This is a genomic window from Microbispora sp. CA-135349 (assembly GCF_050947365.1).
Taxonomy (GTDB): Bacteria; Actinomycetota; Actinomycetes; order Streptosporangiales; family Streptosporangiaceae; genus Microbispora.
Genome location: NZ_CP192001.1, coordinates 2,087,823 through 2,144,552, shown reverse-complemented (window position 1 = coordinate 2,144,552; position 56,730 = coordinate 2,087,823). Strand labels below are relative to the sequence as shown.

At 71.0% G+C, this 56,730-nt stretch carries 54 protein-coding genes (2 of these 54 running past the window's edge); 16 read left to right on the top strand and 38 right to left on the bottom strand.

The genetic code is table 11. The features are described from left to right. On the bottom strand, nt 1–226 hold the start of the coding sequence (locus ACQPZZ_RS10260) for a tetratricopeptide repeat protein (RefSeq protein ID WP_363644331.1). It extends 689 nt beyond the left edge of the window; only the first 226 of its 915 coding nucleotides appear in the window; its start codon is at nt 224–226; the stop codon falls past the left edge of the window. A 126-nt stretch (nt 227–352) separates the two neighbouring features. Between ACQPZZ_RS10260 and ACQPZZ_RS10255 the strand changes: the two genes are divergently transcribed. Next, nucleotides 353–859 (top strand): DinB family protein, encoded by a 507-nt coding sequence (locus ACQPZZ_RS10255; protein ID WP_432931070.1) that lies wholly within the window; start codon nt 353–355, stop codon nt 857–859. 184 nt (nt 860–1,043) lie between these two features. Then, entirely contained in the window at nt 1,044–2,510 is a 1,467-nt protein-coding gene (locus ACQPZZ_RS10250) for a pyridoxal phosphate-dependent decarboxylase family protein (protein ID WP_432931068.1), read from the top strand. Nucleotides 2,511–2,679: 169 nt separating this feature from the next. On the opposite strand, the gene ACQPZZ_RS10245 is transcribed toward ACQPZZ_RS10250, so the two are convergent. Further along, on the bottom strand, nt 2,680–4,374 hold the full coding sequence (locus tag ACQPZZ_RS10245; protein WP_432931066.1) for an acyl-CoA mutase large subunit family protein: 1,695 nt from the start codon (nt 4,372–4,374) through the stop codon (nt 2,680–2,682). Nucleotides 4,375–4,582: 208 nt separating this feature from the next. Here ACQPZZ_RS10245 and ACQPZZ_RS10240 point away from each other — a divergent pair, with 208 nt between their 5' ends. Further along, entirely contained in the window at nt 4,583–6,298 is a 1,716-nt protein-coding gene (locus tag ACQPZZ_RS10240; RefSeq protein WP_432931064.1) for a S8 family serine peptidase, read from the top strand. A gap of 73 nt (nt 6,299–6,371) precedes the next feature. On the opposite strand, the gene ACQPZZ_RS10235 is transcribed toward ACQPZZ_RS10240, so the two are convergent. Together ACQPZZ_RS10235 and ACQPZZ_RS10230 are read right to left on the bottom strand one after the other, a co-directional pair. Beyond that, nucleotides 6,372–7,178 carry a response regulator transcription factor gene (locus tag ACQPZZ_RS10235; RefSeq protein ID WP_432931062.1) on the bottom strand — a complete coding sequence of 269 codons (807 nt, stop codon included), beginning with the start codon at nt 7,176–7,178 and terminating at the stop codon, nt 6,372–6,374. Then, the gene (locus ACQPZZ_RS10230; protein ID WP_432931060.1) at nt 7,171–8,940 is read right to left on the bottom strand and encodes a histidine kinase; all 1,770 of its coding nucleotides are present in this window, start codon (nt 8,938–8,940) and stop codon (nt 7,171–7,173) included. The genes ACQPZZ_RS10235 and ACQPZZ_RS10230 overlap by 8 nt, the downstream gene beginning before the upstream one ends. A gap of 257 nt (nt 8,941–9,197) precedes the next feature. Between ACQPZZ_RS10230 and ACQPZZ_RS10225 the strand changes: the two genes are divergently transcribed. Continuing rightward, nucleotides 9,198–10,544 carry a serine hydrolase gene (locus ACQPZZ_RS10225; RefSeq protein WP_432931058.1) on the top strand — a complete coding sequence of 449 codons (1,347 nt, stop codon included), beginning with the start codon at nt 9,198–9,200 and terminating at the stop codon, nt 10,542–10,544. A 15-nt stretch (nt 10,545–10,559) separates the two neighbouring features. Here ACQPZZ_RS10225 and ACQPZZ_RS10220 read toward each other — a convergent pair whose 3' ends face one another. After that, nucleotides 10,560–11,105, bottom strand: a complete 546-nt coding sequence (locus tag ACQPZZ_RS10220; protein ID WP_432931056.1) for a MarR family winged helix-turn-helix transcriptional regulator — start codon at nt 11,103–11,105, stop codon at nt 10,560–10,562. A gap of 378 nt (nt 11,106–11,483) precedes the next feature. Between ACQPZZ_RS10220 and ACQPZZ_RS10215 the strand changes: the two genes are divergently transcribed. Continuing rightward, the gene (locus tag ACQPZZ_RS10215) at nt 11,484–13,691 is read left to right on the top strand and encodes a hypothetical protein (protein WP_432931054.1); all 2,208 of its coding nucleotides are present in this window, start codon (nt 11,484–11,486) and stop codon (nt 13,689–13,691) included. Between the two features lie 268 nt (nt 13,692–13,959). After that, on the top strand, nt 13,960–14,682 hold the full coding sequence (locus ACQPZZ_RS10210) for a DUF4230 domain-containing protein (RefSeq protein ID WP_432931052.1): 723 nt from the start codon (nt 13,960–13,962) through the stop codon (nt 14,680–14,682). Between the two features lie 96 nt (nt 14,683–14,778). Here ACQPZZ_RS10210 and meaB read toward each other — a convergent pair whose 3' ends face one another. Together meaB and ACQPZZ_RS10200 are read right to left on the bottom strand one after the other, a co-directional pair. Next, entirely contained in the window at nt 14,779–15,771 is a 993-nt protein-coding gene (meaB, locus tag ACQPZZ_RS10205; RefSeq protein WP_432931050.1) for a methylmalonyl Co-A mutase-associated GTPase MeaB, read from the bottom strand. 12 nt (nt 15,772–15,783) lie between these two features. Then, nucleotides 15,784–16,977 (bottom strand): acetyl-CoA C-acetyltransferase, encoded by a 1,194-nt coding sequence (locus tag ACQPZZ_RS10200; RefSeq protein ID WP_432931048.1) that lies wholly within the window; start codon nt 16,975–16,977, stop codon nt 15,784–15,786. Between the two features lie 106 nt (nt 16,978–17,083). On the opposite strand from ACQPZZ_RS10200, the gene mce reads away from it, so the two are divergent. Beyond that, nucleotides 17,084–17,506 carry a methylmalonyl-CoA epimerase gene (gene mce / locus ACQPZZ_RS10195; RefSeq protein WP_363644357.1) on the top strand — a complete coding sequence of 141 codons (423 nt, stop codon included), beginning with the start codon at nt 17,084–17,086 and terminating at the stop codon, nt 17,504–17,506. Between the two features lie 180 nt (nt 17,507–17,686). After that, the gene (locus ACQPZZ_RS10190) at nt 17,687–18,988 is read left to right on the top strand and encodes a DivIVA domain-containing protein (protein ID WP_432931046.1); all 1,302 of its coding nucleotides are present in this window, start codon (nt 17,687–17,689) and stop codon (nt 18,986–18,988) included. Between the two features lie 212 nt (nt 18,989–19,200). On the opposite strand, the gene ACQPZZ_RS10185 is transcribed toward ACQPZZ_RS10190, so the two are convergent. Then, complete coding sequence (locus ACQPZZ_RS10185; RefSeq protein WP_432931044.1) at nt 19,201–19,896, bottom strand: SDR family NAD(P)-dependent oxidoreductase; 696 nt, start codon at nt 19,894–19,896, stop codon at nt 19,201–19,203. 138 nt (nt 19,897–20,034) lie between these two features. Between ACQPZZ_RS10185 and ACQPZZ_RS10180 the strand changes: the two genes are divergently transcribed. Beyond that, nucleotides 20,035–20,415 (top strand): winged helix-turn-helix transcriptional regulator, encoded by a 381-nt coding sequence (locus ACQPZZ_RS10180; protein WP_432931042.1) that lies wholly within the window; start codon nt 20,035–20,037, stop codon nt 20,413–20,415. Between the two features lie 21 nt (nt 20,416–20,436). Here the strand turns inward: ACQPZZ_RS10180 and ACQPZZ_RS10175 are convergent, their stop codons facing one another. The 3 genes from ACQPZZ_RS10175 to ACQPZZ_RS10165 all read right to left on the bottom strand — a co-directional run bounded on the left by ACQPZZ_RS10175 (nt 20,437) and on the right by ACQPZZ_RS10165 (nt 22,409). Next, nucleotides 20,437–21,207, bottom strand: coding sequence for an alpha/beta fold hydrolase (locus ACQPZZ_RS10175; protein WP_432931041.1), 771 nt, complete (start codon nt 21,205–21,207; stop codon nt 20,437–20,439). A gap of 123 nt (nt 21,208–21,330) precedes the next feature. Next, nucleotides 21,331–22,062 carry an alpha/beta hydrolase gene (locus tag ACQPZZ_RS10170; protein ID WP_432931039.1) on the bottom strand — a complete coding sequence of 244 codons (732 nt, stop codon included), beginning with the start codon at nt 22,060–22,062 and terminating at the stop codon, nt 21,331–21,333. A 20-nt stretch (nt 22,063–22,082) separates the two neighbouring features. Then, nucleotides 22,083–22,409, bottom strand: coding sequence for an ATP/GTP-binding protein (locus ACQPZZ_RS10165; RefSeq protein WP_432931037.1), 327 nt, complete (start codon nt 22,407–22,409; stop codon nt 22,083–22,085). A gap of 307 nt (nt 22,410–22,716) precedes the next feature. Between ACQPZZ_RS10165 and nucS the strand changes: the two genes are divergently transcribed. From nucS to ACQPZZ_RS10135, 6 genes are all read left to right on the top strand, one after another. After that, nucleotides 22,717–23,391 (top strand): endonuclease NucS, encoded by a 675-nt coding sequence (gene nucS / locus ACQPZZ_RS10160; RefSeq protein WP_363644371.1) that lies wholly within the window; start codon nt 22,717–22,719, stop codon nt 23,389–23,391. 112 nt (nt 23,392–23,503) lie between these two features. Further along, on the top strand, nt 23,504–24,328 hold the full coding sequence (locus tag ACQPZZ_RS10155) for an ABC transporter ATP-binding protein (protein ID WP_363644373.1): 825 nt from the start codon (nt 23,504–23,506) through the stop codon (nt 24,326–24,328). 143 nt (nt 24,329–24,471) lie between these two features. Further along, nucleotides 24,472–25,314, top strand: coding sequence for an ABC transporter permease (locus ACQPZZ_RS10150; protein WP_363644375.1), 843 nt, complete (start codon nt 24,472–24,474; stop codon nt 25,312–25,314). Beyond that, nucleotides 25,311–26,645 carry a sensor histidine kinase gene (locus ACQPZZ_RS10145; RefSeq protein WP_432931034.1) on the top strand — a complete coding sequence of 445 codons (1,335 nt, stop codon included), beginning with the start codon at nt 25,311–25,313 and terminating at the stop codon, nt 26,643–26,645. Before ACQPZZ_RS10150 ends, ACQPZZ_RS10145 begins: the two co-directional genes overlap by 4 nt. A gap of 4 nt (nt 26,646–26,649) precedes the next feature. Next, nucleotides 26,650–27,267, top strand: coding sequence for a response regulator (locus tag ACQPZZ_RS10140; protein ID WP_432931032.1), 618 nt, complete (start codon nt 26,650–26,652; stop codon nt 27,265–27,267). 211 nt (nt 27,268–27,478) lie between these two features. Beyond that, nucleotides 27,479–28,060 (top strand): TetR/AcrR family transcriptional regulator, encoded by a 582-nt coding sequence (locus ACQPZZ_RS10135; RefSeq protein ID WP_363644380.1) that lies wholly within the window; start codon nt 27,479–27,481, stop codon nt 28,058–28,060. A gap of 39 nt (nt 28,061–28,099) precedes the next feature. Here ACQPZZ_RS10135 and ACQPZZ_RS10130 read toward each other — a convergent pair whose 3' ends face one another. From ACQPZZ_RS10130 to ACQPZZ_RS10115, 4 genes are read right to left on the bottom strand one after another with little or no spacing between them, the layout of a single operon-like run. Then, complete coding sequence (locus tag ACQPZZ_RS10130; RefSeq protein ID WP_432931029.1) at nt 28,100–28,693, bottom strand: response regulator transcription factor; 594 nt, start codon at nt 28,691–28,693, stop codon at nt 28,100–28,102. Beyond that, a complete protein-coding gene (locus ACQPZZ_RS10125; RefSeq protein WP_432931027.1) occupies nt 28,690–29,979 on the bottom strand; it encodes a sensor histidine kinase in 1,290 nt (429 codons plus the stop codon). Before ACQPZZ_RS10125 ends, ACQPZZ_RS10130 begins: the two co-directional genes overlap by 4 nt. Before the next feature lie 35 nt (nt 29,980–30,014). After that, on the bottom strand, nt 30,015–31,112 hold the full coding sequence (locus tag ACQPZZ_RS10120; protein WP_432934324.1) for an ABC transporter permease: 1,098 nt from the start codon (nt 31,110–31,112) through the stop codon (nt 30,015–30,017). A 5-nt stretch (nt 31,113–31,117) separates the two neighbouring features. Then, nucleotides 31,118–31,996 (bottom strand): ABC transporter ATP-binding protein, encoded by an 879-nt coding sequence (locus tag ACQPZZ_RS10115; RefSeq protein ID WP_432931025.1) that lies wholly within the window; start codon nt 31,994–31,996, stop codon nt 31,118–31,120. A 108-nt stretch (nt 31,997–32,104) separates the two neighbouring features. Here ACQPZZ_RS10115 and ACQPZZ_RS10110 point away from each other — a divergent pair, with 108 nt between their 5' ends. Then, nucleotides 32,105–32,695 carry a cob(I)yrinic acid a,c-diamide adenosyltransferase gene (locus ACQPZZ_RS10110; protein ID WP_363644388.1) on the top strand — a complete coding sequence of 197 codons (591 nt, stop codon included), beginning with the start codon at nt 32,105–32,107 and terminating at the stop codon, nt 32,693–32,695. 153 nt (nt 32,696–32,848) lie between these two features. On the opposite strand, the gene ACQPZZ_RS10105 is transcribed toward ACQPZZ_RS10110, so the two are convergent. From ACQPZZ_RS10105 to thrC, 23 genes are all read right to left on the bottom strand, one after another. Continuing rightward, nucleotides 32,849–33,247: a DUF2550 domain-containing protein gene (locus ACQPZZ_RS10105; protein ID WP_193206729.1), complete on the bottom strand. Its 399-nt coding sequence runs from the start codon at nt 33,245–33,247 to the stop codon at nt 32,849–32,851. Nucleotides 33,248–33,266: 19 nt separating this feature from the next. After that, nucleotides 33,267–33,668: a F0F1 ATP synthase subunit epsilon gene (locus tag ACQPZZ_RS10100; RefSeq protein ID WP_363644390.1), complete on the bottom strand. Its 402-nt coding sequence runs from the start codon at nt 33,666–33,668 to the stop codon at nt 33,267–33,269. A gap of 70 nt (nt 33,669–33,738) precedes the next feature. Then, a complete protein-coding gene (atpD, locus tag ACQPZZ_RS10095) occupies nt 33,739–35,166 on the bottom strand; it encodes a F0F1 ATP synthase subunit beta (RefSeq protein WP_363644392.1) in 1,428 nt (475 codons plus the stop codon). A 1-nt stretch (nt 35,167) separates the two neighbouring features. Then, nucleotides 35,168–36,067 (bottom strand): F0F1 ATP synthase subunit gamma, encoded by a 900-nt coding sequence (locus ACQPZZ_RS10090; protein WP_432931022.1) that lies wholly within the window; start codon nt 36,065–36,067, stop codon nt 35,168–35,170. Nucleotides 36,068–36,070: 3 nt separating this feature from the next. Beyond that, nucleotides 36,071–37,720: a F0F1 ATP synthase subunit alpha gene (atpA, locus tag ACQPZZ_RS10085; protein ID WP_363644396.1), complete on the bottom strand. Its 1,650-nt coding sequence runs from the start codon at nt 37,718–37,720 to the stop codon at nt 36,071–36,073. Nucleotides 37,721–37,744: 24 nt separating this feature from the next. Beyond that, nucleotides 37,745–38,554 (bottom strand): F0F1 ATP synthase subunit delta, encoded by an 810-nt coding sequence (locus tag ACQPZZ_RS10080; protein ID WP_363644398.1) that lies wholly within the window; start codon nt 38,552–38,554, stop codon nt 37,745–37,747. Then, entirely contained in the window at nt 38,554–39,102 is a 549-nt protein-coding gene (locus ACQPZZ_RS10075) for a F0F1 ATP synthase subunit B (RefSeq protein WP_432931019.1), read from the bottom strand. Before ACQPZZ_RS10075 ends, ACQPZZ_RS10080 begins: the two co-directional genes overlap by 1 nt. 30 nt (nt 39,103–39,132) lie before the next feature. Further along, entirely contained in the window at nt 39,133–39,363 is a 231-nt protein-coding gene (gene atpE / locus ACQPZZ_RS10070) for an ATP synthase F0 subunit C (RefSeq protein ID WP_363644402.1), read from the bottom strand. Between the two features lie 112 nt (nt 39,364–39,475). Further along, nucleotides 39,476–40,264 (bottom strand): F0F1 ATP synthase subunit A, encoded by a 789-nt coding sequence (gene atpB, locus ACQPZZ_RS10065; RefSeq protein ID WP_363644404.1) that lies wholly within the window; start codon nt 40,262–40,264, stop codon nt 39,476–39,478. Between the two features lie 133 nt (nt 40,265–40,397). Next, complete coding sequence (locus ACQPZZ_RS10060) at nt 40,398–40,613, bottom strand: hypothetical protein (RefSeq protein WP_363644406.1); 216 nt, start codon at nt 40,611–40,613, stop codon at nt 40,398–40,400. A gap of 62 nt (nt 40,614–40,675) precedes the next feature. Further along, entirely contained in the window at nt 40,676–41,098 is a 423-nt protein-coding gene (locus ACQPZZ_RS10055; protein WP_432931016.1) for a hypothetical protein, read from the bottom strand. Nucleotides 41,099–41,244: 146 nt separating this feature from the next. After that, complete coding sequence (locus tag ACQPZZ_RS10050) at nt 41,245–42,648, bottom strand: glycosyltransferase family 4 protein (protein ID WP_432931015.1); 1,404 nt, start codon at nt 42,646–42,648, stop codon at nt 41,245–41,247. 635 nt (nt 42,649–43,283) lie between these two features. Further along, nucleotides 43,284–43,673, bottom strand: a complete 390-nt coding sequence (locus tag ACQPZZ_RS10045; protein WP_363644412.1) for a hypothetical protein — start codon at nt 43,671–43,673, stop codon at nt 43,284–43,286. A gap of 193 nt (nt 43,674–43,866) precedes the next feature. Beyond that, a complete protein-coding gene (locus ACQPZZ_RS10040; protein WP_432931013.1) occupies nt 43,867–46,653 on the bottom strand; it encodes a hypothetical protein in 2,787 nt (928 codons plus the stop codon). Nucleotides 46,654–46,797: 144 nt separating this feature from the next. Continuing rightward, nucleotides 46,798–47,406 carry an L-threonylcarbamoyladenylate synthase gene (locus tag ACQPZZ_RS10035; RefSeq protein WP_432931011.1) on the bottom strand — a complete coding sequence of 203 codons (609 nt, stop codon included), beginning with the start codon at nt 47,404–47,406 and terminating at the stop codon, nt 46,798–46,800. A 105-nt stretch (nt 47,407–47,511) separates the two neighbouring features. Then, on the bottom strand, nt 47,512–48,366 hold the full coding sequence (gene prmC, locus ACQPZZ_RS10030) for a peptide chain release factor N(5)-glutamine methyltransferase (RefSeq protein ID WP_432931009.1): 855 nt from the start codon (nt 48,364–48,366) through the stop codon (nt 47,512–47,514). A 210-nt stretch (nt 48,367–48,576) separates the two neighbouring features. Continuing rightward, on the bottom strand, nt 48,577–49,623 hold the full coding sequence (gene prfA / locus ACQPZZ_RS10025) for a peptide chain release factor 1 (RefSeq protein WP_432931007.1): 1,047 nt from the start codon (nt 49,621–49,623) through the stop codon (nt 48,577–48,579). Between the two features lie 107 nt (nt 49,624–49,730). After that, nucleotides 49,731–49,949 carry a 50S ribosomal protein L31 gene (gene rpmE / locus ACQPZZ_RS10020; RefSeq protein ID WP_142560350.1) on the bottom strand — a complete coding sequence of 73 codons (219 nt, stop codon included), beginning with the start codon at nt 49,947–49,949 and terminating at the stop codon, nt 49,731–49,733. A gap of 187 nt (nt 49,950–50,136) precedes the next feature. Continuing rightward, nucleotides 50,137–50,778: a response regulator transcription factor gene (locus ACQPZZ_RS10015; protein ID WP_363644422.1), complete on the bottom strand. Its 642-nt coding sequence runs from the start codon at nt 50,776–50,778 to the stop codon at nt 50,137–50,139. A 22-nt stretch (nt 50,779–50,800) separates the two neighbouring features. Then, the gene (locus tag ACQPZZ_RS10010) at nt 50,801–52,108 is read right to left on the bottom strand and encodes a sensor histidine kinase (protein ID WP_432931003.1); all 1,308 of its coding nucleotides are present in this window, start codon (nt 52,106–52,108) and stop codon (nt 50,801–50,803) included. Nucleotides 52,109–52,433: 325 nt separating this feature from the next. Continuing rightward, nucleotides 52,434–54,425 (bottom strand): transcription termination factor Rho, encoded by a 1,992-nt coding sequence (gene rho, locus ACQPZZ_RS10005; RefSeq protein ID WP_432931001.1) that lies wholly within the window; start codon nt 54,423–54,425, stop codon nt 52,434–52,436. Nucleotides 54,426–54,838: 413 nt separating this feature from the next. Next, a complete protein-coding gene (gene thrB / locus ACQPZZ_RS10000; RefSeq protein ID WP_432930999.1) occupies nt 54,839–55,765 on the bottom strand; it encodes a homoserine kinase in 927 nt (308 codons plus the stop codon). 42 nt (nt 55,766–55,807) lie between these two features. Further along, nucleotides 55,808–56,730: the 3' portion of a threonine synthase gene (gene thrC, locus ACQPZZ_RS09995; RefSeq protein ID WP_363644430.1), read on the bottom strand. 136 nt of this gene lie beyond the right edge of the window; only the last 923 of its 1,059 coding nucleotides appear in the window; its start codon lies off the right edge, out of view; it ends in the stop codon at nt 55,808–55,810.

Here is a 56,730-nt window from a genome sequence, read left to right as displayed (position 1 = left end):
CCTGCTCGGCCCTGGTCACCGTCGCCTCGACGATTACGGGAACGCTCAAAGAGCGCTCCACCACGTCGGCGTTGAAGGTGGCCGAGGTCACCTCGATGACCTCCGCCGAGGCTGCTCCTGACGGTCCGGCGGCCTCACGCCGCGCCTGCGCCTCGAGTGCCTGCTTGCGCGCGCCGAGGTCCACGGCGCCGTAGAGCGATCCAGGTCGAGAGAACTCCGCTGCCATACCCCCAATCCTGCCGTACGCGCCGGCGTGATCCGTGCGATCCCGCCACGTACGTTCGCGATCGGGCCGCCTCGGCGGCTCGCCGTAGGGTGAAACGGCACGATCGCCACATGAAAGAGGCAGGGCATGGCAGTGGAACGCATCGGTCCGCCGAGCATCGCCGGTGAGCGCGAGATGCTGCGCGCGTTTCTCGACTACCACCGGGCGACGCTCGCGCTGAAGTGCGACGGGCTCTCGGACGAGGAGCTGCGCCGCAGGTCGATGCCGCCGTCGACGCTCTCGCTGCTCGGCCTGGTCAGGCACATGGCCGAGGTCGAGCGTGCCTGGTTCCGCCGGGTGATCGGCGAGGAGGACGTGCCGCTGGTCTGGTCGGAGGAGGGCGACTACCAGGTCGCGTACGACGCGACCGGGGCGACCCGCGCGGAGGCGTTCGCGGCCTGGCAGGCGGAGGTCGAGCACTCCCGCCGCATTGAGCGTGCGGCCGAGTCGCTCGACGTCACCGTCTACGCGCCCCGCTGGGGCGAGGAGGTGTCGCTGCGGCTGGTGATGCTCCACATGATCCATGAGTACGCCCGGCACAACGGACACGCCGACTTCCTGCGCGAGGGCGTCGACGGAACCGTGGGCGTGTGAGACCGGCGCCACCGGTTCGCCGGAGCGCGGCTCTTCAGCCGGCCGGGCCCTGCGGTCCTGCGCTCGGCACGGAAAATCGGCTCCGGTCCGGCGCTCACGGGCCTGTGTGCCGTCGGTTGGGCGTGCAGAGCGGGCAATTGGGTGGGCTGAGCGGACAGACGCCCGATACCGGCATCATTCCGGCATGACCTCGAACCACCTGCGGCCCAATCCCACGGGGCCCAATCCCACCGGACCGGATCACATGGCGCCCAATGTCACGGAACCGGATCAAATCTGGGACATCGACGAGTTCGTCCACGCCGCCGAGGTGACCGTGCGCGAGCTCGCCGCGTACGTGCGGGAGAGCCAGGACGGGGCGGCGCCGGTGATCCGCCGCAGGCCTCCCGCGGAGCTGGCCGGACGGCTCGGGCTCGCCCGCTGGATCCGGGAGGGCGGCATGACCCCGGACGCCTACCGGGAGTGGCTCGGCGCCTATCTCGCGGAGGGCACGCGGCTGCACCACCCGGCCTACCTCGCGCATCAGACGGCCGCGCCCGACTTCCCCGCCGCGCTGGCCGACTTCGTCCACGGCGCGATCAACAACCCCATGGCGGTCTACGAGATGGGGGCCGCGGCGGCGACGGTCGAGTTCGAGGTGCTGCGCTGGATGCTCGGCACGGTCGGCTTTCCCGAGGGCGGCGGCGTGCTCACCCACGGCGGGTCGCTGGCCAACCTGACCGCGCTGCTGGCCGCGCGGGCCGCCGCCGCGCCGGACGCGTGGACCGAGGGCGTGCCCGGGGATCTCGCCCTCCTCGCACCGCCGTCGGCGCACTACTCGATCAGCCGGGCGGCGGCGATCCTCGGCCTCGGCGAGCGCGCGGTCGTGCCGCTCGACGTGGACGACCTGGGCAGGATCGACGTGGCCCGGCTGCCCGAGGGGCTCGACCGTGCCCGGCGGGCCGGTCGCCGGCCGATGGCCCTGGTCGCGGCCGCCTGTGCCACCGGCACCGGCCTGTACGACGACCTGCGGCCGATCGGCGAGTTCTGCGCCGAGCACGGGCTGTGGTTCCACGTCGACGGCGCGCACGGAGCGTCGGCGCTGCTCAGTGAGGAGCACCGGCACCTGCTCGACGGCGTCGAACTGGCGGACTCGGTCATCTGGGATGCCCACAAGATGTTGCGCACCTCCGGCCTCGCGGCCGCCGTGCTCGTACGGCGTGAGGGCGACCTGGACGCCGCGTTCCGGCAGCGGGCCAGCTACCTGTTCTACGGCGACCAGGGGTTCGACCTGATCGGCAGGACCGTGGAGTGCAGCAAGGCCGCGCTCGGGCTCAAGATCTTCCTCAACCTGGCCTGGCGGGGCGAGCGGGGGCTCGGCGAGCACGTGGCGCGGCGGTACGCCACCGCGCACCGCTTCTGGGAACTGGCCCGCGAACGGCCCGGCTTCCACTGCCCGTACGAGCCGGAGAGCAACATCGTCTGCTTCCGGTACGGCGACGGCGACCAGGCCGTCATCCGCGAGACCCTGCTGGAGGAGGGCTCCTTCCACCTGACCTCGGCCGAGCTCGGCGGCGTACGCCACCTGCGGGTGACGGTGATGGCCCCGGCCACCGACGACAAGACGCTGGAATCCCTCCTCGACCGCATCGCCGCCCTCGCCTCCGCCTGACGTCTCGCCTCCGCGGCCACCCGCGCGTCAGGCCGGTGGGTCGCCGTCAGACGCCGATGCGTATGTCAGCGGATGACGCCGAGCCGACATGGTGATCCGGGCTCGCGGCTCGGGCCGCACCGCACCCAAGCCGCGCCACCGAGCCGGAGGCGCGGCGGATGGGACGCGGTCAGAAGGCGGCGGGCTCGGCGTAGGTGCCCCACTCCTCGCGCAGCACGTCGCAGATCTCGCCCAGGGTGGCCTCGGCCCTGACGGCCTCCAGCATGGGCGGGATCATGTTGTCGTCGCCCTTGGACGCGGCCCGCAGGGCGGCCAGCGCCGCGTCGACGGCCCCCTGGTCCCGTGCCGCGCGCCGCTCGGCCAGCACCCTGCGCTGCTCGGCCTCGACCTCGTGGCTGATCCGCAGGATCTCCAGCGGCTGCTCCACGGTCCCGGTGTGGCAGTTCACGCCGACGATCCGCTTGTCGCCCTTCTCCAGCTTGCGCTGGTAGTCGAAGGCCGACTCGGCGATCTCCGACATGAACCAGCCGTCCTCGATGCCGCGCAGGATGCCGGCGGTCATCGTGCCGTCGCCGCCCATCTCCCGGATCCTCGCGAAGATCTTCTCCGCCTCGGCCTCCAGGCGGTCGGTCAGCGCCTCGACGTACCAGGAGCCGCCCAGCGGGTCGACGACGTTGACGACCTCCGTCTCCTCCATGATCACCTGCTGGGTGCGCAGGGCGATCTCGGCGGCCTTCTCCGACGGCAGCGCTAGCACCTCGTCCAGCGCGTTGGTGTGCAGCGAGTTGGTGCCGCCGAGCACGGCCGCCAGCGCCTCGATCGCGGTGCGGACGATGTTGTTGTCCGGCTGCTGCGCGGTCAGCGACACCCCCGCCGTCTGGGTGTGGAAGCGCAGCCACTGCGCCTTCTCGGTGCGCGCGCCGTACACGTCGCGCATCCAGCGGGCCCAGATCCGCCGGGCGGCGCGGAACTTCGCGATCTCCTCGAAGAAGTCGATGTGCGCGTCGAAGAAGAACGACAGACCCGGCGCGAACACATCCACGTCGAGGCCGCGCGACAGTCCCAGCTCGACGTAGCCAAAGCCGTCGGCCAGCGTGAAGGCCAGCTCCTGCGCGGCCGTGGCCCCCGCCTCGCGGATGTGGTAGCCCGACACCGACAGCGGCTTGTACGCGGGGATCTCGGCGGCGCAGTACTCCATCAGGTCGCCGATCAGCCGCAGGTGCGGCTCGGGGGCGAACAGCCACTCCTTCTGCGCGATGTACTCCTTGAAGATGTCCGTCTGGAGCGTGCCGTTGAGCTTCCCCACCGGCACGCCCTGCCGCTCGGCCGCGACCACGTACATGCAGAAGATCGGCACGGCGGGCCCGCTGATCGTCATCGACGTGGTCACCTCGTCGAGCGGGATGCCGTCGAACAGCAGGTCCATGTCGAGGGCCGAGTCGATCGCCACGCCGCAGTGGCCCACCTCCCCGAGCGAGCGGGGGTCGTCGGAGTCGCGGCCCATCAGCGTCGGCATGTCGAACGCCACCGACAGGCCGCCGCCCCCGGCGCCGAGGATCATCTTGTAGCGCTCGTTGGTCTGCGTGGCGTTGCCGAACCCGGCGAACTGCCGGATGGTCCAGGGACGGCCGCGGTACCCGGTGGCGTACAGGCCACGGGTGAAGGGGAACTCGCCCGGCCAGCCGATGCGCTCGAAGCCGGGGTCGTTTCCGGGCGGCCCGTAGACGGGGTCAACCTCCAGCCCCGACAGCGTCCGGAACTCGCGGTCCCGCTTGAACGCGGCGTCGTACCGCGCCTGCCAACGGGCCCGCCCCGCCTCGATCGCCGCCGCGCTCACCTCGGCGCTCGTCGCCTCCGGCTCCATGCACCCTCCCCGGATCTCACTCTTCGAGAAAATACTAGGACTTCCTACTAAATTCGGCCACCGCCGTTCTCCGGGACGCTTCAGGACCGACCGGGTCACCTCTCTCGACGTCATGTCACACGTTGGTCGCGATCTGTCACGGACCGTTGACAGGGCGTTGGAATCTTCAAGCATGGTCAGCGCCCCTGAAGTCCACACGGAGGTGGATGTGAAGCGCTTGACAGTAGTCGCCGCGACCGCGGCGACGGTGGCGGCAACGCTTGCCGCACCGGCGCAGGCCGAACCGGCGGCCCAGACCGAATACGTGGTTCTGTACAAGGAAGGCGCGACCGCGGCGGACGCCCGGAAGGCGATCGAAGCGGCGGGCGGCAGCGTGCTCACGGTGAACACCGAGGTCGGGCTGGCCACGGTCGGCACGACCAACGCCGACTTCGTCAACGCCCTCCACAGCGCGGCGGCCGTCGAAGGGGTCGCCCGAAACCAGTCGATCGGCAGCACGCCCGACGCCGCCAAGGCGTCCGCCGCCGCGAAGAAGGCCGTGGCGCGGGCCGCCAAGAACCACGCCGTGGAGAAGGAGGGCCGGGGCGGCGGACCCCTCAGATGGGGACGCAACGTCAAGGACGAGCCGCTGGCCGGCCTGCAGTGGGACATGAAGCAGATCCACGCGGACCAGGCCCACAGGTTCGAGCAGGGGGACAAGGGCGTCCTCGTCGGCATCCTCGACACCGGCGTCGACGGCTCGCACCCCGACATCGCGCCGAACTTCGACCGGAGGCTGAGCCGCAACTTCACCGTCGACCTGCCGGCGGACGCCAACGGCACCGAGATCGACGGCCCCTGTGAGAGCGACCCCGACGGCTCCTGCACCGACCCGAACGACGTGGACGAGAACGGCCACGGCACCCACGTCGCCTCGTCGATCGCCTCGCCCGTCAACAAGCTGGGCGTCTCGGGCGTCGCTCCCAAGGTGACGATCGTCAACCTGCGGGCCGGCCAGGACTCGGGCTACTTCTTCCTCCAGCCCACCGTCGACGCCCTCACCTACGCGGGCGACATCGGCGTCGACGTGGTCAACATGAGCTACTACGTCGACCCGTGGCTGTTCAACTGCGCCGACAACCCGGCCGACAGCCCGGAGGAGCAGGCCCAGCAGCGGCTGTACGTCGCCGCCACCCAGCGCGCGATCGACTACGCGCACGCGCACGGTGTGACGGTCGTCAGCGCGGCCGGCAACGAGGCGATCGACTACACCAAGACGAACGTCGACACCGCCAGCCCCGACTTCGCCGGTGTCCCCGGCCAGGCCGCCAGGTCCCGGACCATCCCCTCGTCCTGCGTCTCGCTGCCGAGTGAGGCCGAGCACGTGATCTCGGTCTCCTCGACCGGCATCAGCAAACGGAAGGCCTACTACTCCAGCTACGGCGACGGCTACGTCGACGTGGCCTCCCCCGGTGGCGACGTCTACGACACCCCCGGCAACACGAGGGACCTCACGAAGGCCACGCTGGCGGCGTACCCCAAGGCGCTCGCCGTCGCCAACGGCGAGATCGACGAGAACGGCGACCCCACCGTCGACTACGTCGTGAAGGACTGCAAGGGCTCCGTCTGCGGCTACTACCAGTACCTGCAGGGCACCTCGATGGCCTCTCCCCGGGCGGCCGGCGTCGCGGCGCTGATCGTCAGCAGGTACGGCAAGCACGACCGTGCCCACGGCGGCCTGACGCTGGACCCCGACAAGGTGGAGGCGATCCTCGAGGGCACGGCCACCGGGGCCGCCTGCCCGAACCCGCCCGCGTTCACCTACACCCGCATCCTGCCGAGCGGCTCCACCGTGACCACCACGCACACCTGTGAGGGCGGCCCGTCCGGCAACGGCTTCTACGGCAGGGGCATCGTCGACGCCCTGCGCGCCGTCGGCCGCTGACGCCCCCGGGCCGGTGCCGCACCCGTGCGGTGTGCGTCACCGGCCCACCCGGGCGGCGCGGACGCGGCGCGGATCACGAACCGCCGAGGTAGGCGAGAACGGCGGCGACCCGGCGGTGGATGTCCGGGCTGGTCTCGAGCCCCAGCTTCAGGAAGATCGAGTTCACGTTCTTCTCCACGGCGGAGATCGACAGCGACAGCGCCCGCGCGATGCCGCCGTTGGACCTGCCGGCCGCCATCTCGCGCAGCACGTCACGTTCCCGAGGCGTGAACGCCTCCCGCTCTCCCCGTACGGCGCGGCGCGCCAGCAGCCCCTCGACGACCTTCGGGTCGATGACCGAGCCGCCCGCGGCGACCGAGCGGATCGCGCCGAGCAGTTCGTCGATGTCGCCCACCCGGTCCTTCAGCAGGTACGCGAGGCCCTCGGTGCCGCCCCTGAACAGCTCGAAGGCGTAGATCGAGTCGGCGAACTGCGACAGCACGACGACGCCGACGCGGGGATCGGCCGCGCGGACGCGGTGGGCGGCGTCGATCCCCTCGAACCCCGGCCGCCATCCCTCGCCCGGCATACGGATGTCGGTGACGATCACGTCGGGTCTGAGCCGCCTGGCCGCGTCGACCAGTTCCGCCGCGCTTCCCATCGCCCCGACGACCGCGACCTCCCCCGAGCTCTCCAGCAGCCGCCGGGTGCCCTCCCGCACGAGGTAATGATCGTCGGCGACCAGGGCGCGCAGCCTGCGCGGTTCCTCTCCCGCGGCGGACTCGAGGGCGGCCCCGGAGACGGGCCCCGCGGTGGACCCGGAGACGGGCCCGAACGCGGACCCTGCGGTGGACCCGGCGGTGGACCCGAACGCGGACCCTGCGGCGGGACGTTCAGGCATTGGCGGTCACCCAGGCGCGCACCCGCGTTCCCTCTCCGGGCCCGGCCGTCGTCTCCAGTCCTCCGCCGAGCGCCGCCATGCGGTCGGCCAGCGTGGCCAGTCCGCGGCGTGGCACGGCCCGGGGGTCGAACCCCGTCCCGTCGTCGGTCACGGACGCCTGGAGCCTGCCGCCGTCGTGCCGGAGCCGCACCTCGATCCGCGACGCCCCCGCGTGCTTGAGCGCGTTGGCGATCGCCTCGCTGACCACGAAATACATCGCTCCCTCGATCTCGTCCGGGAACCTGCGGGTGCGCAAAGCCGGATCCGCCGTCACGGTGGTCGGGACGGGCAGGCCCGAGCACCGCCCCTCGACGGCCTCCACCAAACCGCCCTGGCTCAGCACGGAGGGATGGATGCCGGCCGCGAGGTCCCGCAGGTCCGCCAGCGCCTGGCGGGCCTGTTCCCGCAGCAGGGCCAGGGACTCTGTCCCGCCGCCCGTCGCGCGGGCCAGTTCCAGCCCCGCGATCAGCGCCACCAGCTGCTGCTGCACGCCGTCGTGGATGTTGCGCTCGATCCGCCGCCGCTCGGCCTCCTGAGCGTTCACCAGCCGGGCGGCGAGCGCCGCGCTGCGGATCGCGAGCCCGACCGGCACGGCCAGGGCCGCGAGCAGCCGCCTGTCGTCGCGGGTCAGCCGCCCCGCCGCCTTGGGTCCGCAGCTGATGCGCCCCAGCCCGGCCGGGACCGTGAGCACGGCCTCGCCCCGCTCCTCCCCCGCCACGACGCGGGTGCCGTCCGCGAGCTCGACGGCGGCCCAGCGGGTGTCCAGTCCCGCCCGCACCGCCTGCGCCAGCCTGCCGAGCTGCTCGACCGGCTCGGCCTCCTCCAGATCGGGGCCGAGGCGGGACAGCAGCTCGTCGACCGTCGGGCGGACGTCGAAGACGAGATACAGACGCGAGCCCCTGACGCCGACCCTGATGTCGAGCAGGTCGTGCCGCAGCACGGCGGCGCCGATCGCGGCCGGCAGCGCCCCCACCACGCCCAGCACCCCGACGACGTCGGCGGCGCCGTACGTCTCCGACACGCCCGCAGCCGCGATCACGACGAAGGCGCCGAGGTTGGACAGCAGGCCCGCCACCATCCAGCCGAGCCGGCCCCGCTCGGGCGGGCGGCTGCGCCACAGACGGATGAGAAGGCCGCCCAGCACGACCAGCGCCAGCAGGAAGGCGGCCAGCTGGCCGACCGTCGCCAGCAGCACGGCGACGAAACCGAGCGGCCCCCGCAGCCCGAAAGAGCTGGCGTGTACGACCCCGTCCGGATAACCGCCGGGCATGAACAGCACGCCCAGCCAGTGCGCCGCGATCGCCGCGATCGCCATGACCGCGACGACGCGCCAGCGCCGTGACGGCAGCCTCCCCTCGGGAAACAGGAGCGGCACGAACACCCACGACAGTCCGTAGAAGACCGGGAACGCCGAGCTCAGCACGGCGGCGACGACGACCGGCCAGTACGGATCAGGACCGAGCCGGAGCAGCAGGCCGACACCGAGTCCGCCCAGCCCGAGACAGTCCGCGGCCGCCAGCAGCAGCCAGCCGTAGGCGTTGTCCGGGCGCCGGGCCGCGATCAGCCAGCCGAGAGCGGGCAGGGGCAGGGCGATCGCGATGAACACCCACTGCGACGCGGGGGCCGGCAGCCCCGTCTCGAGCAACGCGCCGGCGACGATCCCGGCGGCGGCGACGGCGGTCATGCCCGCCGCGAGCGGGCGGGCCGCTGCCGTGGACTTCATGGCAGGCATCCTGACGGGCACGCGCGTCCACCGTCTATGAGGTTGTCCTCACATTCGGTGCGGCTCCCCGCAGTCCGCAGGCCGGGGGTTCGCAGGCTGTCGGGACCGCATCGTGATCATTAGCGTGAGATCACGTGGACGCCCACCGCCGCGGCGAATCGCCGACGGTTCTGCACCCGGGCGCCGGATCCCCCTATCGAAGGAGCTTTCTCGTGCCGACCCCGCCGAGATCGATGCGTAGCAGGACGATTCCCCTCATGAGCGCGGCACTCGCGCTCGCCGCTGCGGCCACCGCCGCCCCGGCCGCCGCGGCCGCCGACGCCGTCAGCGCCGGTGTGGCTACCGCCGCGGCGACGCCCATCCCCGCGCCCACACCGGACATTCCGAATTCACCGGCAGGCGAGCAGCTTCGCTGGCTCCTGACGGCGGCCGCCGCCCCGCCGATCCCCGAGGACCAGGTCAAGGCGCACTTCAGCGCCGACTTCCTCTCGCAGGTTCCTCCGGCCCAGCTCAACGAGCTGCTGAAGAGCCTGGGCGGCGTACGGCTCGAGTCGCTGACCGCGGTCACGCCGACCACCCTCTCCGGAGTGGTCATGACCGGCCAGGGACGACTCGAACTCACCGTGTCCGTCGACGGCGACGGGAGGATCAACGGGCTCCTGTTCCGCCCGGAGCAGCGCGAGGCGCCGCGGAGCTGGGCCGAGCTGGACAAGCGCCTGCGTGCGGTCGCGCCCCGGGTGGGGTTCCTGGCGGCCGAGGTCCGCGCCGACGGCACATGCCGTGCCGTGCACGCGGTCGCGCCGGACACCCCCCGTCCGCTCGGTTCCATGTTCAAGCTGTACGTGCTGGGCGCGACGGCCGAGCAGATCAAGAAGGGCCGATTCTCCTGGGACACGCCCCTGACCATCCGGCCCGAGCTGAAGAGCCTGCCGAGCGGCACGCTCCAGGACCGTCCGGACAACAGCACGGTCTCCGTACGTGAGGCGGCCAAGCTGATGATCTCGATCAGCGACAACACGGGCGCCGACCTGCTGCTCGACAAGGCGGGCCGCGCCCGGGTGGAGGCCCAGACGCGCAAGTGGTCCGGTCACGCGGCGCTGAACCGGCCGTTCCTCACGACCAGGGAGCTCTTCCTCCTCAAGGCGGCGGACTACCCCCACCTCGGGAAGAAGTACCTGTCGCTCGACCGCTCCCGGCGGTACCGCTATCTCGCCACCACCGTCGCGCGTACGCCCCTGACCAAGGTGCGGGCGTGGACCACGCCCAGGGACATCGACAGGCTGGAGTGGTTCGGCTCTCCCGGGGACGTCTGCCGCGCCTTCGCCGGCCTGTCCGCGCTGAACACGCCGCCCCTCGGCGAGGCCATGTCCGCCAACGACGCCGGGCTCGGGCTCGACCCGAAGGCATGGCCCACCGTCTGGCACAAGGGCGGCTCCGAGCCCGGCGTGCTCTCCATGGGCTACCTCGCCCGTGACGCCGCGGGCAGGACGTACGTGGTGACCGCGCTAACCGGCAACCCCCGCACCGCACTGGACGAGACCTCGGCCGTGGCCGAACTGCTGGCCCTCGTCCGGGGCTCGTTCGCCATGCTGGCCCGCGCCTGAATCCGCGCGCCGCCGTCAGGAACTGAAGTCGCCCGCCGCGACGCGCAGGGTCCTGAGCAGGGCGAACATCTCGTCCAGCTCGGCATCGTCGTACATGCCCAGGCAGAAACCCGCGTCCATCAGGTCGGCCGTGGCCCGCCGTACGATGTCCCGGCCCGCGTCGGTGATCTCGGCGAGCACGCCGCGGCCGTCGCGCGGGTTGCGCATGCGGCGGACCAGGCCGGCCCGCTCGAGGCGGTCCACGGTGTTGGTCACGCTCGTCGGGTGCACCATCAGCCGCTCGCCGATCTTCGACAGCGGGAGCGACCCGGCCCGGCTGAACGTGAGCAGCACGAGCGCCTCGTATCTGGCGAAGGTCAGGTCGTACGGCTTGAGCAGCGTGTCCAGTTGCGCCAGCAGGATCTGATGGGCTCTCATGATCGAAGTGACGGCGGCCATGGCGGACGACGGCCCGAACGTCGAACGCCAGGTCTCGGCCGCCCGCTCGATCGGGTCGAACGGGAGCTTGAGCGGCCGGGGGCCGCCCGTGGGCGGCGGCTCTGAGCTGGGCGGAACGGACACAGCGATATACGGTAGCGCGACGCCGGCCATGATCGACCGGCGCACCGAGCGTAACCGGATTGATTCCTTGACCCCAGAACTCCCCCCCGTACGGGTCACGCTCCGTTATGGTTGCCACGTCGAAAGGTGAGGCGGCGGCAAACCCGGCGGCACGGGGAACCCCGTCTGCTAGAGGACGTCTCGCGGACGGGGGTCCGCGGGGAACGCGTCTGACAGCGGGCGAGGCGAGGCCGGCCGGTGAACCAGCGCCACGGGGAACGGCGTGGGTTCGCGCACCGCTCACACAGACACGGGGGAGATTCTCAATGGACAGCATCGCTGTCCCGGCGCCGCATGCGCGCCGGACGTCGGCGGCGTGGCCATGGGCCGCGTCCTGCTGTGGGTGAGCATAGGGGCGGTTCACGCGGTGAGCTGAAACACGGCGCGCTGGTCGCGGCGACCGTGCTGCTCGTGCTGGCGCTCGTCGCCGCGTGGAGCGTCCTCATTCCCGGTTTCATGGACTGGGATGACATAGTGGCGGCCGTCATCGGCTCGCTGCGCCTGACAGGGCCGCTCGGAGCCGCGTTCGCGGCCTGGGTCGCGCTGCGCAGGCGTAGCGCCGAGAAGGGCCGCGTCCTTACGCCGTGGCGGGCCGCCAGGGCGCCGCTGTCGATCATCGCGGTCGTCACCGGCTCCTTCGGGGCGACCGTGCTGCTGCTCGGGCTGCGCGCCGCGCTGACCGGGCAGGGCGGGCCGCTGCTGCCCGGCGGTCTCGCGATGTCCGTCGCCGGGCTGGGGCTGTATGTCGTGGTCGGCTGGATCCTCGGCTGGCTCGTGCCGGTCGTCGTCGTCCCGCTGATCGCGGGAGCCGGCACGTACGGGCTGTTCACCTGGGTGGCCACCGGGCCCAACTGGGCCGACCGGCTCGCTCCCGCCACCGGGGAGCCGTACGACCTGCTGTCGGGCGTGAGCGAGAGCGCCTACACGGACCAGACGCTCTGGCTGCTGGGTCTCAGCACCGCGCTGCTCCTCGGGTGGGTGGCCCTGGTGACCCGGCGGACGCTGGCACTGGCCGCCGCGGTGATCGCCGTACTGGCGGCGGGGACCGGTGCGGCCCGGCTCGTGACCGGGCCGCGGACGATGACGGTGAGCGAACGCCTCGTCTGCCAGGAATGGCCGATCAGCGTATGCGTGCATCCGGCGCTTCGCGGGGGGCTGGCCGAGCTCGCCACCGTGTTCACCGCGCTCGCGATGCGCCTGAACGGCACGCCGGCGGCCTTCACGAGGGTCGAGCAACGGGCGTACGGCGAGCAGGACCCGGCGGGGCGGGGAGTGGTCGTCGTCCACCTCGACGACCTCGGGTCCGGGTACGCCCAGCGGGCGGCCACCGAGTTCCTCGACCGTCTGGCCCGTCCCTGCCCGGAAACCGCGGCCGCGGGCTACCGGGCCGTCGTCGTCGCCTGGCTGCGCGGCGTCTCGCCGCCCGGCGGACCGTCGCGCGAGCATCGCGAGGCGTCCGTGTGGTTCTCCGAACTGACCGAGGCCCAGCGGCGCGACTGGCTGCGCATGTTCTACTCCGACTTCGTGTCCTGCCGCCTTCAGGCCAAGCACTTCGGCGGCGGTACCCGGCCGGCTGAGCCCGTCGCGACGGGCTATCCGGTGAACTCCGCTCCCGCGTACGCGCCGCACTATCCGGTCGAACCGACATATCCGGGTACGACCGTCGCGACCGGCATGGCGGCAGGCCCGGACACCGGGGGTGAGCCGGGCATGGACCCGCTCGGCGGCGGAACCGGTCCGGGGTGGACCGGCCCGAGTCCGTCCGTTCCGGTATGGCCGTCTCCTCCCGCCGCGAGCCCCGCAGGCCAGGACCCGACAGGCCGGGGCCCGATGGGCCGGGGGTATCCGGATTCCTGGGGCGCGCCGAGCGGCGAGGGGGTCCGGAGAGGCGGTCCCTGGGGCCCCGGCAGGGGACGGCCACGGCATCCCTGGCGGCCCGGCAGGACCGGCGACACCGCGTTTCCCGGTCGGTCCGGCGGCGAGGGCGCGAGCCCGTCGCCCTTCCCGGACCGGCCCGGCCGGCCGCGGCCCGGCGCTTCGCAATCCGGCCCGATGCAGCCTGGCCGTCTCCAGCCCGGAGGTCTCCCGGCACAGGGCACGACACAGGGCACGACACAGGGCACGGCACAGGGCACGGCACAGGGCACGGGGAACGCGCCGGGACGCGGGCGGCCACCGGGGCAGGGCGGCCCCGCCATACCGGGAGGACCCGGCGGGAACGGCCGACCTGGCGGAAACGACGGTCAGGGCAGGGACGGCGGTCAGGGCGTGCGTCGCGCTCACCCGGAGCGCGTCCCCGGGCCCGGCGCCGCGTCCGGCCGTGTCCCCGGCGGTGGCGGCCCGGCCGGCCGCTCTCCCGGGGTTGGCGGCCCGGCCGGCCGCTCTCCCGGGGGCGGCGGGCGTGACGGGCACGTCGACGGCGCCGGCGGGCGCACCGACCGTGCCCGGCCCGCCACGGGCGACACCACCGGCGCCCGTGAGGCGGATCCCCAGGACGGTCCCGGCGTGGCGGGCGTACCCGGCGCGCTCCTGGCCCCCGCCGCATAGCGCTCGACGGCCGAGTCCCGGGCAAGGACTCCGGCCGTACGTGCCGCGCGTCCGGTCCGCGCACCCGGACGGCAGCGGTACGGCGGCAGGGCAGCGGTACAGCGGGAGTCACATCCGGCCCGCAGACCCGGACAAAAGTGGTACGGCGGAGCGCGAAAGGCGTGCGGGCGGGACGAAAAGACGGGTTTGGGAGGGCCGAAGCACGGCCCGGAGACAGACATGATCTTGCCGGGCGTGAGATCGCGGGAATACCGGGAAGATTCCCCCCGTGGACCGTCAGACCCGTCCCTCGTTCGCGCCGGCCGACACCGGCGCCGCCGCCACCGACGCCACGGCGAGCGCCGGGGCCCCCGCACGCCGCTCCCGGCGTGGCTGGCGGGTGCTCGCCGGCCTGCTGTTCGTGGTCCTGCTGCTCGTGGTCGGCGCCCGGCTGACCTGGTCCTGGCTAAACCCGCTGGGCGAGCAGACCATCGACCGCAGCGGGCCCGCGCTGCTCAGGTCGGTGCAGAACCTCAACCGCTTCGAGGCCGCGACCGGCAACTTCCAGGTCATCGTCGACCTGGAGAAGGACGCGAAGTTCGTGCCCGACGCGATCAAGGGCTCCCGCACGCTCTTCGTGGGAGCCGGGAACGTCGACGCCTATGTGGACTTCTCCGCGCTGCCCAAGGACGCCTTCACGGTCTCCCCCGACCGCACGGCCGTGACGGTGCGGCTGCCGCACGCCGAGCTGGAGAAGCCCAACCTCGACAGCAAGCGGTCGTACGTCTTCGCCCAGGAGCGGGGCATCTTCGACCGGATCTCCGACTTCCTGTCGTCGTCGCCGCAGAACCAGCAGGAGCTCTACGTGCTGGCCGAGCGCAAGATCGCCGACGCGGCCACCGCCAGTGACCTGCGCTCCCGGGCCGACCAGAACGCCAAGGCCATGCTGGAGGGCATGCTGAAGTCCCTCGGCTTCAAGACGATCACGGTCAAGTACGCCGGGGAGCCCTGACCCGTCGGCCGCCCCGACCCGTCGGCCGCCGGATGCGAGAGCCGTACGGGACGGGGCTCGGCCCGGCGGCTCGGTCCGGCGGCTCGGTCCGGCACGTCAGCGCAGCGCGGCGATGAGGTCGTCGGCGGCGGCGTAGGGATCGGTCTCCGCGGCGAGCAGCCGCTCGGCGAGCGTGTCGAGGCGGTCGCCGTGGAGCACGGCGAAGCGCGACCGCAGCTGGGCCAGCGCGACGGCCTCGATCTCGTCGCGGGCCCGGGCCAGCCGCCGCCTGCGGGCCTCGCCGGACTCCTCCAGGTAGGCCTGGTGCTTGTCCAGCGCGGCCAGCAGGTCGTCGGTGCCCTCGCCCTTGGAGGCGACGGTCGTGACGATCGGGGGCCGCCACGGCGTCTCGACGAGGCCCGTCATGTTCCGCAGCTCCCGCACGGTCGCCTGGACGCCGTCGCGGTCGGCCTTGTTCACCACCAGGACGTCGGCGACCTCGAGGATGCCCGCCTTGGCGGCCTGCACGCCGTCGCCCATGCCCGGGGCGAGGATGACGACGGTCGTGTCGGCCAGACGGGCGATGTCCACCTCGGCCTGCCCCACACCGACCGTCTCGACGAGGATCACGTCGCATCCGGCGGCCTCCAGCACGCGCAGCGCCTGCGGCGTGGCCCATGCGAGCCCGCCCAGATGGCCCCGGCTCGACATGCTGCGGATGAAGACCTCGGGGTCGGTCGCGTGGTCCTGCATGCGTACGCGGTCGCCGAGCAGTGCGCCGCCCGTGAACGGGCTGGACGGATCGACCGCCAGCACGCCCACCCTGCTGCCGCGCCTGCGGAACGCCCGGATGAGCATGCCGGTCGAGGTCGACTTGCCGACGCCGGGAGAGCCGGTCAGGCCGATGATCCTTGCGCTGTACGGCCGGGCGGCGCCGGTGGCGAGCTCCGCCATCGCCTCGCGCAGCGCCCGGCTCGTCTGGTTTGCCCCCGCGCGGCCGCCGCGGTCCTCCGCGGCGTGCTCGACAGCGTTCTCGACGAGCGAGATCAGCCGTGCCACGGCGCGCGGCCGTCCCAGCCGCGCCTGGCCGACAAGCTCACGGACGTCCACGTGCTGCTCCGCTCAGGCGCCGGGCGCGGGCACCCGGATGATCAGCGCGTCGCCCTGGCCGCCGCCGCCGCACAGGCCGGCCGCGCCGAGGCCGCCGCCGCGCCTCTTCAGCTCGTGGGCCAGGGTCAGCACGATCCGGGCGCCGGACGCGCCGATCGGATGGCCGAGCGCGATGCCGCCGCCGTTGACGTTGACCTTGTCGAGCGGGACGCCGAGCTCCTTCGCCGACTGCAGCACGACCTGGGCGAACGCCTCGTTGATCTCCAGCAGGTCGAGATCGCCGACGGTCAGCCCCTGCTTGCCCAGCGCCTGCTTGATCGCGTTGGCGGGCTGGGACTGGAGCGAGTTGTCGGGCCCGGCCACATTGCCGTGGGCGCCGATCTCGGCCAGCCATTCGAGGCCCAGCTCCTCGGCTTTGGCGCGCGACATCACAACCACGGCGACGGCGCCGTCGGAGATCTGCGAGGCCGACCCGGCCGTGATGGTGCCGTCCCCGGTGAACGCCGGGCGCAGCTTCGCCAGGGCCTCGACCGTGGTGTCCTTGCGGATGCCCTCGTCGGCGGAGAACAGGACCGGTTCTCCTTTGCGCTGCGGCAGCGGCACCGGGACGATCTCGTCGTCGAACAGGCCCTTCTCCGTCGCCTCGGCGGCGCGCTGGTGCGACCGCGCCGAGAAGTCGTCCTGCTCCTCCCGGGTCAGGCCGAGCCTGGCGTTGTGGCGCTCGGTCGACTCCCCCATCGCGATCTGGTCGAACGCGTCGGTGAGCCCGTCGTGGGCCATCGCGTCCAGGATCCCGGCGCTGCCGTACTTCACTCCCTTGCGCAGGCCGGGCAGCAGGTGCGGCGCGTTGGTCATCGACTCCATGCCACCCGCGACGACGACGTCGAACTCGCCCGCGCGGATGAGTTGGTCGGCCAGCGCGATCGCGTCGAGGCCCGACAGGCAGACCTTGTTGATGGTGAGGGAGGGCACGGTCATGGGGATGCCGGCCTTCACCGCCGCCTGACGCGAGGGAATCTGACCGGCCCCGGCCTGGAGCACCTGCCCCATGATCACGTATTCGACCTGGCCGGGGGACACGCCCGCCCGCTCCAGTGCGGCCTTGATCGCGATACCGCCCAGATCGACGGCGGACAGGTTCGAGAGCGAGCCGAGGAGCCGTCCGATCGGTGTGCGTGCTCCGGCGACGATGACGGAACCAGACATTGAGACCCTCCACTACGAGATCGGGGCGACGGTGTCACCATACCCAGGAGTAGTACGGCCGCCCGGACGCGGGCGGCGACGACGGGAACGGCGAAGGGAACCGGCGATGCTGCTGCGGATCGACCACGTTGGCGTGGCCTGTCACGACCTGGAAGAGAAGATCGAGTTCTACGAGTCCGTCTTCGGGCTGACCGTCGTCAGCCGCGAGGTGAACGAGGAGCAGGGCGTCCGGGAGGCCATGCTGCACGTGGCCGACGGCGACCGGGGCGCGTCGTACGTCCAGCTCCTCGAACCGCTGCACCCCGACACCGCCGTGGGCAGGTTCCTCGCCAAGCGGGGCGAGGGCGTGCATCATATCGGGTACGGCGTGGCGGACGTCACCAAGGCCCTGGAGGAGATCGGGGCGAAGGGCGTGCGCCTGATCGACGAGCGGCCCAGGCACGGGTCGATGGGAGCCTCGATCGCGTTCCTGCATCCCAAGGACGTGGGAGGGGTTCTCACCGAGCTCGTCGAGACGTCCAGGCGCTAGGCAAACGCAAGAAACGTTCATACGTAACAAGTCGCGCAGAAAGTCGGAGGGGGCCTCCAAGGCGGCAGTACCGGAGTACGCTGGCGTACCACCGGACGTGGACGCCACACCGGCTTCCTCGCCTCGGAACGACCCCCCGTCCGGCCCCTGTAGCCGTCTCGACAACCAGGATCGAGCCTCATGCAGTCCGACATCGACGCCCAGCTCAACAACTTCTTCGAGGACGCCCCATCTCGCGAATTCGACGTGGTGCTCCGGGGTTATGACCGGCACCAGGTCCACGACCACCTGAAGACTCTCGACACCGAACTGCGTCAGGCCAAGGAACAGGTCAGCGCCCTCCAGCGGGAGCTGTCCGACTCTCAGCGCCAGCTGCAGGAGCAGGAGCGGCCGACGTATTCAGGTCTCGGCGCCCGCATCGAGCAGTTGCTCAGGCTGGCTGAGGAGCAGGCTACCGAGCTCGTCCAGGCGGCCAGGTCGGAGGCGAACGAGATCCGCGCCGCCGCCAAGGTGGACGCCGCCGACCTGCGGGCGGCCGCGGAGAACGAGGCGGCCGAGAAGCGGGCGCTGGCCGCGCGCGAGGCCGAGGAGATGCGCAGCACCGCCGAGCGCGACGCCGAGGAGATCCGGTCGACGGCGAGGCGCGAGGCCGACGAGCTGACCGCCACCACCGAGCGCGAGGTCGCCAAGATCCGCGCCACCGCCGACCACGAGGTCGCGGAGAAGCGGGCGGACGCCGAGCGCGAGATCGCCAAGCTGCGCACCACGACCGAGCGTGAGGTCGCCCAGCTGCGGGCCTCGACCAAGCGCGAGCGCGACGAGGTGCTCACCACGGCCAAGCGTCAGGCCGACGAGATGCGGGCCCAGGCGCAGCGGATCCTGGAGGAGTCGGAGGCCAAGCGCGCCCAGGACGAGGCGGAGTTCGAGATCCAGCTCGCCGCCCGCCGCGAGGAGGCCGAGCGCCAGGAGGCCGAGCGCCACGCCACCGCCCAGGCCAACACCCAGAAGCTGGTGGCCGAGGCCGAGCAGCGGGCCGCCACCGCCGAGCAGCGGGCCGCCAAGGCCACGCAGCAGGCCGAGCAGACCCGGCGCGAGGCCGACACCCACGCCAAGCAGCTGCTGGCCAACGCCCGCAAGAACGCCGACCAGCTCGTTTCCGACGCCAAGGCCAGCGCCGACACGATCGTGACCGAGGCCAAGAACGAGGCCGAGCGCACCCGTACGGCGATGCAGCGCCAGGTCGACGAGCTCACCCGCCAGCGCGACAGCATCACCAGCCACCTCGCGCAGCTCCGTCAGCTGCTCGGCGGCGCCCCGCTGCCGGGCATGGACGCGGAGCCGGCGCCCGTCACCGCGGCCCCGGCGAAGCCGGCTCTGTCGGCTCCGCCGGTCGTGGAGAAGCCGGCCGTGACCGCCACGCCGGCCGTCGAGCCGATCAGCTCCACCAAGAGCGACGACGACGCGGAGTGGTGGCAGGAGTAGCCACCGGCACATTCGGGGAGTTCGCGACGGCTATGTGAGCGGGGCCCGGCGCTGAGCGCCGGGCCCCGCTTCCGTGTCCGCACGCCCGCGGCTCGGTCGAGCCGTCGACCGTCCTTGCGGCCGGACCGGCGATCGGCCTCCGCCCGTCTTGTGCCGGGCCCGCCGCCTCGCATGGACGTACGCCGCATGTCGTCGCGTGCGCCGGCCGCTCCCTACGTCAGCCGGGCCGCCGTCTGCCGGAACGCCTCCACGTCGCCGACGATCTCCTCGTGGCGGTCACGCGAGTCGTGCAGCCGCACGTAGCGCGCGGCGACCCGGTCCGGATCCCCCTCGCCCTCTCCCGCGACGAGCCGCGTGGCGATGGTGACCGCCGCGACGTGCACCCCGCGCGGGGCGAGCTGTGGCGCCAGCGCGAGCGCCCAGTTGCGCAGCCCGGCCATGGCCAGGCCCACGTCGCCCAGAACGGGCACCGGGACGATCGAGGACACTCCGGTGGTCACCAGGATCGTCCCCTCGCCTCGCTCGGTCATGTCCGGCAGCACCGCCCGCACGGCGGTGATCGCGCCGAGGACGTTCAGCTCGAACTGCGCGCCGGCCGACTCGGCCGTGGTGTCCACGGCCGCAGTGATCGGCGCCCCCTGCGGACCCGGGCCGTATTCGAGCACGTCGATCGGCCCGTACTCCTCCCGCACCCTTCCGAGCGCCGCCACGAGGGCGGCGCGGTCCCTGACGTCGGCGGGAAACCCCGCCGCCGTGATTCCCCGGGCCGCCAGCTCGGCGGCGTGCGACCGCAGCCGGTCGGCGTCTCTGGCCATGAGCGCGGCCCGGAAACCCCGGGCGCCGAACGCCCGGGCGACGGCCAGGCCGAGTCCCGGCCCGGCGCCCACGATCGCGATGGTCTTGCTCACAGCGCGTCCTTTCGCACAGACCATGGCGACCCGGCCGGATGCCGTCGGTTACTTTTCGTACGAGCTCCATGGTCGGCAACGACACCCACCAGGGGCAAGACGGCACATTTCTGTAAGCGGCGCACACGGAGGTAACCATTGACCGCGACCGGCGACGCCGTGACATGCCGGAGCGTGCTCCAGGTCTTCGGCATGATCGGCAACAAGTGGAGCCTGCTGGTCGTCGGCCGGCTCAGGAACCGCAGGCTCCGCTTCGGCGAACTGCAGCGCGAGGTGCCGGGAATCTCCCAGCGCATGCTCACCGTGACCCTGCGGCAGCTGGAACGCGACGGCCTGGTCAGCCGCGCCGTCCACGCGACCGTGCCGCCCAAGGTCGAGTACGAGCTCACCGCGCTCGGTGCGACCATGATCGAGCCCGCCCTGACCCTGGGCTCCTGGGTCATCGAGCACCTGGACGAAATCGGCGAACACCGGCGCCGCTACGATCTGGCCGTCCGCGAGGCCGGTGACACTCCGTGAACGCGGGTGCCTGCCGCCCTCTCAGGCCAGGGACGTGACGAACTTCGCGACGACCCGGTTGAATTCCTCGGGCTGCTCGATGGCGGACAGATGACCCGCCTTCTCGATGACGGCGAGCTGCGCCTCCGGGATGGCCTCCACCATCGCCTGGGCGTCCGGCAGCGGGGACAGCTCGTCCTCGTCGCCCACCACCACCAGCGCGGGCACGGTCAGGGACCGCAATGTGCCGAACGCGTCGGGCCGCCCGGCCATCGCCCGCTGGGCCCACGCGACGGCCGCGGGCGGCGCCGCCTGGACGAGCCCGCGTACGCGCCCGAGCACCATCGCCCTGCGTTCCTTGGTGGTCGCGCCGACCATCGGGGGCAGTGACTCGGTCACCAGGATGCCCGTGCCGCTCTCCAGGACCGCGGCGGCGATCCGCTCCCTGTTCGCCTGGGCCGGCTCGGGGTCGGCCTGGGCCTTGGTGTCGGCGAGGATCAGGCCGCGTACGCGGTCCGGATGGCGGCGGCACAGCGCCATCGCCACGTAGCCGCCCATGGACAGGCCGCCGATCACCGCCCGCTCGACGCCCTCCTGGTCGAGAAGGTGCGCCACGTCGTCGGCCATGAGGTCGATCGAGGGCTCGTCGTCGCCGAGCACCGTGCCGCCGAAGCCGCGCAGATCCGGCGTGATCACCCGGCAGACGGGCGCGAGTCCCTCGCGCTGGGCGAGCCACATCGCGGAGGACAGGGGGAACGCGTGGAGCAGGACGACTGGCAGGCCGCTCCCGGCGGATCGCGAGTAGAGCTGCATCAGGTCACGGTAACGCGCCGCGCCCCCGCCGCCGTCCATCGTCACCGATTCGCGACCCCGCCAAGTTCGTCCGTCACGCCCAGACCGTGCCGACCACGGCTCCGCCGGATCCCTCCGTCACGCTCAGACCGTGGTCGGGAGCGGCGCGGCGGCGGGATTCACGCGCGCGACGATCTCGTTCAGCACGATTCGCACATACGGCTCGCCGACCCACAGGTGCTTGGCCCCCTCCACGCCGACGACCTCCGCCTGCGGCGCCGCCGTGAACCGGCGGGCGGCCTCCTCGGGGCGCAGGTAGTCGTCGTGCTCCGGCACCAGGGCCACCAGAGGGCGGCCGAACTCGCCCCAGGCGACGAGGTCCTTCTCGCTCGCCCTCTTGAGCGGCGGCGACAGCAGGATGGCGCCCCGCACGATCGGGTCGCGGCCCCACTTCAGGGCCAGCTCCGTGCCGAACGACCAGCCGAGCAGCCAGGGGTTCGGCAGGTCGTGGAAGTCGGCGTACTCCAGAGCGGCGGCGACGTCCCACCGCTCCCCCTCGCCGCCGTCGAAGGACCCCTGAGACGTGCCCCGATCGGAGGTCGTGCCCCGGGTGTTGAAACGCAGCACGGCGACGTCGGCGAGCGCGGGCAGCCGGTAGGACGCCTTCCGCAGCACGTGGCTGTCCATCATTCCGCCGTGGGTGGGCAAGGGGTGCAGGCAGACCAGCGTCGCCACCGGCGGCCGGCTCTGCGTCGACGAGCCGCCCTCCGGGCTCACTGGCAACGCCAATTCGCCGACGAGGGTCAGCCCGTCGGCCGTTCGCAGCTCGATGTCCTCGCGCCGGGCAGGCAGCACCGTGGACGCCCTGATGTCCATTCCCACTCCGAAAGCTCGTGTCAGTAACGGCTGCGGCCCGGACCCCGGTTGGCCCGGTTGCGCCAGCACGCGGTGTGCCAGTGCCGCCGCTCGTCCTCTCCCCCGGACCACGCCGGCCAACTCACCACATGCGGAAGCCCGGGCCTGATCTCCTGCTCGCATCCGGGGCAGCGGTACGCCTTGCCCTGGGCGGCGCCGGAGACGTTGCGGACCACCCAGTCGCCGTCGTGCGCGCTCTCCACCCGGTCCACTCCGGCCACGCTGGGACCCACCGGCCGTACGGCACGGCCGTCCGTGCGTTCGAAGGGGCCGCGGCGGCGGGCACGGCGGGGACTCACGGCGGACATCCTTCCGGGGGGTTCATGTCAGGCAGAACGGGAGATGACAGCCCATTCTTCCAGCACCGCTGAGGCGGCGTACGCACGGATGCGTTCGACAGCGGCCACCACGAGCCGGGCGGGCGGCGGGGCGAACGGGGCCTCTCCGGCCCGCCCACCCGCTCACGCGCACGGCCTGGCCGGGAACGACGACCTTCGCATCCACGCGTTCATCGTGCCGGGCCGGGCGACTCCTGCCGGGCCGAACGTCCGCGTCATGCCGGTCAGTGTCCCAGAAGGCCTCCGGACATCCGTATCCCCGGTAGGGTTGGCGCACATGCGGCTGGTCATCGCGCGGTGCAGCGTGGATTACGTGGGTCGGCTCACCGCCCATCTCCCCATGGCCCCCCGGCTCATCCTGATGAAGGCGGACGGCTCGGTCTCCATTCATGCCGACGACCGGGCGTACAAACCTCTGAACTGGATGAACCCGCCCTGCAAGGTCCGTGAGGAGACGATCGACGGCGTGCTCACCTGGTCGGTCGTGCACGGCAAGACCGGCGAGAAGCTCGTGCTGACGATCGAGGAGATCCTGCACGACTCCAGCCACGAGCTGGGGGTCGACCCGGGGCTGCGCAAGGACGGCGTCGAGGCGCACCTGCAGGAACTGCTCGCCGAGCACATCACCACGCTCGGGGACGGCTGGACGCTGGTGCGCAGGGAGTACATGACCGCCATCGGCCCGGTGGACATCCTGTGCCGCGACCACGTCGGCGGCACGGTCGCCGTGGAGATCAAGCGGCGCGGCGACATCGACGGCGTGGAGCAGCTCACCCGCTATCTCGAACTGCTCAACCGTGACCCGCGCCTGGCCCCCGTCAAGGGGATCTTCGCCGCCCAGGAGATCAAGCCGCAGGCGCGCGTGCTCGCCGCCGACCGGGGCATCGAGTGCGTGACGCTCGACTACGACGCCCTGCGCGGCATCGAGCCGGAGAACCCCACGCTGTTCTAGGCCGGGCGTACGGCGCCCGTCCCGTTGTCCTCCGGTTGTCCACCGTTCGGAGGACAACCAAGTCCACCGGCCGTTGGTGCCGCGGGAGCCGTACGGACGCGAATCTTGATCCATGACGACAGCGGTGAAAGTGCGCGGCCTGACCAAGCGCTACGGCGACGTGCAGGCCGTCGGGGGCGTCGACCTCGACATCGACACGGGCGAGGTGTTCGCGATCCTCGGGCCGAACGGAGCCGGGAAGTCCACCACGGTGGAGATTCTGGAGGGCCACCGGCGGCGGGACTCCGGTGAGGTGAGCGTGCTGGGCGTCGACCCGGGCAGGCCGACCCGCGAGTGGCGGTCCCGGCTCGGCGTGGTGCTCCAGACGGCCAACGACGTGGCCGAGGCGACGGTGCGGGAGACGATCCGGCACTTCGCCGGCTACTACCCCAACCCGGCCGACCCCGACGAGGTTATCGAGCGGGTCGGCCTGACCGAGAAGGCCGGCAAGCGGATCCGGCAGCTGTCCGGCGGCCAGCGGCGCCGCGTGGACGTGGCGCTGGGTGTGATCGGCAACCCGGAGCTGCTCTTCCTGGACGAGCCGACCACCGGGTTCGACCCGGAGGCGCGCCGCCAGTTCTGGGGTCTGATCCAGAACCTGGCCCACGCGGGCACCACGATCGTGCTGACCACTCACTATCTGGACGAGGCCGAGGCGCTGGCCAACCGGGTGGCGGTGGTGGCCCGCGGCCGGATCGTCGCCGAGGGCACGCCCGCGACCCTGGGCGGGCGGACCACCGCCAAGGCCACGGTCCGCTGGGCGGGGGGTTCTGTGGAGACCGACACCCCGACCAAGACCGTGCTGGAGCTGAGCCGCCGGTTCGACGGCGAGATCCCCGAACTGGCCGTGACCCGGCCATCCCTGGAAGACATCTACCTCCGCCTGATCGAGGACTGAGCCCTCCCCCGGGCACGACCTCCCGCCCCGACTCCTACCGTCTCCCCGAGGCATGCGTACTTCCGTGTGAAGCGGACCCTTCTTGCCGGCGCGAAGCCCGCACCTGCCGGCTCCACCCCCCTCAGCGAGGACTGCTGACTGCCATGACCGAAATCGCCGCACCGCCGGCCGCGACGGCCGCCCCCGCCGCAATGCCCTCCACCCTCCGCGTGGGGCTGTCCCGAGCGGCCCTGGAGACCAGGATGTTCTTCCGGGAGAAGGACGCGGTCCTGTTCACCTTCTCGTTCCCGATCATCCTGCTGGTGATCTTCGGGTCGATTTTCTCCGACCAGGTGGAGGGAACCGGCCTGAGCGTCTCCCAGCTCTACGTGGCCGGCCTGATCGGCTCGGCCACCATGACGGGTTTCCAGAACCTCGGCATCGGCATCGCGATGGACCGGGAGGACGGGACGCTCAAGCGGCTGGCCGGGACGCCCATGCCGCCCGCGGCGTACTTCATCGGCAAGGCGCTGAACACGCTGTTCGTGTCCTTCCTCCAGGTGGCCATCCTGCTGGCCATCGGGGTGGCGATGTTCGATCTGACGCTGCCCTCCGCCGCGTCGAGCTGGCTGACCTTCGCCTGGGTGTTCGTGCTCGGAGTGCTGGGGTCGTCGCTGCTCGGCGTCGCGGTCAGCAGCCTGCCCCGATCGGGCAAGAGCGCGGCCGCGGTGATCACGATGCCGTTCGTGGTGCTGCAGTTCATCTCGGGGGTGTTCATCCCGCTCAATCAGCTTCCCGACACGCTGGCGCGGATCGCCTCGTTCTTCCCGCTCAAGTGGATGTGCCAGGGTTTCCGATCCGTCTTCCTGGGTGACGCCGGTGCCACACTGGAGCTCGCGAAATCGTACGAACTCGGCCGGGTCGCCCTCGTCCTGGGCGCGTGGCTCATTGGAGGGCTGCTGCTGTGCCTGACGACCTTCCGCTGGAAGGGGCGGCGCGACGGATGAGCGACACGGCGGATTGGCCGCGCGGGTTCGCGCGGCCGATGCGCGTGTTCACCCGGCAGAGCGCGGATCCGGCCGGGCCGCACGTCTGGCACCGGCTGCTCGGCTGGGAGATACTGCTCGCCGCCTCGACCCTGATTCCGGCCGTGTTCATCGCCATGGAGGATCTCCCCACGTGGCAGCGGGTCGTCGCCCCCGCGTCGATGACGGCGATCCCCCTGTTCTACGTGGTGTTCGGCCGGCCCGCGATCAGGAACGGCCACCGGCGCCGGGGCGTCGTCTATCTCGTCCTGCTCATCGCCTTTTTCACCCCGGCGGTGCTCATCGAGCCGTCGGCGTCGGTAGCGCTCTTCGGGCTCTGCGCGCAGTGCTTCATGGTGCTGCGAGCACGCTGGGCGATCGTCGCCCTGATCGTGCTGAATCTGCCTCTGGCCGTGCACTACCTGGCTGAGGGAGACCAGCGGACCTCGTTCAACTTCCTGTCCGTCATCACCCTTGTAATCCTCTTTTCCGCGATTTTCGGTGCCTGGATGGAGCGGATCATGGAGCAGAGCAAGGAACGAGCCGCGCTCATTCAGGAGCTGGAGGCCCAGCGGGCCGAGGTGGCCCGGCTCTCGGCCGAGCATGGTGCCATGGCCGAGCGGGAGCGCCTGGCCGGCGAGATCCACGACACCCTGGCTCAAGGGTTCACCAGCATCATCATGCTGCTCCAGGCGGCAGAGGCGCAGCCGGACCCGTCCCGCCACGTGGCGCTGGCCGTACGGACCGCTCGGGAGAACCTGGCCGAGGCCCGGGCGTTCATCAGCGTGCTCAGCCCCGCCCCTCTCGACGGCCCGAGCCTGGACGAGGCGCTGCACCGGCTGACCGACCGGCTCGGTGAGGAGACCGGGGTCGAGACGCGATTCTCCGTCGCCGGCGAGCCGCGCCCGCTGCCCCGCCCGGTGGAGGTCGTGCTGCTCCGGGCGACGCAGGAGGCCCTGTCCAACGTACGCAGGCACGCGGAGGCGGGCCGGGCGGAGGTCACGGTGGCCTACCGGCCGGAGTCGGTCGCCCTGGAGGTCCGCGACGACGGGCGCGGCTTCGACGCCTCGGCCACCGGCGGGTACGGCCTGCGCGGGATGCGCGGCCGCGTCGAGCAGGCCGGTGGATCCGTGACTGTGACGAGCGCGCCCGGCGCGGGCACCCTCCTGGAGGTCTCCGTGCCCATCGGTGCGGCCGGCGCCGCCGTGCCCGTGGAGCCGGTCGCGGCGGAAACAGCCGCCATGGAAGCAGCCACCCGTACGACCCCTGCCGTGAAGACGGCCGACGCCCGCCCCACCGATTCCGGAGTGTGATCCGATGCTGCGCCTGATGATCGTCGACGACCACCCGGTGGTGCGGGAAGGGCTGCGCGGGATGCTGGAGTCCGACCCGGGGATCACCGTGGTGGGCGAGGCCGCATCGGGCGACGAGGCGGTCGTACGGGCCCGGGATCTCACCCCCGACGTGATCCTGATGGACCTGCGGATGCCGGGCGGCGACGGGGTGAGCGCGACCGCCCGCATCCTGACGGACCGGCCGGAGAGCCGGGTGATCGTGCTGACCACCTACGAGACCGACCAGGACATCGTGCGCGCGGTCGAGGCCGGGGCCGCCGGATACCTGCTGAAGGACACCTCCCGGGCCGACCTGCTGACCGCGATCGCCGCGGCGGCGCGGGGCGAGACGGTGCTGTCGCCGTCTGTGGCGACCCGGCTGGTGACGCGGATGCGGGCACCCGTGGCCGAGTCGCTGTCGCGGCGCGAGACCGAGGTGCTGGCGCTGGTCGCGCGGGGGCTGACCAACGCCGAGATAGGCCGGGAGCTGTTCATCAGCGAGACCACGGTGAAGACGCATCTGCTGCGGGTCTTTTCGAAACTCGGCGTCTCCGACCGCACCGCCGCGGTCACGACCGCGCTTGCCCGAGGCTTGCTGTAATTGCCGATGCAATTGCAGCGAAAGATGTGTGTCCCGTTCGGTAAGACTGCTGACCCCTTGACAGCAATGTCAAGCAAATCGGCATCTTTGGCATAGCCGGGAGGCCCTTATTCATCGACACTTCCACATAAAGGATCTTGCGCTCATAATGTGAGTTCTGGGGGGACCATGACTCGTGAGGTGAAAAGTGGCGGGACGGGACTATCGGGGGATGTCGGCTGCCGAAAGGCTGGCCGACAGAAGAGAACGACTGGTGACGGCGGCTTACACCTTGTTCGCCCAACCCGGCTTCCACGCCACCACCATCGAACGACTGTGCGCGACCGCACGCATCTCCAACCGCGCCTTCTATGAGTGCTTCTCCAGCCGGGAAGACCTGATGCGGGCCGTCTACGAGCGTTGCATCGAGGAAACCCTGACCGCCGTGGCGGAGGCCATCGACAGGGCGGGACCGACGCTCGACGACCGAATCGTGGCCGGCATCGGCGAGTACGTCCGCTTCGTCACGAAGGACGTACGGCGTGCCCGAGTGATGCATCTCGAGGTGCGCCGGGCGGGCAACGTTCTCAGCGGAGCCAGGCAGCAGGCGGTGGCCGGATTCACCAAAATCATCGAAAGTTCGGTGCAGGACGTCTCCCGCCCGCCGTCGATCGACATCCATCTGCTGGCGCTCGGCCTCATCGGGGCGATCACCGAGTTACTCATCGAGTGGGTGCTGGCCGACCCCGCGCCGCCCACCGAACAGCTCATCGAGACGTCGGTGCACATCTTCCGCCGCACCTTCACACCCTGAGGACGCCGGGCACCGACGTCCGGAGAGCGCGCCGGGGCTTCAGATCCAGCCCATCTCCCGGGCGGTCCGGATCGCCGTGATCCGGTTCCCCGCGCCCAGCTTGGTGATCGCGTTGGACAGGTAGTTGCGTACGGTTCCCTCGGTCAGGTGCAGCGCCGCGGCGATCCGGGCGATCGAAGCGCCCTCGGCCGCCAGCGCGAGAGCGTCACGTTCCCGTTGGGTGAGCGGGCACTCTCCGGCCGTCATGGCCGCCCCCGCCAGCTCCGGGTCGAGGTACCGGCTCCCGGCGTGCACCTTCCTGATCGCCGCGGCGAGTTCCTCGGCCGGTGCGTCCTTGGGGATGAAACCGCGCACCCCGGCCGCGAGGGCACGCCGCAGATATCCGGGGCGGGCGAAACTGGTCAGGATCAGCATGGCCCGGCCCGGCAGGCTCTCCGCCGCCGAAAGCCCGTCCATGCCCGGCATCTCGACATCCAGCACGATCACGTCCGGATCGTGCTCCCGCACGGCCTCGGCGACCTCGTCTCCACGCCCCACCTGGGCCACGACCTCGATGTCCGGCTCGAGCCCGAGGAGTGTCGCGATCGCCACCCGGATCAGCCGCTCGTCGTCGGCGAGCAGGACGCGGATCACGCTCTCACCTCGATCTGCCCCTCGGCCCCGGCGGACTGTGTCGAATCCGCGGTTGCGGCGGGCGGCGCTTCCCCGCGGGCTCGGGTGACGGGCAGCGGGGCGACCGCGCGCAGCGTGAACTCCCCCGATCCGGTGGGACGCGCGGTCAGCGTCCCACCGATCTCCGCCATGCGCTCGGTCAGCCCGGTCAGCCCGTTGCCCCCCTTCCCCGCGCCGGGAGCGTCCTGCGCGACCCCGTCGTTGCGCACCTCCAGCACCGCCTCCTTCTCCGAATGCCGGACGAGGATGTCGCACCGGGTGGCCGAGCTGTGCCGCAGCACGTTCGTGGCCGCTTCGCGAACCACCCAGGCGAACACCGGAGCGACGTCGTCCGGCACCTCGCGATAGGGCAGATGGAGATGGCAGCCCACTCCGCCGGCCTCCAGCGCCCCGCGCACCGCGCCCAGCTCCGCCGTGAGATCGGGCCTGCGGTAGCCGCTGACGGCCTCGCGCAGCTCGCGCAGCGCCGTACGGGCCAGGCCCCGCACGGAGCTCATCTCCTCCCCCGCCGCGGTCGCGTCCACGGCGCTCAGCCGTACGGCGAGCTCGCTCTTCACGGCGATGGCCGAGAGCTGGTGCCCGACCAGGTCGTGCAGGTCGCGGGCGAAGCGCAGGCGTTCCTCCGCGACCGCCAGCCGTGCCCGGGCCTCCCGGCCGGCGTGCGCCTCCTCGGCGAGCCGCCAGATCCACACCCACAGCCGGTTGGTCCAGGGGAAGAGACCGCAGTTCAGAACCACGGCGACGACCATCCCGACGATCATGCCGGTCCTGGTGGCGTCGTCGATCGCCGTGGTGTCCACGGGCATCAGCGGCTCGCTCCCGGCCAGCACCGCCGTCACGGCCAGCAGTGAAAGGACCGCGGCCGTGCCCGCTGCAAGCGCGAACGCGGTTCTGCGCCGCACCCCGAGCGCGGCGACCGAGAGCCACACGAGCGGCAGGAGTAGCCACCCCATGCCCCCCACGCCGTCCACCAGCGCGACGGCCAGGGCGACGGCGCCGCTCATCACCACGTCCCTACGGGCGTAGCGGTGATCGAGGACCGCGTTGACGATGCGGACGTAGAGCCAGCTGAAGACCACCAGCCCGGCGCACGCGAACGCGGCCCGGCCCCACCCTCTCGTGCCGTCGGCGAGCCCGGCCAGCGTATAGATGACGGCGATGAACGCGAAGATGGCGAGGGTCGCGTAGAACATCAGCTTGACGTTTCTGCGCGCCCGCCTCAGGCCGTCGTCCACCATGTCGCCCATCTTCCGGGGATTCGCCGATTTTATCGAGTGCCGGGCTATCGGGACCGGACAACCTCGCTCAGCCGCACTCTGGCCCCGGTGCGGAGCACGGCGCGCTCGTAGACCCGGGCGGCGAAGACCACCGTCCCCGCGACCGCCACGGCCATCAGAACGCCCGACACCAGAACCTCCCAGACGGGGATCTCGGCCGCGGTGGCCCTCACCGGCATCACCATCGACGAGAACGGCGGGACGTACGACACGATGGTGGCCACCAGGCTCGTGGGTTCCCTGGCCGCGTAGAACGCGACGGCGTACGACGCGAACATTGTCATGGTCATCGGCGTCAGCACGTTGCCGACCTCTTCCTGCCGGGAGATGAGCGAGGCCAGCGCGGCGGCGACCGCGGCGAAGAACGCGTAGCCGAGCACGAACCACACGACGATCCCGGCCACGATGCCGGCCATCCCCGGCGGGAAGTCGACCGCCAGGCCCGAGGCGAAGGCGGCGCCCAGCCCCGCGACCAGGACGACGACCAGGTTGATCAGACCGACCACGCCGAGGCCGAGGACCTTGCCGCCGAGGAGCTGCCAGGGCCGCACCGACGTGAGCAGGATCTCGACGATCCGGCTGCCCTTCTCCTCCACCACGCCCATGGCGACCATCATGGGCGTCCCGACGACCAGCATGAACAGGATGAGCACCAGCATGAACGCCAATTGGGAGCGCGTCTCGTCATAGCGGGTGTCCCCGCCGATCGACTCCATGCTCAGCGGCGTGGTCCGCACCCCCGCCGACTGGATCTGCGCCTCCCGGTGGGCCGACTGCAGGATCAGCCCGAGCTGGTCGTCGATCTTCCCGTCGGACAGCACCCTGGTGTTCCCGACCAGCGCGGCGTCCACGTCCTCGTCGAGCACGGCCCGCCTGGCCGCAGCCTCGTCGGAGTAGCTCCGCCACTCGATCTCGATGTCACCGCCGTCCGGAACGTCCAGCTTCTGGCTGGACACCAGGCCGATCGTGTACGAGTCGGGCCCGCCGAGCAGCTTGGGCGCGAGCGTGATCCCGACGATCAGCACGACCGTGACGACGAGCCCGACGAGGAACCCCTTGGTCCGCACCTGGGTCCGGATCTCACGCCCGGCCACCAACAGCATGCCGTTCACGCCACGGCCTCCCTGAAGATCTCGGTCAGCGTCGGACGCTCGACGCCGAAGTGCTCGACTCGTCCCGCCTCGACGGCGGCCCGCAGAATCCGCTGGTCGTCCCCTTCGCCGACGATCAGCACGTCCCTGCCGTTCTCCACGCTCAGCTCGCCGGGCAGCCCGGCCGCCCAGCCGGGCTTCGCGTCGGCCACCACGACCCGCAGCCGCCCCCCGGCAGCGGCCCGCAGCTCGTCGGCCGTGCCGGAGGCGACCATCCTGCCGCCCGAGACGATTCCCACCGAATCGCACAGCCGCTCGACCAGGTCGAGCTGATGACTGGAGAAGATCACCGGAACGCCGCCGCGGGCGCGCTCCTGCAGCACCTCCGCCAGGGCGTCGACGGCCAGCGGATCGAGCCCGGAGAACGGCTCGTCCAGGATGAGCACGTCGGGGTCGTGAACGAGGGCGACCGCGAGCTGCACCCGCTGCTGGTTGCCGAGCGACAGCGCCTCGACCGTGTCACCGGCGCGCTCGGTGAGCCCGAGCCGTTCGATCAGTTCGTCGGCCGCACGGCGCGCCGCCTCGGGGGAGAGCCCGTGCAGCCGTCCGAAATAGCCGATCTGGTCGGCCACCTTCATCTTCTGGTAGAGGCCGCGTTCCTCCGGCATGTAGCCGAACCGCCGCCGCTCGGCGAAGCCCAGCGGGTCGCCCTTCCAGCGGACCTCCCCCTCGTCCGCCTGCAGGACGCCCATAACGATCCGCATCGTCGTGGTCTTGCCCGCGCCGTTCGCGCCGACGAACCCGAACATCTCGCCCTGGCCGACGGTGAAGCTCACCCCGTCGAGTGCCCGTTTCACCCCGCCGAACGTCTTACGCAGATGCGATATCTCCAACATGCGCCGATCATCCCGCCGGTCCGCACCCGGCCGGTAGACACCGGTATCAGGGCTTCCAGATGACATCTGTCAACTGGTGCCGGATGGACGGTGGCTACGCTGACTGCCATGACGCGAGCTGACAACGACACGCCGGTGGTGCTCTCGAAGATCTACACCAAGACCGGTGACGACGGCACGACCGCCCTGGGGGACATGAGCCGCACCCGCAAGACCGACCCGAGGCTCACGGCGTACGCCGACGTGGAGGAGGCCAACGCCGCCATCGGGATCGCCCTCGCCACGGGCGGCCTGTCCGAGGAGGTCGCGGCCGTCCTCAGCAGGGTGCAGAACGAGTTGTTCGACGTCGGCGCCGACCTGTGCACCCCGGTCGTGGAGCAATCGGAATTTCCGCCGCTGCGGGTCGAGGAGCCGTACATCGCCTGGCTGGAGGAGCAGTGCGACCGGTTCAACGCGGAGCTGAAGCCGTTGCGGAGCTTCATCCTGCCCGGCGGCGCTCCGGCCACGGCCTTCCTCCACCTCGCCCGCACAGTCGTACGGCGGGCCGAGCGGTCGGCCTGGGCGGCGCTGGAGGCGCACGACGACGTGAACCCTCTGACGGCCAAGTATCTGAACCGCCTGTCCGACCTGATGTTCATCCTCTGCCGAGTGGCCTCCGCAGGCGACGAGATCCTCTGGAGGCCCGGCGCCACCCGCTGAGCCCCGGCCCGAGGGGCGCGCCGCCGATCTGGACTGAGGAGCCGCGTGGGAGCGAAGCGACCAAGCGGCGACGAGGGCTGTCCTGTTCGCGCGCCTCCGGGCACGACCCGGCGGGTGTGAGCGCCCCGAGCGCCGCGCCGGAGGCGCGGCAATTTACGCGGCGTCGAGGTGGGCGCTGGGCGGGGCGGACTCGAGCCAGGCGAGGAAGCCGGTGAGGGCATCCTCGCTCATCGCCAGGGACAGCGGGCCGCGCTCGGCCGAGCAGACGACGGTCCAGTAGCCGGCGGGCCCCTCACCCGTGTCGAGCATCCTCCGGCTGGAAACGGTGAGGCCGCGCCTCGCGATCGCGTGGCGCGGCCTCAGACCGAGTCCCAGGAACGGAATCCAGTGGAGCTCTCCCCCTACGTAGCGGGCGACCCCGCTCTTCCAGCCCCCCTGGCCGTCCCGTACCCGGCAGACGATCGTGCCCCGGGCCCGTGCCAGGACGAAGCCCCGGATGACGAGGAGTGCGGCCACGGCGAAGACGCCCGCGAGTATCCCAAGCGCCGCCAATGCCGCCCTCCTCCTGTTGTCAGACCTCTTCGCCGGCCGCCCGCAGCCGGGCCGCCGCACGCTTGGCCTGCAGTCGTGCGTCCGCGTCCTCCTGGTCGGCCTCGATCGAGGCCTGCGCACGCTGCAGCGCGTCCTTCGCCCGCGCGACGTCGACCTCGGAGCCGAGCTCGGCCGCCTCCGCCAGGATCGACACGTCGTTGTCGGCGACGGAGATGAATCCGCCGTGCACCGCGGCCACGAGGTCGCCTTCGTCGCCGCGCTTGACGCGCAGCACCCCGCCCTCGACGAGGACACCGAGAACGGGAGCGTGGTTCGGCATAATACCGATCTCGCCGTCCACGGTCTTGGCAATCACCATGTCGGCGTCGCCCGTCCAGATCTCACGTTCCGGCGACACGACGCCCACGCGAAGCTTTGCCACTTCACAGCTCCCTTTCGACGGACGCCTGTACGGCCGGCCGATGCCGTGCCGTACAGGCGTCGAAGGCGTCCTAGCGCTCGAGTTCCTTCGCCTTGGCGATGGCCTGCTCGATGCCGCCGACCATGAAGAAGGCCTGCTCGGGCAGGTGGTCGTACTCGCCGGCGCACAGGCCCTTGAACGAGGCGATGGTCTCGTCCAGCGGCACGAACTCACCCGGCTGGCCGGTGAACGCCTCGGCGGCGTACATCGGGTGGGACAGGAACCGCTCGATGCGGCGCGCCCGCTGAACGGTGACCTTGTCCTCTTCGGAGAGCTCGTCGATGCCCAGGATGGCGATGATGTCCTGCAGCTCCTTGTACTTCTGCAGGATCCGCTTGGTCTCCTGGGCGACCGCGTAGTGCTCCTCACCGATGATCTGCGGGTCCAGGATCCGCGAGGAGGAGTCGAGCGGGTCCACCGCGGGGTAGATGCCCTTCTCCGAGATCGGCCGGGACAGAACGGTCTGCGCGTCGAGGTGCGCGAACGCGTTGTGCGGGGCCGGGTCGGTGATGTCGTCCGCGGGCACGTAGATCGCCTGCATGGAGGTGATCGAGTGACCGCGGGTGGAGGTGATGCGCTCCTGGAGCACGCCCATCTCGTCGGCGAGGGTCGGCTGGTAACCCACGGCGGACGGCATACGGCCGAGCAGCGTGGACACCTCGGAACCCGCCTGGGTGAAGCGGAAGATGTTGTCGATGAACAGCAGCACGTCCTGCTTCTGCACGTCGCGGAAGTACTCCGCCATGGTCAGAGCGGACAGCGCCACCCGCAGACGGGTGCCCGGGGGCTCGTCCATCTGGCCGAAGACGAGGGCGGTGTCCTTGAGGACGTCCGCCTCCTCCATCTCCAGCCAGAGGTCGTTGCCCTCACGGGTGCGCTCGCCGACGCCCGCGAACACCGAGGTGCCCGAGAACTTCAGCGCGACGCGGCGGATCATCTCCTGGATCAGAACGGTCTTGCCGACGCCCGCGCCGCCGAACAGACCGATCTTGCCGCCCTTGACGTACGGCGTGAGCAGGTCGATGACCTTGATGCCGGTGGGCAGCATCTCCGTACGGGCCTCGAGCTGGTCGAACGCCGGGGCCGGACGGTGGATCGGCCACCGCTCGGTGACCTGCAGCGTCGCCTTGTCGGCGTCGAGCGGCTCGCCCAGGGCGTTCCACACGTGGCCCTTGACGGCGTCGCCGACCGGCACCGAGATGGCGGCGCCGGTGTCGGTGACGGCCGCGCCGCGAACCAGGCCGTCGGTGGGCTGCATGGAGATGGCCCGGACGATGTTGTCGCCGAGGTGCTGGGCGACCTCGAGGGTCAGCGTCTTGGCCTCGCCGCCGAGCTCGACGTCGACGGTGAGCGCGTTGTAGATGTCCGGCATGGCCTCGACGGGGAACTCCACGTCGACGACCGGACCGGTGACGCGGGCGACACGGCCCACGGTGGTCTCAACAGTCTGTGCGGTCATTTCACTCTTTCCCCGCTGCGGCGTCAGCCAGCGCGTTCGCGCCACCGACGATCTCGCTGATTTCCTGGGTGATCTCGGCCTGACGCGCCTGGTTCATCTGCTGGGTGAACACGCGGATGAGCTCGTTGGCGTTGTCGGTGGCCGACTTCATCGCGCGGCGCCGGGCGGCGTGCTCGGAGGCGGCCGACTGGAGCAGCGCGTTGTAGATGCGCGACTCGATGTAGCGCGGCAGCAGCGAGTCGAGCACGTCACCGGCCGTCGGCTCGAACTCGTAGTAGGGCGGGATGCCCTCAGGGGGCGTCTCCGCCTCCTCGACCTCGAGCGGCAGGATCCGCTTGACGATCACGTTCTGCGTCAGCATCGAGACGAACCCGGTGTAGACGATGTGGATCTCGTCGATCCCGTCCTCTGCCTTGAACGCCTCGATGAGCGTGTCGGCGATCTCCTTGGCGTTGCCGTACGACGGCTGGTCGGAGAAGCCGTCCCATTCGCCGAACAGTTCCCGGCCGCGGAAGCGGTGCCAGGTGATCCCCTTGCGGCCCACGACGTACGGCTTCACGGCCAGGCCCCGCTCGACGAGGTGGCCCTTCAGCGCCTCGGCCTCACGGAGAATGTTGGCGTTGTAGCCGCCGGCGAAGCCGCGGTCACTGGTGACGATCAGGACGCCGGCCGTGGCCGGCTGCTCCTTGGCCACCGTGAGCGGGTGGTCGACGTTCGTCGTGTTCGACAGGACCGCCGACACCGCGTGGGTGATCTCCCGCTCGTACGGCACGGCCGCCTGCATCCGCTGCTGCGCCTTGACGATGCGCGACGAGGCGATCAGCTCCTGCGCACGGGTGATCTTCGCGGTGGACTTGACCGACTTGATCCGCCGCCGCAGCTGTCGAAGCTGGGCACCCATGGGCTACTTCGCCTCGGCCTTGCGAACGTGCCTGACGACCTTCTCCTGGCCGACCTCGCTGGCGTCCAGCGCCCCCACCGGCTCGTCGTTGACGAGCAGCTCACCGCTGGAGGTGGTGAAGCCCTTCTTGAACTCCGTGATGGCGTCCTTGAGGGTGGTCACCGTGTCGTCCGTCAGCTCCTTGGTCTCGCGGATGCTGTCGAAGACACCCTTCTGGGCGGTCCCGAGGTAGTCGAGGAACTCCGCCTCGAAGCGGCGGATGTCCTCGACCGGCACGTCGTCCAGCTCGCCGGTGGTGCCGGCCCACACCGAGACGACCTGCTTCTCGACCGGGAACGGGCTGTACTGCGGCTGCTTGAGCAGCTCGACCAGGCGGGCGCCGCGCTCCAGCTGGGCGCGGGAGGCCGCGTCCAGGTCGGAGGCGAAGGCCGCGAAGGCCTCCAGGTCGCGGTACTGCGACAGCGACAGACGGAGCGTACCGGCCACCTTGCGCATGGCCTTGACCTGGGCGGAACCACCGACTCGGGAGACCGAGACACCGACGTTGATCGCCGGGCGGACACCGGCGTTGAACAGGTCGGTCTCCAGGAAGCACTGGCCGTCGGTGATGGAGATGACGTTGGTCGGGATGAACGCCGACACGTCGTTGCCCTTGGTCTCGATGATCGGCAGACCGGTCATCGAGCCGCCGCCCATGTCGGCCGAGAGCTTGGCGCAGCGCTCCAGCAGACGCGAGTGGAGGTAGAAGACGTCGCCGGGGAACGCCTCACGGCCCGGCGGACGACGCAGCAGCAGCGACACGGCGCGGTAGGCGTCGGCCTGCTTGGTCAGGTCGTCGAAGACGATCAGCACGTGCTTGCCCTGGTACATCCAGTGCTGGCCGATGGCCGAACCGGTGTACGGGGCGATGTACTTGTAGCCCGCGGGGTCGGAGGCCGGAGCGGCGACGATGGTGGTGTACTCCAGCGCGCCCGCCTCCTCGAGGCGGCCCCGCACCTGGGCGATCGTGGAGCCCTTCTGGCCGACGGCGACGTAGATGCAGCGAACCTGGCGGTTCGGGTCGCCGGAGAGCCAGTTCTCCTTCTGGTTGAGGATGGTGTCGACCGCGATCGCGGTCTTGCCGGTGCCGCGGTCGCCGATGATCAGCTGACGCTGGCCGCGGCCGATCGGCGTCATGGCGTCGATCGCCTTGAGGCCGGTCTGCAGCGGCTCCTTCACCGGCTGGCGCTGGACCACCGAGGGGGCCTGCAGCTCGAGGGCGCGGCGGCCCTCGGCGGCGATCGGGCCCTTGCCGTCGAGCGGGTTGCCCAGGGGGTCGACCACACGGCCGAGGAAGTCGTCGCCGACCGGCACCGACAGGACCTCGCCGGTGCGGCGGACCTGCTGGCCCTCCTCGATGCCGCTGAAGTCGCCCAGGACGACCGCGCCGATTTCGCGGACGTCGAGGTTCAGCGCCAGGCCGCGAGTGCCGTTCTCGAACTCGAGCAGCTCGTTCGCCATCGCCGAGGGCAGGCCGGAGACATGGGCGATGCCGTCCCCGGCGTCGACGACGGTCCCGATCTCCTCGCGCGCGGCACCTTCCGGCTCGTACGCCTGGACGAAGCGCTCAAGGGCGTCCCGGATCTCGTCCGGCCGGATCGTAAGCTCCGCCATCTCTTTCTTGTCTCCCTATTCGCCTCAGCCGGCCAACCGGCGGCGGACTTCTTCGATACGTCCGGCGATCGTGGTGTCGATGTAGTCGTCTCCAACCCTCACGGAGAACCCACCGAGCACCTCCGGGTCCACCTCGACGTTCAGGTGGACGTCTCGCCCGTAGGTGGCTCGCAGCCAGGCCGCGAGCCGCTGCTTCTGCTGCTGCGTGAGCGGCACCGCGCTGCGGACCACGCCCACCAGGCGCTCGCGCGCCCGCGCGACGATCCAGCCGAACTCCTCCAGTGCCGTCTCCAGGCTACGTCCCCGCGGGTGCACAACCGCCTGCGTGACGAGCCGTACGGTGGAGGGAGCGGCCTTCCCGCCGAGCAGCGTCGCGAGCAGGTCGCGCTTGCGCTCGGCCGGGACGGCCGGGTCGCTGAGCGCGCGGCGCAGCTGCGGGTTGGCGGCGAGGATGCGGCCGAAGCGGAACAGCTCGTCCTCGACGTCGTCGAGGCGGCGCTCCGACTCGGCCTCGGCGGCCGCGGACATCACGCCGATGCGCTCCAGGGCGTCCGGCAGGTCGCCGGCCCTGGACCACTTGGCCCTGACCGCGGCGACCGCGATCTCCAGCGCTGCGTCGCCGACCTTGCCCTGCAGCAGGGAGCGCAGGACGCTCTCCTTCTGCTCCGCCGGGCGCGAGGGGTCGGAAAGACCCCGCCGCAGCCCGTGCTCGCGGTCGAAGAGGTCGGCGACGGCGAACAGCTCCTCGGCGAGGGCACCGAGGTCGGCGGTCGCGGCGGCGGTGTTGAACCGCTCCTCGACCTCCGTGAGGGCGGTCCTGCTGAGGCCACGCATCAGCGGACCGCCTCCGGCCGGCCCTCGAGCTCTTCGAGGAACCGGTCCACGATGCGGCGCTGGCGGGCCTCGTCCTCGAGCGACTCGCCGACAATCCGGCTCGCCAGCTCGGTGGACAGACGCCCGATCTCGCCGCGCAGCTGGGTGAGCGCCTGCTGACGGTCGGCCTCGATCTGGGCGTGGGCCGCCTCGATGATGCGCCGCGCCTCGACCTGGGCCTCCTCGCGGAGCTCGGCCTTGAGCTGGGCGCCCTGCTCACGGGCTTCCTCGCGCAGGCGGGCCGCCTCCTGGCGGGCCTCCGCGAGCTGGGCCCGGTACTGCTCCAGAGTCCGCTGGGCTTCGGCCTGGGCGTCCTCGGCCTTCTTGATGCCGCCCTCGATAGCCTCGGTCCGCTCGGCCAGCGTCTTCTGGATGCGCGGGGTGAGGATCTTTCCGACGACAATGAAGACGACGAGGAAGGCGAAGCTGCCGACGACCAGCTCGTAAGAGTGCGGGATGAGCGGGTTCTCCGCTCCCTCGGCCGCGAGGACCGTAGCTGCCAGTGTCATGGGGTGCAGCCTTCCTTTATGGTCGCCTTACTAGATGGCCCGGAAGATGAACGGTGCGACGAGGCCGATGAGGGCCAGCGCCTCGGTGAGAACGAAGCCGAGGAGCATGTTCTGGCGGATGAGGCCGTACGCCTCCGGCTGACGGGCGATGGCCTGCACGCCCTGACCGAAGATGATGCCCACGCCGATGCCGGGGCCGATGGCGGCAAGGCCGTAACCGATGGCGGTGACGTTGCCGGAGACCTCAGCGAGAATGCTCATTGCCTGATTCCTTTACTGGTCGGCCGGTGAGTAGTTCACCGGTCTGGTCTACGTCAGTGGGGACTCGATGCTCTTGGTGCGCGGTGCTCTGGTGCCCAGCGCTCTGTGGTGCTCAGTGCTCGGGGTGCAGCGAGCCGCCGATGTACATGGCGGCGAGCAGCGTGAAGAGGAACGCCTGCAGGAACTGGATGAACATCTCGAAGCCGGTCATCACGACCGCCATGAGCACGCCGACCAGGCCGAGTCCCGAGCCGAGAGGCGTCAGCTTCTCGAAGAGGAACCAGAAACCGACGGCGCTGAAGAACGCCAGGATCATGTGGCCCGCGAACATGTTCGCGAAGAGTCGGACGGCGTGCGTGAACGGCGCCAGGATCAGGTTCGACACGAGCTCGAGCGGCGCCAGCAGGAAGTAGATCCCCTTCGGCAGTCCCGGCGGGAACATCATGTTCTTGAAGTAGCCGCCCAGGCCCTGGTGCTTGATGCCGAGGTAGATCTTGATCACGTAGACCACGACCGCGAACACGATCGCGAACGCGATGTGCGAGGGCACCGGAACCTGGATCAGCGGGATGACGCCGAAGAGGTTCCACAGCAGGATGAGGAAGAACATGCTGAGGAGCATCGGCATCCACCGCTCGGCGTCCTTGCCGAGGAAGGGACGGGCGACCTGGTCACGGACGAACTGATAGCCCATCTCGCCGAGGTTCTGCATGCCCCGGGGCACAAGCTTGGGGTTGGCGAACGCGCTCCACGCGAGGGCGCACACCACGATGGCGCCGATCAGGGCGAACACCACAGGCTTCGTCAGCCAGGCCGGCGCGCCTTCGTACAGCGGCGGGAAGTTGAAGATCTCCGGTCCAGGCGCCTGGAAGTCGTCGGCGACGAGCACAAGGGGGGTCACCTGGCCACCCCGCCTACCCGCTCGGGCCCGAATGCCCGAAGCATGTGCTTGTTCGTCCGTTCGCTACGCTCGCGCACGGGCGTTCCCTTCAGAGTGATCGATCAACAGAAGAGCGTGGGAACCGGGCCGGTTCTCAGCGGCAGTGCTTCCAATAGACGAGGTAGCCCGCGAGTACGACCCCAACAATGACGCCTATGGGGACGAACGCATAAACGCCGGTCCACCGGCTCAGCAACCAGCCGAGGCCGCCCCACACCAGAATCCCGGACAGCAGATAGCTCGGGACGGACCAGGCGGCGTCGGCAAAGTCGCGGCCGTCGGTCTCGGGCCTGCGCTCCTGTTCGCTCATTGCGCCACGACGATAGCAGGAGCCATGCGGACTAGTCATATCGGGCTGCTCCGTACGCATGGTCATCCGTGACCCTGCCCCGGAACCTTCGTCTCGGGCTCCACATAAAGCAGCTTGAGTTTCATGAATCCGCGCATCTCACCGATCATCCACGCGAGCGTGCAGCAGATGACGCTCAGCGCGAACATGCGGGAGTCGAACGCGGTGACGCCGTCGAAGGCGATCATCAGGGCCATGACCGCGAGGATCTTGATGACGTAGCCCACCACGGCCGCCGCCATCATCGCCATGGGCGAGATTCGGCCGGCCCAGGAGACGACGACCAGGCCGACGGTGAAGAAGGCGGCGACGAGGACGACACCGATGCCGGCGCCCAACGCGCCCTTGGCCCCGGTCGTGAACACCGCGACGAGCGCGGCGAGGAGACCGACGATCAAGGTCGGCACGGCGGCGCCCTTCAGAACGCGCACGTCGTTGGCCTGCAATGGGACTCCAGAATCGGTTGTCAAACGAGCGATTGCTACCTACTGGGGCGTTGTTGGCCTCGCCCCTTGCTAGTGAAAGCTATCACAAGCCCCGGAGTGCCGCCTTTACCTGGCGTTTCGGGTCGGCGCCGACCTGCGGGGACGGCTCAGAGGAAGGTCCCGGTGTCGGCGCGGGACGTGGTGGGAGGGACGCCCGGAGAATCGGGGGCGTCCTGCCCGGGGTACGGATGCCGGCCGTGGGCGGGGAGCCTGCCGGGGACCGGCTGCCCGGGCGCGGTCTGACCGGAAGTGACCGGGGGGGCGGGCGGGGGGACGACGGGGAAGACCAGCGTGTCGTGCTCCGTCGTCAGGCGCCTGGCGGGGCCGGAGCCGGACGATCGGGTCCCGGCCGGATGCGCTCCGATCCCCTGGTCGCCCTTCTGGTCCTGCGCGGCGGTGCGGCGCGATCGCCACCGGGGCAACCCCATGATCACCAGCACCGCCACCGCGAGCACGATCGTCAGCGGGAACACGATGAGCGGCACACCGCCGATCGACAGGCCGACGATCGCGAAGGCGAACAGGAACGTCCACGCGTACATGATCAGCACGCTGCGCCGGTGGGAGTGGCCGATGTCGAGCATCCGGTGGTGCAGGTGACCGCGGTCGGGCGCGAACGGCGACATCCCGGCCGAGGTCCTCCGGATGACCGCCATGATCAGGTCGGCCAGCGGCAGCACCACGACCGCGATCGGCAGCACCAGCGGCAGGATCACCGGGAACCGGTTGAGCTTGCCGACGACCGCGTCCGGCTCCACCGACGACAGGCTCGTGATCAGCGAGGTGGCGAGCAGCAGCCCGATCAGCATGGCGCCGGTGTCGCCCATGAAGATCTTGGCGGGGTTGAAGTTGTGCGGCAGGAATCCGGCGCACATCCCGATCAGGATCGCCGCGATGGCGGCGGTCGCGCTGATGCGCGACCCGCTCGCGGTCTGCGACAGCACGATCGAGTACGTGAAGGTCGCCATCGCCGCGATGCCGACGATCCCCGCGGCCAGGCCGTCGAGTCCGTCGACGAAGTTCACCGCGTTGATCACGACGACCACGATCATGATGGTGAGGATCGTGTACAGGGTCGTGTCGAGGGCCCGTGAGCCGCCCATGAACTGGGGCAGCGGCAGCCAGGGAAGGAACACGTTGAAGTAGACGAGCAGGCCGCCCGCGGCCGCCTGGCCGCCGAGCTTGACCAGGGCGTCCATGCCGAGCCAGTCGTCCAGGAACCCGGTGATGACGATCAGGCCGCCGGCCGCGAGGAGAGCGACGACCGTCCGGCCGGTCTGGCCGCTGTTGAAGGCGCCGCCGACGTACGGCAGGTTGCTCGCCACCAGCAACGCCGCCGCCATTCCGCCGAACATCGCGAGCCCGCCCAGGCGTGGGGTGGGCACCGTGTGCACGTCCCGCTCCCGCACCTCGGGGGCCGCGCCGATGCGCAGCGCGAACGCCCTGACCGGCGGCACCAGCAGGTAGGTCACCGCAGCCGCCACGAGCGCCAGAAGCAGATATTCGCGCACGGACCTAGTTTCCTGGATAGGCGGATCAGTTGTGACGGGCAAAAGACATAGATCGCCCTATCCCTGACGGGGATATGCCGGATGCGTCGCGGTCAGCCCCTTTACCCGTTCGAGGACCGACGTTATCGCACCCGGCCGCCGGATGGCCCGGACGATGAGAGACGCGATCTCCGTCATTTCCGCCGTGCCCATGGTCCGGGCGGTAACGCGGTGGGCGTGACGAGCATGATCCCGGAGGTCACGTCCCCGGCGCCGGGTCGTACGAAAAAGTGTGGCCGAGCGGGGGTGTGCCGGCCGGTCGGCGATGGGCGATGCGGCGCCGTGCTCCAGCCTTCGAGCCGGGACGGCCCGGCTCGAAGGGCCGCGTACGCCGCCAGGATGGCCGTGGCGCCGCTGTAACACGGCACGATGAGGTTGAATGCCCAAACAACCGCTTGGCTCGATCTACGGCCGTCTGCTGGGCGTGACCGGCCACCTGCGGAGGCGCGCATGGCCCGGTTGCGCCTCGGCGTACCTGCCGTCAAGCGCCCTCGCCGCCGAGCCCCCTTCTCGTCGAGTTCCTTCTCATCGAGCATCCTTCTCGTCGCGCACCGAGCCGATCGCGGCGGGGACGGTGGGCGAGGTGTCGCCGCTGGTCAGGAGGTGAAGGCGTGCGGCGCGCCGGCCTTTCCCGGTATCCAGCGCGGTGTGTCCGCGGCCTGGTCGCTGATCGCCGTGAGCACCGCCTGGCGGTACATCCCGATCCGGTTGCGCCATTCGGCCAAGTCCTTGACGTACCGGTCGGCGACCGGAGCGTCCCACACGTCCCTGCTCCGCGACATCTCGTACGGCTTGTCCAGGGACTTGGTGAGCTGGTCCATCAGGGGGACCACCCGCAACCACAAGTCGACGAGCTTCTGGTACTCCGGGTTGAACACCCACCCCGTCGGCTGCCCGCCGGGCGAGAGCAGGTCGGTGCTCGACGGTGCCGGCGGGGTCTCCCCCGGCTGCAGCGGAGTCGGCGCCGGCGGGTCGACGTAACTCACGATCGCGCCTCCTGTGCGAAGCCGGCGAGAACGCCGGAGACAGTTATTCCGTGTCCTGCCGCGGGGATTCCGGCGGGGCGCGGCCCGGCACCTCCCAGCCGGCCGCCCGGCCCGGTGCCCCCGGCCGGACCGGCCTTCCGTGGTCCCACGGCCCGGAGCGGCCCGTCCGGTGGCGTCGCTCGTGCTCGCACCGTCACTTCTCCGGGTCCGGCCTGCTGATCTCGACGACCTCGGAATGCCCCGCGGGCCCGTCGGGCTGGACTTTCCTCGCCACCCGGTCGCCCTCGCCCCAGTCGCCTTCCCGGGCGCGGACGTCCGTCATGTCACCGGGCTCGATGTCCCGATGATGGTCCGCCGGTATGCCCGGCACGGCCTCGTCGTGCGGGTGACGGGCCAGGTAGGTGAGTGCGTCTCCAGGCCGCGTGTCGTGTGCGCCCGGACCATGCCAGTTCACGCCGTGCCGGTCCATGCCATGCCCGTCCGGGCCGTGCAAGCCCACACCATTCCGGTCCGCGCGGTGTCCGTCCATGCCATGCCCGTCCGGGCCGTGCATGCCCACACCATGCCGGTTCGCGCGGTGTCCGTCCTGTGGATGCGTCCCAGCGCCGTCCCCGGCGGCCGCGGCCGTGGCGGCGTCGTTGTCACATGCTCGCCCGTTCGCATCCAGCGTGCCGGCAGTGCCGGAGGCCGCGTGTGTCCCTTGAGACGTCGCAGGCCCCGCGGCCGCCGTACCGGTAGAACCATCCGTAGCCGCAGGTTGCGCGGTTCCGGTCGTTGGAGCTGGAGCAGCCGTACCCGCCGGATGCGCCGTACCGGTGGCCGCTCCAGCCGTGGCTGCCGCCTGCCCGGTATCGCTCACGCCGGCGGTGTCCCCCGCCTGCCCGACGCCACCGGCATTCACGGCGTCCGCGGGCTGCGCGGTCCCGGTCGTTGGAGCGGCAGTACCCGCCGGATGGGCGCTTCCTGCCGTCGCAGGAGTCGTAGCCGCATGAGTCGCGCCCGGGGCACCGGCGGTACCGATCGAATCAGCCGTGCCGGCCGCGTTCGTGCCTCCCGCCGGCGCAGGCGAGGCGTCGGCCGCACCCACCGGAGGCGCGGTCCCGGCCGCCGCAGGCGCCGTTGTCGCGTGAGCCGTGGTCGCATGAGTCGTGCCTGTGGCACTGGCTGTGCCCGTGTGATTCACGGGGCTCGTCGCTGTGGCACCTGCCGAGGTGTCGCCCGTGTACGCATGACCACCGGTGCTGGCCGCCACCACGCCGTGGCTGGAGGGGGTTCCGGTTGCCTGCCCGGCACTGGGATCACCCGGCGCGTACGGTTCACCGGAGAGGTTGTCGGCGGGGGTGCCGACGTAGGCACCCATGGGGTCGCCTGGTGCGAGGCCCGGTTGTGGAGGCCGGTTCGCGGCCGGATTCGTCGGCTCGGCGGGCGGTATCAACCCGGGCGGCCCGTCCGGGTGCGCGCCGACATAGCCCGTCGTCTGCATGTCCACGTTGGGCGTGTCCGTCGCGCCAGGATGGATCATCGGCGTGCTGACGACCTTGACGCCATCGACGACGGTCACCTGCCGACCGGCGGGGTCGATGTCGTCGGGATGATCCTTGCCGGGGGTGTCGTAAATCTGCGAGTCGTTTCCGCTTGTGGGAGGCTGCTCCCCCGCCGCCTTCGAGCCGACCGGTGCCCCCTGCCCCGAGTTCTGGTCCTGTCCCTGGGCGACGGGCTGCTGCCCGCCGTCCGCCTGGCTCTGACCTGCACTCTGGCCGTCATTGACCGGCTGCGCGTGGCTCACGCCTACACCGTGGCCATCAGCGACCGGCTGACCAGCACCAGCGCCCTGACCATCACCAACCGGCTGACCAACACCAGCGCCCTGACCATCACCAACCGGCTGACCGACGCCAACGCCCTGACCATCACCAACCGGCTGACCAACACCAACGCCCTGGCCATCAGCAACCTGCTGACCCACCCCCACAGGCTGCTGAACCTGACCAGCACCAGCGCCCTGACCATCAGCAACCGGCTGACCGACGCCAACGCCCTGACCATCACCAACCGGCTGACCCACCCCCACAGGCTGCTGAACCTGACCACCACCAACCGGCTGACCAACACCAACGCCCTGACCATCACCAACCGGCTGACCAACACCGGCGGGTTGCCGTACTTGACCATGGCCGCCGGCTGCACCTGCGTCGCCTGCGTCGCCCGCACCGGTGGCCGGAGCCGTGCCCGTGCCCGTATGCGTACCCGTGCCGTCGGCGAGGTGGGCCGGTTGGTGCACCGGCGCGGGTATCTGAGGCAGGGAACCCTCGACCGTGCCATAGAGGGGCTTGCCCGCGAGCTTCCCTTCGGTCCCGCTACGGCCTGCGCCGCCGCCGTCCGCCCTGGTCTCGCCGTCGGTGGCGCCGTGCGCCCGGTGGGAGGTCTCGCCCTTGGAGGCGCCGGAGTCATCCGAGTCGCCGGCATGCGACGGGGTGCGGGGGGTGTCCTGCTTGTCGTGGGCCGTCTTGACCTCGGACTTGTGCTCAGCCTTGTGATCGGACTTGTGCTCAGCCTTGTGATCGGACTTGTGCTCAGCCTTGTGATCGGACTTGTGATCGGACTTGTGCTCAGCCTTGTGGTCGGACTTGGCGTCGCCCTTGTCACCGTGCGCGTCGGACTGCGGCGCCGGATCGTCCGCCGGCATGGTGGTGTCTCTCTCCTGCGTGAAGGAGGCGCCGTTGGCCACGGGGACCTTGCCCGTGCTCTGCTGTTTCTCTTTCTTCTCCAGCAGGACCACGCGATTCGTGACGTCCTTGACCATGGACGAGCATGCGTCGGCGACCTGCGACGGCCGGTGGGTCACGTGCACGGAGACGCCGGCCGTACGCGTCAACTGGGTGACCTGGGCCTCGATGCCGTCCATCTGCTTCGCGGCATGCTGAATCTCCGACAACAACTCACGGACGAGCTTCGGATCCATCCCGTCGAGCTTGGCCATGGGCGCGCCTCCACAGAGATATCGGCGCACCTCACGGTAGCCGGGCCGACATCAGTAAAGAAGCCCGATAGCCAGACGGCATCGATCGCCCTGGTCAGAGCCGTGACGGCGTCTCGCCTGCCGAGACACGCGTCCGGATCCCGGTCACTCCTCGGTCGCGAGGTATCCGACGACGCCGCGAATCTTGTCCACGGGGATCGCGCCCTTGCGCAACACCCGGGGCACGGCGGTCGTCAGGTCGACGATCGTGGACGGCACGCTGTCGCCGCAGGGGCCGCCGTCGAGATAGACGTCCACCGACTCCCCGAGCTGCTCCTCGGCCTCGGCCACAGTGGTGGGGGCCGGGTTGCCGGACCGGTTGGCGCTGGAAACCGCCATCGGTCCCGTCTCCTTGAGGAGATCCAGCGCGACCTGGTGCAGCGGCATGCGGACGGCGACGGTTCCCTTGGCATCGCCGAGGTCCCACGACAGCGACCGGTTGGCCCTGAGGATGAGCGTCAGCGGCCCGGGCCAGAAGGAGTCCACCAGGTCCTGTCCGTACGTCCCGAGACTCTCCACGAGCGCGTTGGCGGCTCGTACGGTGCCCACGAGGACGGGGACGGGGATGTCCCTGCCCCGGCCCTTCGCCTCAAGCAGCGCGTTGACGGCGGAAGGGGTGAAGGCGTCGGCGCCGATCCCGTAGACGGTATCGGTGGGCAACACGACAAGCTCGCCCCGCCGTACCGACGCGGTCGCCTCGGCGAGTCCGGTCATCCGCTCAATCTGGTCGGCACAGTCAAACCGTCGGCTCACGGGGCCTATCCTGCCACGTGTCCCGCCCGGCTCCACCGCCGCGTGGCCACTGGCCTGGCCTCTCGATCAGTCCTGTGTCAGCCGGGCCGTGACGAACCGGTCCCGGCCGGTGAGGTCCTGGCGCAGCCGTACGTCGCGCCAGCCGTTCTCCTCGGCGAACAGCCAGTAGACGGCGTTGCCCTGCTGATCGGCGTGCTCGACCACCGCGAACCCGCCCGGCCGCAGCAGGCGCCGCGCCGTGCGCTCGACGGCTCTCACCTCGTCCAGCCCGTCCTCCCCCGACCCGTACAGGGCCCGCGAGGGGTCGTAGTCGCGCACCTCGGGGTCGCGGGGGACCGCTCCAGGCGGGATGTACGGCGGATTGGAGATGACCAGGTCCACCTGGCCGTCGAGCTCGGGCAGGCAGTCGGCCAGGTCTTCCGGGTGCAGGGTGGTGCGGCCCTGGCCGTGTTCGAGGATGTTGCGCTTGGCCCAGCCGTACGCCACGGGGTCGATCTCGACGGCGTGCACCTGCGCCAGGGCGACCTCCTGCGCGATCGACAGCGCGATGGCCCCGGAGCCGGTGCCGAGATCGACCACGACGGGAGAGGCGACGTCCATCTCGCGCAGGCGGTCGATCGCCCAGCCGGCCACGACCTCGGTCTCCGGCCTGGGCACGAACACGCCCGGTCCCACCTCCAGCGAGAGGTAGCGGAAGTAGGCCCGGCCGGTGATGTGCTGCAGCGGCTCGCGCGCCTCGCGCCGGGCGACGCCCTCCCAGAAGCGCGCGTCGAAGTCGGCGTCCTTGACCGTGTGCAGCATGCCGCGCGTGACGCCGTGCACGAAGGCCGCGATCTCCTCGGCGTCCGTTCGGGGTGACGGCACTCCCGCCTCGGCGAGCCGGGCGGTGGCGAGGGCGATTTCGTCGAGCAGGAAGGTCATGGTCTCTTACGGCACGGGTCTCGCGGCTGAGCCTCGGGTTCGTCGGTCCAGGCCTGTGGCTCGTCGGTTCAGGCCCGGGGTTCGTCGGTCCAGGCCCGGGGTTCGTCGCTCCAGAGGAGACGGGCCACCGGGCCGGCCCACGGTCGTCTGCGGACCCACGTCCATCACCGCTGCTCCCATCGTCCCCTCATCAGGCTCCTCGCCGCATGCTCACGAATGAACGGCCAGCTTCTCCGCGAGTTCGGCGTCGAGCAATGCCTGTATCACCCCGTCGAGATCGCCGTCCAGGACTTGGTCCAGGTTGTAGGCCTTGTAGCCCACGCGGTGATCGGAGATGCGGTTCTCCGGAAAGTTGTAGGTGCGGACCCGCTCGGAACGGTCGACCGTGCGCACCTGCGACTTGCGCTCGGCCATGGCGGCCGCGTCGGCCTCCTCCTGCGCCATCGCGAGCAGCCGGGCGCGCAGGATGCGCAGCGCCGACTCCTTGTTCTGGAGCTGGCTCTTCTCGTTCTGGCAGGAGACGACCACACCGGTCGGCAGGTGCGTGATCCGCACGGCCGAGTCGGTCGTGTTGACGCTCTGCCCGCCGGGGCCGCTGGAGCGGAACACGTCGATGCGCAGGTCGTTGGGGTCGATCTGGACGTCGACATCCTCGGCCTCGGGATAGACGAGCACGCCGGCGGCCGAGGTGTGGATGCGGCCCTGCGACTCGGTCACCGGCACCCGCTGGACACGGTGCACGCCGCCCTCGAACTTGAGCCGCGACCAGACGCCCTCCCTGCCCTTGATGGCGACGGTGACGTCCTTGTAGCCGCCGAGGTCGGAGTGCTGCGCGTCGATGATCTCGGTTTTGTAGCCGACCCGCTCGGCGTACCTGAGGTACATCCGCAGGAGGTCTCCGGCGAACAGGGCCGACTCCTGGCCGCCCTCACCCGCCTTGATCTCCATGATGACGTCCTTGTCGTCGTTCGGGTCGCGCGGGACCAGGAGACGAGTGAGCTTCTCCTCCAGCACCGGGATGCGGCCCTCCAGCTCGGCCGCCTCCTCCGCGAACGCCGGGTCCTCCGCCCCGAGTTCGCGCGCGGCCACGAGGTCCTGCCGTACGCCTTCGAGCTCCCGGTACGTCGCGACGATCGGCGTGAGCACCGCGTAACGCTTGCCGTACGTCCGCGCCTTGCTCTGGTCGGCGTGCACGGCGGGGTCGGCGAGCCGCAGTTCCAGATCCGCGTACTCACTCATGATCTCGTCGAGGTTCACCGCACGCTCCTTTGCTCAAGCTCCTCGGTAAAGGCCGTAATCACCAAGAACGCCGACCCGGAGACGCCCCAAGTAAGGGGCGCCCCCGAGCCGGCGTCCTGGAGGAGCTACTTGCTCTGGGCCTTCTTGCCGAAGCGCGCCTCGAAGCGCGCCACCCGGCCACCGGTGTCGAGAATCTTCTGCTTGCCCGTGTAGAAGGGGTGGCAGGCGGAGCAGACGTCGGCGTGGATCGCGCCGTTCTTGGCGGTGCTACGCGTGGTGAAGGTGTTCCCGCAGGTGCAGGTCACCTGCGTGACCACGTACTCCGGGTGGATGTCGGGCTTCATGTCTCAGTCCTAACGCTAGGCGCGGTCGCCGGGTCGCTCCGTCTGTCACGGCCTGCGCGCATCGGCACACCCAAGATGCGCGGCGCGGGAACCGGTACCGCTGCGGTTCGGCTACCAGTGTGCCAGATCCTCCAACCATCCCAGGCCACGGACTATTCCTCGGGGACCGCTCGATCATCGGTCCAGGTCAGGCCCGCCGCAGGTACGCGAGCACGGCGAGGACGCGGCGGTGGTCGCCGGGAGCGGGGTCGAGACCGAGTTTGAGGAAGATCTGCGAGATGTGCTTTTCGACAGTGCCCTCGCTGACGGCCAGCCGGGACGCGACGGCGGTGTTCGACCTGCCCTCCGCCATGAGCGCCAGCACCTGGCGCTCCCGCCCGCTGAGCGCGTCGAGCCCGGCCCGGCGGCGGCCCAGCAGCTGGACGACCACCTCCGGGTCGATCACCGTGCCGCCCGCGGCCACCCGCCGCACCGCCTCGACGAACTCGCCGACGTCGGCGATCCGTTCCTTGAGCAGGTATCCCACGGCGGCGGCGTCCGCGCCGATCAACTCGGTCGCGTACCGCTCCTCGACGTACTGCGAGAGCACCAGGACGGGGAAACCCGGCCGTCCGGCCCGCACCTCGATCGCCGCGCGCAGCCCCTCGTCGGTATGTGTCGGCGGCATCCGGACGTCGGCGATCGCGAGGTCGGGCTCATGCTCGGCGACGGCTGCCACGAGACCGGGACCGTCACCCACCCCGGCGACGGTCTCGATCCCCGCATCCTCCAGGAGCCGTGCCATGCCCTCCCGCAGGAGCACGGCGTCCTCCGCGATCACCACGCGCACGGCCTCACCCTACGCACTCCGTTCACCAGGTGCAGGGCAGCTCGGCGCGCACGACCGTCGGCCCTCCCGGGGGGCTGTGCACCGACAGCACGCCGTCGATGGTCGCGGCGCGGTCGGCCAGACCGGCCAGGCCACCGCCCGGCACGGCCACCGCACCGCCCTTCCCGTCGTCGCGGACCTCGACCACCACCTGCGCCTCCCGGCGGCGCACGGCGACCGACGCCTCCGTCGCGCCGGAGTGCTTGGCGGTGTTCGCGAGCGTCTCGGCCACGACGAAGTACGCGATGGTCTCCACGGCGGGCGGCGGCCGGTCCGGGAGCTCCACCCGCACGTCCACCGGCACCGGCGCGCGGGCGGCGAGCGCGGACAGGGCCGCGTCGAGGCCGCGGTCGGTGAGGATGGCGGGGTAGATCCCGCGGGCGAGGTCGCGCAGCTCCGCGATGGCGGCCTTCGTCCCCAGGTGCGCGCCGGCGACGAGCTCGCGTGCGGCCGCCGGATCCTCGTCGAACTTGCCCAGCGCCCGCCCGAGGTCGAGGGCGACGGACAGGAGTCTCTGCTGGGCGCCGTCGTGCAGGTCGCGCTCGATGCGCCGCCGCTCGGCCTCGGCGGTGTGGACGCCCCGGGCCCGGCTGGCCCGCAGCCGCTCCGCCTGGGCGCGCAGCCGGGCCGGCTCGTCGACGCCGAGGAGGACGGCCGCGATCGTCGTGTGCAGCCACGCCATCGCGCGCACCGCGTACATCGCCACGACCAGGATCGCCAGACCGAGCAGCGTCCACAGCAGCGATCCGGGCCACGCACCGTACTGGAGACGCACCCCGGCCCTGGTCTCCAGCCCCAGCAGGGCGGCGAATGGCCCGGCGGCCAGCGTCAGCCCGCTCCCCCACAGCGTGAGCGACACGAAGCACTCCAGCGCGCCCAGCGGCAGCAGCAGGAACAGATAGCCGAGGTCCTTCCAGGTGGCGGGGTCGCCGAACAGCCAGTCCACCTGCCGCATCACTCCGGCGCCGCGCGGGCGGGGGCGGTACGGGTCGGCGATCCGCGCGCCGAACGCGAGCCGGAGCAGCCGGCGCTCCAGCATCGCGGCCCCGCGCCAGGTGAGCATGGTGAGGACCAGCAGTGGAATCCCCACCCAGACGAGGACCAACACGGCCGACGCGGGGATGGCGATTGCCGCGAATGCCACCCAGAGCGCGCCGAAGAACACGCTCACCAGCAGGTACGGCGCGGCGCGCCACGTCATCGGATCGAGCGCGACGCCCAGGGGCCCCAGCCGCCAGGTCCGCACCCGCTTCCCTGACGGCCGATGGCCGGCCGTCGTTTCGGCGCTCATCGCCGCCTCCCGCCCTCCCGTACGGCACCCGTGCCGCACACGGCACGCGCGTTTCCCATCGAGCCGCGCTCCCGGCGTCCTCGACGGCCGGAGCCTCCCCTCGCGCGCTCCCCCACAGCCTGCCAAGCCGAACACCCGGAGGGAACGGGGCGAACCCTCGCCGGCTCATGGGGGACAACCCGAACCCGGGGCTGGGGAGTGTCTGACAAATGCTGTCCGTCGCGCGGCGGGGCCATGATTCGTCAGAGGACACGACCTGACGGGCGGGCCGGAAACGCCGACGCCCCGGACGGCGTGGCCGTCCGGGGCGTCGGTCGAAAGGGCGTCAGTCGCGGTCGTTGCTGACCGTGGTCTTCTGCACCTGGAGCAGGAACTCGGCGTTGGACTTGGTCTCCTTCATCTTCTCGAGAAGGAGCTCCAGCGCCTGCTGCATGTCGAGCGCGTGGAGGACACGGCGGAGCTTCCAGACGATGGACAGCTCCTCCTTGGCCATGAGGATCTCTTCCTTGCGGGTGCCGGACGCGTCCACGTCCACCGCGGGGAAGATGCGCTTGTCCGCGAGCGACCGGTTGAGCTTGAGCTCCATGTTGCCGGTGCCCTTGAACTCCTCGAAGATGACCTCGTCCATCTTGGACCCGGTCTCGACGAGAGCCGTGGCGAGGATCGTCAGCGAGCCGCCGTTCTCGATGTTGCGGGCGGCGCCGAAGAACCGCTTCGGCGGGTAGAGCGCGGTCGAGTCGACACCACCGGACAGGATGCGGCCGCTCGCGGGCGCCGCGAGGTTGTACGCGCGCCCGAGACGGGTGATCGAGTCCAGCAGGACGACGACGTCGTGACCCAGCTCCACCAGCCGCTTGGCCCGCTCGATCGCGAGCTCTGCGACGGTGGTGTGGTCCTCGGCCGGGCGGTCGAAGGTCGAGTGGATGACCTCGCCCTTGACCGACCGCTGCATGTCGGTGACCTCTTCCGGACGCTCGTCCACGAGGACGACCATCAGGTGGCACTCCGGGTTGTTGCGCGTGATCGCGTTGGCGATCGCCTGGAGCACCATGGTCTTGCCGGCCTTGGGCGGCGACACGATCAGGCCGCGCTGACCCTTGCCGATCGGCGAGACGAGGTCGATGATCCGCGTGGTCAGGACGTTCGGCTCGGTCTCCAGGCGCAGGCGCTCCTGCGGGTAGAGCGGCGTGAGCTTGTTGAAGTCGGGCCGCTGGCGGGCCTGCTCCGGATCCATCCCGTTAACGGTGTCGAGGCGGACGAGGGCGTTGAACTTCTCGCGCCGCTCGCCGTCCCGCGGCTGCCGGACGGCGCCGGTGATGACGTCGCCCTTGCGCAGGCCGTTGCGGCGGATCTGGGCGAGCGAGACGTAGACGTCGTTCGAGCCAGGAAGGTAACCGCTGGTCCGCACGAAGGCGTAGTTGTCGAGGATGTCCAGGATGCCGGCGATCGGAATCAGGACGTCGTCCTCGCTGATGACCGGTTCGTTGCTCTCGAAGCGGTCACGCCCGCGGCGGCCGCGCTCGCGGAAGCGGCCACGGCGCCCGCGGGCGTCCTCGCCCTGCTGGTCGCCCTTGCCGTCGGCGCGGTTGTCCGTGCGGTTGTCGCCGCGGTCGCCCCGGTCCCGGTTGTCTCCGCGGTCGCCCCGGTCGCCCCGGTTGTCTGCGCGGTTGTCGGAGCGGTTGTCGCCGCGGCCCTGCTGGTCACGACGGCTCTGGCCGTCTCCGGCGTCGGCGGCGCGCTGGTCACCGCGGTCGCCGCGGTCGCGGCCCCGCTCCCCCCGCTCGCCGCGCGTACGGCGCTCGCGGCGGTCACCGCGCTCGGGCCGCTCGGCGCGGGTCTCGGACTGAACGGCCTCGGCCTGCGGCTCGGCGACGGCGGCGACGCCGTTCTGCGCGGCCTCGGCGGCCACGGCGGGCGCGGCCTCGACCACGGGACGCTCCTCACGAGCCGCGACGACGGGCTCGGCGGCGGGCGTGGCGGCGGCGGGCGCGGCCTCGGGTGCGGGCGCCGCGGCGGCACGGGAACGTTCCCGGCGGCCACGGGCGGGGCGCTCGGCGGCGGGCGCTTCGGCGGCGGCCTTCGGCTCCGCCGCGGTTTCTCCCGATCCACCCTGCTTTTCCTGGATGGCCGCGATGAGCTGGCTCTTGCGCATCCGTCCGGTCCCCGTGATGCCGAGGCTGGTCGCCAGAGCCTGGAGCTCGGGGAGCACCATGCCCGCCAGGCCCGTGCCGGAGCGACGTCGCGGACGGGCCGGGGCGGAAGTGGGGGTGTCGCCGGCGGCCTGGCCGTCGGAGAGGAGTTCGGTGGTGTCGCTCAACTAAGGGTCCTTCCCAGGGGTCGGGCGCCAGAATCGTGCGTCCAGGCGTCCCGGTGATGCGACCCGGCGGGACAGACCGGGTCGGGCTTCGCGAATCTCATGTGTCGATGACCCTCGGGATTCGCGAGCGGTAGGTGCCCGGGGGCGATCCCCCGGATTGCCGCCACCGACCAGATGTCTTGGTGGTTCGAACGCGCATGTCTCCGAATACGCCGCCTCCGGTCGTGCCACTCAAAGGTATGCAGACTGGAGGAAACGGTTCCGGGGAAATCGCCCTGCCCGCGTCGAAGGACGCGAAGCGAAGTGCAGCGATGTGCGAATGACAAGCACGCACCCAACACGGGGGCACCTGGTGCGGCTATCAGCCTAACATCACCAGCGCGCACAGCTATTCCCTGAAGGTCGAAGAAGTATCAGCGTGTCTCGGGAAACCGAACGTACGCACCAAGCGGGTCGACGTTCATTGGCTGGATGTGCCAGTCATTACCCACTTCTGGCGCGATCGAATCCTTGGTTTCCCGTGTCGTCAGCGCGAGAACCGTCGGACCGGCTCCCGAGACGACGGCGGGCACCCCGGCCTCGCGGAGCCGTCGCACCAGTTCGGCTGTGCGCGGCATCGCGGGTGCGCGGTACCTCTGGTGCAGGCGGTCCTCGGTGGCGGCGAGCAGGAGATCCGGTTCCGGTCTCCGCGTCAACGCCGCGACGAGCAGAGCCGCCCGCCCCGCGTTGGCCGCCGCGTCCGAATGCGGTACATCCTTCGGCAGCAGCCCCCGAGCCTCCTCCGTGGACAACCGGAACTCCGGGATCAGCACCACCGGCCGGACGTCCTCGTGCGGAGTCAGTTTCACCATACTCGCAGCTCCCGACTGGTCCGTCCAGGCGATGGTGAGTCCGCCCGCCAGGCACGGCGCCACGTTGTCGGGATGCCCTTCCATCTCGGTGGCCAGCGCGAACACCTCGCCGTCCGGCAGATCCCCCGCGCCCCGCGAACGTACGAGGGCGCGGGCGGCGAGGATGCCGGCGCAGATCGCCGCCGACGACGAGCCGAGCCCCCGCGCGTGCGGGATCCGGTTGCGGCAGCGCAGCGCGATGCCGTCCGGCTGGGCGAAGCCCATGCGATCGAACGTGGCGCGCATGGTCCTGATGACGAGGTGTCCCTCGCCCCCGTCCAGCTCACCGGCGCCCTGGCCCTCCACGGAGATCCGCACGCCGGGCGAGCCGGAGATCTCGGCCTCCACCTCGTCGTACAGGTCGAGCGCGAGGCCGAGGCTGTCGAAGCCGGGGCCGAGGTTGGCGCTCGTCGCCGGCACGCGGACGACGACGCCGTGACTTTCCGTCAATTCTTCACCTGAACCCTTTGCTGGGCGAAATGAGAGGGCCGATCAGGCGAGTCCCAGCGCGGCCGCGGCGGCGTAGGCGTCGATCGGGATCGTCACGGGCGCGGGAGCGCCGGAGATCGCCCAGTCGGGGTCCTTCAGGCCGTTGCCGGTCACTGTGCACACGACCCGCTGCCCCGGCGTGAGCATGCCCTGCTCGTGAGCCTGGAGCAGGCCGGCGACGCTCGCCGCGGAGGCGAGCTCGACGAACACGCCCTCCTCCTGCGCGAGCAGCTTGTACGCCGCGGCGATCTGGCGGTCGGTCACGGCCTGGATGTCGCCGCCGGACTCATCGCGCGCGGCCTCGGCCAGCCGCCACGAGGCGGGGTTGCCGATCCTGATCGCCGTGGCGATCGTCTGCGGGTGGGTCACGGGGCTGCCTCCGACCAGCGGCGCCGCGCCGCTCGCCTGGAACCCCAGCATGCGCGGCCGCTTGGTGGCCACGCCGTCGTCGGCGTACTCCTTGTAGCCCATCCAGTAGGCCGAGATGTTGCCGGCGTTGCCGACCGGGATGCAGTGGACGTCGGGCGCGTCGCCGAGCGCGTCGACGATCTCGAAGGCCGCCGTCTTCTGGCCCTGCAGACGGTGCGGGTTGACGGAGTTGACCAGCGCGATCGGGTAGGTCTCCGCGAGCTTCCTGGTCATCTCCAGGCAGTCGTCGAACGAGCCCTCGACCTGGAGCAGCCTGGCGCCGTGGACCAGCGCCTGGGCGAGCTTGCCCATCGCGATCTTCCCGCGCGGCACGAGGACGGCGCAGGTCAGCCCGGCCCGTACGGCGTAGGCGGCGGCCGAGGCGCTCGTGTTGCCGGTGGACGCGCAGATGACCGCCTGGGCGCCCTCCTCGACGGCCTTGCTGATCGCCAAGGTCATGCCGCGGTCCTTGAAGCTGCCGGTCGGGTTGAGACCCTCGACCTTGAGATGGACGTCAC

Bases quoted from the DNA above. Each gene is read 5' to 3' on its own strand.
- ACQPZZ_RS10255 (WP_432931070.1), top strand. From the start codon at position 353: ATGGCAGTGGAACGCATCGGTCCGCCGAGCATCGCCGGTGAGCGCGAG.
- ACQPZZ_RS10250 (WP_432931068.1), top strand. From the start codon at position 1,044: ATGACCTCGAACCACCTGCGGCCCAATCCCACGGGGCCCAATCCCACC.
- ACQPZZ_RS10245 (WP_432931066.1), bottom strand. From the start codon at position 4,374: ATGGAGCCGGAGGCGACGAGCGCCGAGGTGAGCGCGGCGGCGATCGAG.
- ACQPZZ_RS10235 (WP_432931062.1), bottom strand. From the start codon at position 7,178: ATGCCTGAACGTCCCGCCGCAGGGTCCGCGTTCGGGTCCACCGCCGGG.
- ACQPZZ_RS10230 (WP_432931060.1), bottom strand. From the start codon at position 8,940: ATGAAGTCCACGGCAGCGGCCCGCCCGCTCGCGGCGGGCATGACCGCC.
- ACQPZZ_RS10225 (WP_432931058.1), top strand. From the start codon at position 9,198: ATGAGCGCGGCACTCGCGCTCGCCGCTGCGGCCACCGCCGCCCCGGCC.
- ACQPZZ_RS10200 (WP_432931048.1), bottom strand. From the start codon at position 16,977: ATGTCTGGTTCCGTCATCGTCGCCGGAGCACGCACACCGATCGGACGG.
- mce (WP_363644357.1), top strand. From the start codon at position 17,084: ATGCTGCTGCGGATCGACCACGTTGGCGTGGCCTGTCACGACCTGGAA.
- ACQPZZ_RS10190 (WP_432931046.1), top strand. From the start codon at position 17,687: ATGCAGTCCGACATCGACGCCCAGCTCAACAACTTCTTCGAGGACGCC.
- ACQPZZ_RS10175 (WP_432931041.1), bottom strand. From the start codon at position 21,207: ATGCAGCTCTACTCGCGATCCGCCGGGAGCGGCCTGCCAGTCGTCCTG.
- ACQPZZ_RS10170 (WP_432931039.1), bottom strand. From the start codon at position 22,062: ATGGACATCAGGGCGTCCACGGTGCTGCCTGCCCGGCGCGAGGACATC.
- ACQPZZ_RS10165 (WP_432931037.1), bottom strand. From the start codon at position 22,409: ATGTCCGCCGTGAGTCCCCGCCGTGCCCGCCGCCGCGGCCCCTTCGAA.
- nucS (WP_363644371.1), top strand. From the start codon at position 22,717: ATGCGGCTGGTCATCGCGCGGTGCAGCGTGGATTACGTGGGTCGGCTC.
- ACQPZZ_RS10155 (WP_363644373.1), top strand. From the start codon at position 23,504: ATGACGACAGCGGTGAAAGTGCGCGGCCTGACCAAGCGCTACGGCGAC.
- ACQPZZ_RS10150 (WP_363644375.1), top strand. From the start codon at position 24,472: ATGACCGAAATCGCCGCACCGCCGGCCGCGACGGCCGCCCCCGCCGCA.
- ACQPZZ_RS10145 (WP_432931034.1), top strand. From the start codon at position 25,311: ATGAGCGACACGGCGGATTGGCCGCGCGGGTTCGCGCGGCCGATGCGC.
- ACQPZZ_RS10140 (WP_432931032.1), top strand. From the start codon at position 26,650: ATGCTGCGCCTGATGATCGTCGACGACCACCCGGTGGTGCGGGAAGGG.
- ACQPZZ_RS10135 (WP_363644380.1), top strand. From the start codon at position 27,479: ATGTCGGCTGCCGAAAGGCTGGCCGACAGAAGAGAACGACTGGTGACG.
- ACQPZZ_RS10125 (WP_432931027.1), bottom strand. From the start codon at position 29,979: ATGGGCGACATGGTGGACGACGGCCTGAGGCGGGCGCGCAGAAACGTC.
- ACQPZZ_RS10120 (WP_432934324.1), bottom strand. From the start codon at position 31,112: ATGCTGTTGGTGGCCGGGCGTGAGATCCGGACCCAGGTGCGGACCAAG.
- ACQPZZ_RS10115 (WP_432931025.1), bottom strand. From the start codon at position 31,996: ATGTTGGAGATATCGCATCTGCGTAAGACGTTCGGCGGGGTGAAACGG.
- ACQPZZ_RS10110 (WP_363644388.1), top strand. From the start codon at position 32,105: ATGACGCGAGCTGACAACGACACGCCGGTGGTGCTCTCGAAGATCTAC.
- atpD (WP_363644392.1), bottom strand. From the start codon at position 35,166: ATGACCGCACAGACTGTTGAGACCACCGTGGGCCGTGTCGCCCGCGTC.
- ACQPZZ_RS10090 (WP_432931022.1), bottom strand. From the start codon at position 36,067: ATGGGTGCCCAGCTTCGACAGCTGCGGCGGCGGATCAAGTCGGTCAAG.
- atpA (WP_363644396.1), bottom strand. From the start codon at position 37,720: ATGGCGGAGCTTACGATCCGGCCGGACGAGATCCGGGACGCCCTTGAG.
- ACQPZZ_RS10080 (WP_363644398.1), bottom strand. From the start codon at position 38,554: ATGCGTGGCCTCAGCAGGACCGCCCTCACGGAGGTCGAGGAGCGGTTC.
- ACQPZZ_RS10075 (WP_432931019.1), bottom strand. From the start codon at position 39,102: ATGACACTGGCAGCTACGGTCCTCGCGGCCGAGGGAGCGGAGAACCCG.
- atpE (WP_363644402.1), bottom strand. From the start codon at position 39,363: ATGAGCATTCTCGCTGAGGTCTCCGGCAACGTCACCGCCATCGGTTAC.
- ACQPZZ_RS10060 (WP_363644406.1), bottom strand. From the start codon at position 40,613: ATGAGCGAACAGGAGCGCAGGCCCGAGACCGACGGCCGCGACTTTGCC.
- ACQPZZ_RS10040 (WP_432931013.1), bottom strand. From the start codon at position 46,653: ATGGCCAAGCTCGACGGGATGGATCCGAAGCTCGTCCGTGAGTTGTTG.
- ACQPZZ_RS10035 (WP_432931011.1), bottom strand. From the start codon at position 47,406: ATGACCGGACTCGCCGAGGCGACCGCGTCGGTACGGCGGGGCGAGCTT.
- prmC (WP_432931009.1), bottom strand. From the start codon at position 48,366: ATGACCTTCCTGCTCGACGAAATCGCCCTCGCCACCGCCCGGCTCGCC.
- rpmE (WP_142560350.1), bottom strand. From the start codon at position 49,949: ATGAAGCCCGACATCCACCCGGAGTACGTGGTCACGCAGGTGACCTGC.
- ACQPZZ_RS10010 (WP_432931003.1), bottom strand. From the start codon at position 52,108: ATGAGCGCCGAAACGACGGCCGGCCATCGGCCGTCAGGGAAGCGGGTG.